The organism is Streptomyces sp. NPDC058701 (assembly GCF_042715295.1).
Lineage (GTDB): Bacteria > Actinomycetota > Actinomycetes > Streptomycetales > Streptomycetaceae > Streptomyces.
This window is the reverse complement of the sequence record NZ_JBHXSY010000052.1, coordinates 5,061-46,735: the sequence shown is the minus strand read 5'-3', so window position 1 is coordinate 46,735 and position 41,675 is coordinate 5,061. Positions and strand designations below refer to the sequence as shown.

General features: G+C 73.9%; 31 protein-coding genes. 22 read left to right on the top strand and 9 right to left on the bottom strand.

The window, feature by feature from the left end:
• Positions 1–223: 223 nt before the first annotated feature.
• The 3 genes from ACFWW8_RS33540 (at position 224) to ACFWW8_RS33530 (ending at position 3,458) form a co-directional block, all read left to right on the top strand.
• Positions 224–1,069: a GNAT family N-acetyltransferase gene (locus tag ACFWW8_RS33540; RefSeq protein ID WP_386535295.1), complete on the top strand. Its 846-nt coding sequence runs from the start codon at positions 224–226 to the stop codon at positions 1,067–1,069.
• Between the two features lie 108 nt (positions 1,070–1,177).
• Complete coding sequence (locus tag ACFWW8_RS33535; protein WP_386535292.1) at positions 1,178–1,720, top strand: GNAT family N-acetyltransferase; 543 nt, start codon at positions 1,178–1,180, stop codon at positions 1,718–1,720.
• A 43-nt stretch (positions 1,721–1,763) separates the two neighbouring features.
• Positions 1,764–3,458 (top strand): proline--tRNA ligase, encoded by a 1,695-nt coding sequence (locus tag ACFWW8_RS33530; protein WP_386535289.1) that lies wholly within the window; start codon positions 1,764–1,766, stop codon positions 3,456–3,458.
• Positions 3,459–3,546: 88 nt separating this feature from the next.
• Here ACFWW8_RS33530 and ACFWW8_RS33525 read toward each other — a convergent pair whose 3' ends face one another.
• From ACFWW8_RS33525 to ACFWW8_RS33510, 4 genes are read right to left on the bottom strand one after another with little or no spacing between them, the layout of a single operon-like run.
• A complete protein-coding gene (locus tag ACFWW8_RS33525; protein WP_386535286.1) occupies positions 3,547–4,467 on the bottom strand; it encodes a slipin family protein in 921 nt (306 codons plus the stop codon).
• Positions 4,468–4,509: 42 nt separating this feature from the next.
• Complete coding sequence (locus ACFWW8_RS33520) at positions 4,510–5,412, bottom strand: aminoglycoside phosphotransferase family protein (RefSeq protein ID WP_386535283.1); 903 nt, start codon at positions 5,410–5,412, stop codon at positions 4,510–4,512.
• 16 nt (positions 5,413–5,428) lie between these two features.
• Positions 5,429–5,887, bottom strand: coding sequence for a ferritin-like domain-containing protein (locus tag ACFWW8_RS33515; RefSeq protein ID WP_386535280.1), 459 nt, complete (start codon positions 5,885–5,887; stop codon positions 5,429–5,431).
• Positions 5,884–6,393 (bottom strand): hypothetical protein, encoded by a 510-nt coding sequence (locus ACFWW8_RS33510; RefSeq protein ID WP_386535277.1) that lies wholly within the window; start codon positions 6,391–6,393, stop codon positions 5,884–5,886. Before ACFWW8_RS33510 ends, ACFWW8_RS33515 begins: the two co-directional genes overlap by 4 nt.
• A gap of 194 nt (positions 6,394–6,587) precedes the next feature.
• Here ACFWW8_RS33510 and rimP point away from each other — a divergent pair, with 194 nt between their 5' ends.
• From rimP to ACFWW8_RS33465, 9 genes are all read left to right on the top strand, one after another.
• Positions 6,588–7,100, top strand: coding sequence for a ribosome maturation factor RimP (gene rimP, locus ACFWW8_RS33505; protein WP_386535274.1), 513 nt, complete (start codon positions 6,588–6,590; stop codon positions 7,098–7,100).
• Positions 7,101–7,102: 2 nt separating this feature from the next.
• Entirely contained in the window at positions 7,103–8,131 is a 1,029-nt protein-coding gene (gene nusA / locus ACFWW8_RS33500) for a transcription termination factor NusA (RefSeq protein WP_386535272.1), read from the top strand.
• A gap of 175 nt (positions 8,132–8,306) precedes the next feature.
• The gene (locus ACFWW8_RS33495) at positions 8,307–8,594 is read left to right on the top strand and encodes a YlxR family protein (protein WP_386535269.1); all 288 of its coding nucleotides are present in this window, start codon (positions 8,307–8,309) and stop codon (positions 8,592–8,594) included.
• A 148-nt stretch (positions 8,595–8,742) separates the two neighbouring features.
• Positions 8,743–11,877 carry a translation initiation factor IF-2 gene (infB, locus tag ACFWW8_RS33490; RefSeq protein ID WP_386535266.1) on the top strand — a complete coding sequence of 1,045 codons (3,135 nt, stop codon included), beginning with the start codon at positions 8,743–8,745 and terminating at the stop codon, positions 11,875–11,877.
• A 178-nt stretch (positions 11,878–12,055) separates the two neighbouring features.
• Positions 12,056–12,349 (top strand): DUF503 domain-containing protein, encoded by a 294-nt coding sequence (locus tag ACFWW8_RS33485; RefSeq protein ID WP_267717480.1) that lies wholly within the window; start codon positions 12,056–12,058, stop codon positions 12,347–12,349.
• A 33-nt stretch (positions 12,350–12,382) separates the two neighbouring features.
• Positions 12,383–12,844: a 30S ribosome-binding factor RbfA gene (gene rbfA / locus ACFWW8_RS33480; RefSeq protein ID WP_386535261.1), complete on the top strand. Its 462-nt coding sequence runs from the start codon at positions 12,383–12,385 to the stop codon at positions 12,842–12,844.
• Positions 12,841–13,749 carry a tRNA pseudouridine(55) synthase TruB gene (truB, locus tag ACFWW8_RS33475; RefSeq protein ID WP_386535259.1) on the top strand — a complete coding sequence of 303 codons (909 nt, stop codon included), beginning with the start codon at positions 12,841–12,843 and terminating at the stop codon, positions 13,747–13,749. The genes rbfA and truB overlap by 4 nt, the downstream gene beginning before the upstream one ends.
• A 3,283-nt stretch (positions 13,750–17,032) precedes the next feature.
• Positions 17,033–19,498, top strand: coding sequence for a hypothetical protein (locus ACFWW8_RS33470; protein ID WP_386535257.1), 2,466 nt, complete (start codon positions 17,033–17,035; stop codon positions 19,496–19,498).
• Positions 19,499–19,625: 127 nt separating this feature from the next.
• On the top strand, positions 19,626–20,582 hold the full coding sequence (locus ACFWW8_RS33465; protein ID WP_386535254.1) for a bifunctional riboflavin kinase/FAD synthetase: 957 nt from the start codon (positions 19,626–19,628) through the stop codon (positions 20,580–20,582).
• Between the two features lie 99 nt (positions 20,583–20,681).
• Here the strand turns inward: ACFWW8_RS33465 and ACFWW8_RS33460 are convergent, their stop codons facing one another.
• The 3 genes from ACFWW8_RS33460 to eccE all read right to left on the bottom strand — a co-directional run bounded on the left by ACFWW8_RS33460 (position 20,682) and on the right by eccE (position 25,663).
• Positions 20,682–23,204 carry an SCO5717 family growth-regulating ATPase gene (locus ACFWW8_RS33460; RefSeq protein ID WP_386535251.1) on the bottom strand — a complete coding sequence of 841 codons (2,523 nt, stop codon included), beginning with the start codon at positions 23,202–23,204 and terminating at the stop codon, positions 20,682–20,684.
• 489 nt (positions 23,205–23,693) lie between these two features.
• On the bottom strand, positions 23,694–24,392 hold the full coding sequence (locus tag ACFWW8_RS33455) for a hypothetical protein (protein ID WP_386535248.1): 699 nt from the start codon (positions 24,390–24,392) through the stop codon (positions 23,694–23,696).
• Positions 24,389–25,663: a type VII secretion protein EccE gene (gene eccE, locus ACFWW8_RS33450; RefSeq protein WP_386535245.1), complete on the bottom strand. Its 1,275-nt coding sequence runs from the start codon at positions 25,661–25,663 to the stop codon at positions 24,389–24,391. Before eccE ends, ACFWW8_RS33455 begins: the two co-directional genes overlap by 4 nt.
• 256 nt (positions 25,664–25,919) lie before the next feature.
• Between eccE and eccB the strand changes: the two genes are divergently transcribed.
• From eccB to ACFWW8_RS33430, 4 genes are all read left to right on the top strand, one after another.
• A complete protein-coding gene (gene eccB, locus ACFWW8_RS33445; protein WP_386535242.1) occupies positions 25,920–27,515 on the top strand; it encodes a type VII secretion protein EccB in 1,596 nt (531 codons plus the stop codon).
• Positions 27,516–27,526: 11 nt separating this feature from the next.
• The gene (gene mycP / locus ACFWW8_RS33440) at positions 27,527–28,891 is read left to right on the top strand and encodes a type VII secretion-associated serine protease mycosin (RefSeq protein ID WP_386535239.1); all 1,365 of its coding nucleotides are present in this window, start codon (positions 27,527–27,529) and stop codon (positions 28,889–28,891) included.
• Positions 28,892–29,105: 214 nt separating this feature from the next.
• Complete coding sequence (locus ACFWW8_RS33435) at positions 29,106–29,438, top strand: hypothetical protein (RefSeq protein WP_386535238.1); 333 nt, start codon at positions 29,106–29,108, stop codon at positions 29,436–29,438.
• Between the two features lie 45 nt (positions 29,439–29,483).
• Positions 29,484–29,792 (top strand): WXG100 family type VII secretion target, encoded by a 309-nt coding sequence (locus tag ACFWW8_RS33430; protein WP_386535236.1) that lies wholly within the window; start codon positions 29,484–29,486, stop codon positions 29,790–29,792.
• A gap of 91 nt (positions 29,793–29,883) precedes the next feature.
• Here the strand turns inward: ACFWW8_RS33430 and ACFWW8_RS33425 are convergent, their stop codons facing one another.
• Both ACFWW8_RS33425 and eccCa read right to left on the bottom strand, forming a co-directional pair.
• Positions 29,884–30,129 carry a DUF397 domain-containing protein gene (locus tag ACFWW8_RS33425; RefSeq protein WP_150517554.1) on the bottom strand — a complete coding sequence of 82 codons (246 nt, stop codon included), beginning with the start codon at positions 30,127–30,129 and terminating at the stop codon, positions 29,884–29,886.
• A gap of 88 nt (positions 30,130–30,217) precedes the next feature.
• Positions 30,218–34,171, bottom strand: a complete 3,954-nt coding sequence (gene eccCa, locus ACFWW8_RS33420) for a type VII secretion protein EccCa (protein ID WP_386535232.1) — start codon at positions 34,169–34,171, stop codon at positions 30,218–30,220.
• Between the two features lie 221 nt (positions 34,172–34,392).
• On the opposite strand from eccCa, the gene eccD reads away from it, so the two are divergent.
• From eccD to ACFWW8_RS33390, 6 genes are all read left to right on the top strand, one after another.
• Positions 34,393–35,880, top strand: coding sequence for a type VII secretion integral membrane protein EccD (gene eccD / locus ACFWW8_RS33415; protein WP_386535229.1), 1,488 nt, complete (start codon positions 34,393–34,395; stop codon positions 35,878–35,880).
• A gap of 183 nt (positions 35,881–36,063) precedes the next feature.
• Entirely contained in the window at positions 36,064–36,351 is a 288-nt protein-coding gene (gene rpsO / locus ACFWW8_RS33410) for a 30S ribosomal protein S15 (protein ID WP_030718724.1), read from the top strand.
• 313 nt (positions 36,352–36,664) lie between these two features.
• Positions 36,665–38,890, top strand: coding sequence for a polyribonucleotide nucleotidyltransferase (locus tag ACFWW8_RS33405; protein WP_386535298.1), 2,226 nt, complete (start codon positions 36,665–36,667; stop codon positions 38,888–38,890).
• Positions 38,887–40,266 carry a M16 family metallopeptidase gene (locus ACFWW8_RS33400; protein ID WP_386535226.1) on the top strand — a complete coding sequence of 460 codons (1,380 nt, stop codon included), beginning with the start codon at positions 38,887–38,889 and terminating at the stop codon, positions 40,264–40,266. Before ACFWW8_RS33405 ends, ACFWW8_RS33400 begins: the two co-directional genes overlap by 4 nt.
• A 44-nt stretch (positions 40,267–40,310) precedes the next feature.
• The gene (dapB, locus tag ACFWW8_RS33395; protein ID WP_386535225.1) at positions 40,311–41,063 is read left to right on the top strand and encodes a 4-hydroxy-tetrahydrodipicolinate reductase; all 753 of its coding nucleotides are present in this window, start codon (positions 40,311–40,313) and stop codon (positions 41,061–41,063) included.
• A 10-nt stretch (positions 41,064–41,073) separates the two neighbouring features.
• On the top strand, positions 41,074–41,526 hold the full coding sequence (locus ACFWW8_RS33390) for a hypothetical protein (protein WP_386535222.1): 453 nt from the start codon (positions 41,074–41,076) through the stop codon (positions 41,524–41,526).
• Positions 41,527–41,675: the final 149 nt, after the last annotated feature.

Genomic DNA, 41,675 nt, shown 5'->3' with positions numbered 1-41,675 from the left:
CGATGAAGATCGCCGAGCAGATGGAGAAGGACGGCGTGACCTCCGGCGAGCCCACGGTGGCCATCGGCGTCTGATCGGCCGGGCCCCCACGGACCCCCGCCCCGGCCCCGTTCCCGCAGCTCGGGGGCGGGGCCGGGGCTTTTTCGTGACCTGCGGGACCCGGCATCCCCCAGCGGCTGCGGGTACAGTGCGGAGATCAGCAGACTTGCATGGTGAGGCCCCAGTGTTGACGCAGACCACCACCCGGGTCCTTGAGCCCAGTGATCTCGACGCCGCGCTCGACGTCCTCGGACGCGAGCCGGTGGCGAACGCGTTCGTCACCTCACGGGTCCAGGTCGCCGGACTCGACCCCTGGCGCCTGGGCGGCGAGATGTGGGGCTGGTACGCCGACGGCGAGCTCCGCTCCCTCTGTTACGCCGGCGCCAACCTGGTCCCCGTCTGCGCCGGACCCGACGCCGTGCGCGCCTTCGCCGAACGGGCCCGCCGCACCGGCCGCCGCTGCTCCTCCATCGTCGGTCCCGTCGAAGCCACGCGGCTGCTCTGGCAGCTCCTGGAGCCCGCCTGGGGTCCGGCCCGGGACGTCCGGTCCCGCCAGCCCCTGATGACCATCGAGCAGCCCTCCACCACGGTCGCGCCCGATCCCGCGGTCCGCCGCATCCGCAAGGACGAGATGGACATGATCATGCCCGCCTGCGTGGCCATGTTCACCGAGGAGGTCGGGATCTCGCCGATGGCCGGCGACGGCGGCCTCCTCTACCAGGCCCGGGTCGCCGAACTCGTCGCCACCGGCCGCTCCTTCGCCCGCGTCGAGGACGGCAAGGTCGTCTTCAAGGCGGAGATCGGCGCCGCGACCGCCCGCGCCTGCCAGATCCAGGGCGTCTGGGTGGACCCCGAGTTCCGCGGCCGCGGACACTCCGAGACCGGGATGGCCGCCGTCGTCGCCTACGCGCTGCGGGACGTGGCCCCCGTCGTCAGCCTCTACGTCAACGACTTCAACGCCGCGGCGCGCGCGTCCTACCGCCGCGTCGGCTTCCGCGAGGTCGGCGCCTTCATGAGCGTGCTGTTCTGAACGGCGTGCCGTTCCGAACCACGGGCGCGCCGCCCCGCCCGCCTCCCCATCGGAACCGGTGCGCCGACGGCATACCGGCCCGCCCGTACCGCCAAGTAAGGTCGCCGCATGCTGCCTACCGGACTCCGCATCGGCCCCCTCGACCTCGCCGACCGGGTGGACGAGGCCCTGCGCGTGCAGGCCGTCGCCTTCGGCCTCAGCGAGGAGGAGGTCGGCATCCGGCGTTACATCGTCCAGCGCCACATGGTCTGCCGGGGCGCCCGCGCGCTCGGCGCGTTCACCGAGGACGACGCGCTCACCGGCTTCGTGTACGGCATGCCCAACGACCGCACGCACTGGTGGTCCAGCATCGTCGAACCCCACCTGGTGGCCGGCGGGCACGGGGCCTGGCTCGACGACTCCTTCGTGATCACCGAGCTGCACGTCCACCCCGGCTTCCAGGGCCACGGCGTGGGCCGCGCACTGATCACCGGCATCACCGACGCCGCCGCCGAACCGCGCTCGATCCTCTCCGCCATCGACACCGACAGCCCCGCCCGGGGGCTCTACCGGGCCCTCGGCTACACCGACCTCGCCCGCCGTGTGCACTTCCCCAGCGCGAGCCTCCCGTACGCGGTCATGGGCGCCCGGCTGCCGCTGCTCCGCCCCTGATTCCGGTTTCCGCCGTCCCCGAGGGCCCCGGTAGCCTCCCCGCATGTCTACGCAACACGTGCAGCGCATGTCCCGTCTCATGGCCAAGACCCTCCGCGAGGACCCGGCCGACGCCGAGACCCTCAGCCACCGGCTCCTGGTCCGCGCCGGCTACGTCCGGCGCAGCTCGGCCGGGGTGTGGACGTGGCTGCCGCTCGGCAAGCGGGTCCTGGACAACGTCTCACGCGTCGTCCGCGAGGAGATGGACGCGATCGGGGCGCAGGAGGTGCTGCTCCCGGCGCTCCTGCCCAAGGAGCCGTACGAGGTCAGCGGGCGCTGGTCGGAGTACGGCGACCTGCTGTTCCGCCTCAAGGACCGCAAGGGCGCCGACTACCTGCTCGGTCCCACCCACGAGGAGATCTTCACCCTGCTGGTGAAGGACCAGTGCACCTCGTACAAGGACCTGCCGGTCATGCTCTACCAGATCCAGACCAAGTACCGCGACGAGGCCCGCCCCCGGTCCGGAGTGCTGCGGGGCCGCGAGTTCCAGATGAAGGACTCGTACTCCTTCGACGTCTCCGACGAGGGCCTGGAGGAGTCGTACCGCCTCCACCGCCGGGCGTACGTCCGGATCTTCGAGCGGCTCGGCCTGGATCACCGCATCGTGTCGGCCGTCTCCGGCGCCATGGGCGGCTCGGCGTCCGAGGAGTTCCTCGCCCCGGCCGAGGCCGGCGAGGACACCTTCGCGGACTGCCCCGCCTGCGACTACGCGGCCAACACCGAGGCCGTCACCTTCGCCCTGGCGCCGGCGGCGGGGGAGCACCCGCCGCTGGAGGAGGTCGACACCCCCGACACCCCGACCATCGAGACCCTGGCCGCGCACCTGGGCGTTCCCGCCTCCGCGACCCTGAAGAACCTCCTGGTGAAGGTCGACGGCGAGATCACGGCGGTCGGCGTGCCCGGGGACCGCGAGGTCGACCTCGGCAAGCTCGGCGAGCACCTGGCCCCCGCCGTCGTCGAGCTCGTCACCGCCGAGGACTTCGCCGGCCGGCCCGACCTCGTCCGCGGGTACGTCGGCCCGCAGGGCCTGGAGAAGGTCCGCTACCTGGCCGACCCCCGGGTCGCGCCCGGCACCGCCTGGGTCACCGGCGCCAACCGGGCGGACACGCACGCCCGGAACGTGGTCTGCGGCCGCGACTTCGAGGTGGACCGGTACCTCGACGTCGTCGTCGTGGAGCCCGGCGACCCCTGTCCCTCCTGCGGCACCGGTCTGCGGCTCGACCGGGCGATCGAGATCGGGCACATCTTCCAGCTGGGCCGCAAGTACGCGGACGCCTTCGGACTCGACGTGCTGGGCCGCGAGGGCAAGCCGGTCCGGGTGACCATGGGCTCGTACGGCATCGGCGTCTCGCGCGCGGTGGCGGCGCTGGCCGAGCAGACGGCGGACGAGCGCGGCCTGTGCTGGCCGGCGGCGGTGGCCCCGGCCGACGTCCACGTGGTCGCGGCGGGCAAGGCCGTACCCCTCGCCCTCGCGGAGTCGGCGGCGTCCACCCTGGCGGCGGCCGGCCTGCGGGTCCTGCTGGACGACCGTCCGGGCCTGTCGCCCGGCGTCAAGCTCACGGACGCGGAGCTGATCGGCGTGCCGTGGATCCTGGTCGCGGGCCGCCGCTCGGCGGAGGAGGTCGTCGAACTGCAGAACCGTGCCGCGGGCACCCGCGAGGAACTCCCCCTGGCGGAGGCCCTCGCCCGCCTGACGTAGCCGGACCGCGCCCGCGTCCCTCCGCGGAGGCCCCGGGGCCCTTGGAGGCCCCGCAGGCGTGACGGCCCGGGGAAGCGGGCACGAGGGTCTAGCCCGGGGACGGGGCCGCCGGGTCGGGCGGCCCGTCCGGGGCCGGTTCGCCGCCCGGCGCCGTGCCGGTCCCGGCCGGCCCGGGGCCCTCGGTGGCCGGGCCGGCCGGAGCGGAGTCCCCGCGCGCGGACGCCGCCGCGGGGTCGTGGGGGGCGGGAGCCGGGGCCGCGCGCTCCAGGAAGCGCAGGAGTTCCACCGGGAACGGCAGCACCAGGGTGGAGTTCTTCTCCGCCGCCACCGCCACCACCGTTTGCAGCAGCCGCAGCTGGAGCGCCGCGGGCTGCTCCGACATGACCTCCGCCGCCTCGGCCAGCTTGTGCGAGGCCTGGAGTTCCGCGTCCGCGTTGATGACGCGGGCACGGCGCTCGCGGTCGGCCTCCGCCTGCCGGGCCATCGACCGCTTCATCGTCTCCGGCAGCGACACGTCCTTGATCTCGACCCGGTCGATCTGGACGCCCCAGCCCACCGCCGGGCTGTCGATCATCAGTTCCAGGCCCTGGTTGAGCATCTCCCGGTTGGAGAGCAGGTCGTCCAGGTCGGACTTGCCGATGATCGACCGCAGCGAGGTCTGCGCCATCTGCGAGACCGCGAAGCGGTAGTCCTCCACCGCCACGACGGCGCTGGCCGGATCGACGACCTTGAAGTACACGACGGCGTCCACCCGCACCGTGACGTTGTCCCGGGTGATGCCCTCCTGGGCCGGCACCGGCAGCGTCACGATCTGCATGTTGACCTTGCGCAGGCGGTCCACGACCGGCACGACCGTGGTGAACCCGGGACCCCGGACCTCCTCGCGCAGCCGCCCGAGACGGAACACCAGACCCCGCTCGTACTGCTTCACCACCCGGGCGGCGAAGCCCGCGTAGACCGCGACGCCCGCACCGGCGGCTACCGCCGCTGTCAGCAGTTCCTCGACCATGACGGCTCCCTGCCGGACATACCTACCTATGTACGGTATGCCCTACAACCAGGCCGCGAACTCCAGCAGCAGCTCCGCATCCCGGCGCCGCCCCGCGGCCAGTGCCCGGTTCCCCGACTCCACCGCCCGGAACAGCGTCCAGCCGCGCAACCGGTCCCGGTCCACCTCCAGGGCGTCGGCCAGCCGGTTCATCCGGCGCCGCGCGCCGGCCGCCCCCGCCGAGGTGGCCACCTGGTCCTCCAGCCGGTCCCGGACCAGCCGCGCCAGGTCGTACGCCCGCTCCCCGACCAGGGGATCCGGACCCACCGCCAGCCACGGGGCCCGCTCGCCCGCGAGCACCTTGCCCTGCCGGAAGTTCCCGTGGAGCACCAGCTCCTCGCCGGGCACGGCCGTCAGCTCCCCGCGCGCCGCCAGGGCCGCCTCGGCCAGCGGCCGGGCCTCCGCCGGGGCCGCGCGCAGGGCCGCCGCCTGCTGCTCCGTGCGCTCCGCCACCGTCTCCAGGCCGTGTCCCGCCGGCGGCGCCACCCAGAGCCTGCGCAGCGTGCCGCAGGCCTCCAGCAGCGCCTTCGTCTCCGGCAGGGAGCGCAGCGACACCTCCGGGTGCAGCCGCTCCAGCAGCAGCGCCCCGTCCTCCTCGTGGTACCGGGAGTCCAGGACGCGCACGGCCCCGAAGCCGCCCCAGTGGGCGAGTGCCGTCAGCTCCCGGTCGGGCCGGGCCTGCGGGGGAGCGAGCTTCAGGGCGGCCGGGGTCCCGTCGTCGTACCGGACGAGGACCACCAGACTGCTGCGCCCGCCCGGGGCCTGCACCCGCTGGGCCCGCACCCCGCGCCGGTCCAGCGCGGCCTCGGCGAGGCCGGGCAACTGCCCCAGCCAGTCCGCGTCCCGCGCCGTCTCCGGCAGCTCGCCGAGCGCCCGTACAAGCCGCTGCGGCGGTTCGAATGCCATGCGTGCGTGATCCCTTTCAGCTGGTCCGGGCTCGTTCCGAGCGTTCCGCGAGCCCAGGGAAGGCTACGCCGACACCACGCCAGCGTGCCGCGCGGACGGCCGCGGCGCTCAGCGCGTCGGCCGCCTCGCGGCGCAGCGGACCCTCCGCGGCCCGCACCAGATCTGAGTAGGCCCCCGCCACCCGCTCCTCGATCTCCGCGGCCAGCCGCTCGGCGTCCGCGGGCGTGCGCACCGCGAACGGCAGCGCGTACGCCGCCTCCGAGGGCCGGGGCGAGCCGCCCAGCTCCCGCACCGTCCGGGTGAGCGCGTCGCGCCGGGCGAGGTGGCCGCCGAACGCCTCCCGGGCCTCGTTCGCGCGCGCCGCGGCGGCCCGGGCGCCGATCACCCCGTAGCCGTACGCGGCCGCGTGCTCGGCGGCCAGGGCGGCCTGCGCCGCTTCCAGGGCGCGGCCGGCGGGGGCGGGCTCGGGCTTCACGACGCGGCTCCGGGGTTCGAGGTCAGCAGGTACGCGTGCACGGCGCCGCAGGCCGCCACCGAGGCCAGCAGCCGGGCCAGCTCCCCGGGGGCCGCGGCCAGGTCGATGGTCCGGGACTCGGACAGGGTCCGCTCGGCGTCCGCGAGCGCGGCCAGCGCGTCGGCGGGCTTCGCGGGCACCGGCCCGCCGGGCCCCACCGCGGGCGCGGCCGCCCCCGTACCGCCGGACGGGGGAGGCGACGCGGCGGCGGACGGGGAGCCGGTGGCGGCGGGGGACAGGGCCGCCGCGTGCGCCGCGACGGCGGCGCGCAGCGGCGCGATCCGCTCCGCCAGGGCCGGATGGGCGGCGGTCGTGGCGTCGTAACGTTCCAGCAGGCGCGCGCTGTCACGAACAGCCGTCGCGCGCATCCGCCGTTCGAGCGGAACCACGGAGTCGCCGCCGGACGGGCCCCCGTCGCACCCGGACAGCAGCACGGCGCCGGCCGCACCGGCCGCTCCGGCCAGCACGCTTCTTCGCGAGGGTCTCAAAGACGGGGTCCAGGGCACGGCGGCGTCCTCGGGGGTGCGGCGGGGCAGGGTGTGATCACGGTACCCGGGGCCCCGTCCACAGGGCGGACGGCAACACCCCCCGCGACCGGATACCCTTTGACCTGACGCACGACGGAAACCACAACAGCACACGCGGCCGAGGAGTCACCCGGATGAGCACCACCCAGAGCGACAGGCTGCGCGGATTGCTGGAGCCGCTCGTCGCCGCCAAGGGCCTGGACCTCGAGGACATCGAGCTGTCCAAGGCGGGCAAGCGCCGGATGCTGCGGATCATCGTGGACTCCGACGAGGGCGTGGAGCTGGACGCGTGCGCCGAGCTGAGCCGTGAGGTCTCCGACCAGCTCGACGCGTCCGACGCGATGGGCGAGGACGAGTACGTCCTCGAAGTCAGCTCCCCGGGCGCGGACCGCCCGCTCAGCGAGCACCGTCACTACGTTCGGGCGATCGGCCGCCTCGTCAAGTTTCAGCTGACCACCGAAGGTGAGAAGGGTGCCGGGGAGCTCGTCGCCCGCATCCTCGACGTCGACGACGAGGGGCTGGACCTGGAAGTACCGGGCGTGAAGGGCCGCAAGGCGACCGCCCGCCGCATCGCGTTTTCCGACATCGCCAAGGCGCGTGTCGAGATCGAGTTCAACCGCAAGGACAAGAAGGAAGAGGAGGCGTAGTCGTGGACATCGACATGAGTGCCCTGCGGGGTCTGGTCCGGGAGAAGGAGATCTCCTTCGACCTGCTCGTCGAGGCGATCGAGTCGGCCCTCCTCATCGCGTACCACCGGACCGACGGGAGCTTCCGCCGCGCACGCGTCGAGCTGGACCGCACCAACGGTCACGTGGTCGTGTGGGCGACGGAAGACCCGAGGGACCTCGAAGAGGGACAGGAGCCCAAGGAGTTCGACGACACCCCGTCGGACTTCGGCCGGATCGCCGCGACGACCGCCAAGCAGGTGATCCTGCAGCGTCTGCGCGACGCCGAGGACGACCTGACCTTCGGCGAGTTCGCGGGCCGTGAGGGCGACGTCATCACCGGCGTCGTCCAGCAGGGCAAGGACCCGAAGAACGTCCTCGTCGACATCGGCAAGCTCGAGGCCATCCTGCCGGTGCAGGAGCAGGTGCCCGGCGAGGACTACACGCACGGACTGCGCCTCAAGGCGTACGTCGTGCGCGTGGCGAAGGGTGTCCGCGGTCCGTCCGTGACCCTGTCGCGCACCCACCCCAACCTGGTGAAGAAGCTCTTCTCCCTGGAGGTCCCGGAGATCGCCGACGGCAGCGTCGAGATCTCCGCGATCGCCCGCGAGGCCGGCCACCGCACCAAGATCGCCGTCCGGTCCACCCGCTCGGGCCTGAACCCGAAGGGTGCCTGCATCGGCCCGATGGGCAGCCGCGTGCGCAACGTGATGGCCGAACTGCACGGCGAGAAGATCGACATCGTCGACTGGTCGGACGACCCGGCGGAGATGGTCGCGAACGCGCTGTCCCCCGCCCGGGTGAGCGAGGTCCAGGTCGTCGACTGGGACACCCGCTCCGCACGGGTGACCGTGCCCGACTACCAGCTGTCCCTGGCCATCGGCAAGGAGGGCCAGAACGCCCGCCTCGCCGCTCGGCTCACGGGCTGGCGCATCGACATCCGTCCCGACACCGAGGTGTCCTCGGACACAGACCGGGACGGGAACGCGGACCGGGGCGCCGACCGGGAATAAACCGGTACCGGCCGGGGCTTCCCGGGCGGTACACAGGATCACGACGCCGCGGACCGGAACCTCGTACGAGGTTCCGGTGGTTTCGACAGCGGATCGTGGGACATCGGATCACGACAACATCCGTTCGATTTTTCACCTGAAGGGGTGAGGTCGCTACGGGGAGGTAGACTAAGGCGTGTCTGGCCGGACGCAAGCCCGCGCATGCCCCGAACGCACCTGTGTGGGGTGTCGGGAGCGAGCGGCCAAGAACGAACTGCTGCGCATCGTGGCGGTCGGGGACGCGTGCGTCCCCGATCATCGCGGTACGCTGCCCGGCCGGGGTGCCTACGTGCACCCCGCCGTGGTCTGCCTCGACCAGGCGGTCCGCCGCCGGGCGTTCTCCCGGGCCCTCAGGTCCGCCGGAACGCTCGACACCGCGGAACTGCGCACAGCCGTGGCCGTTCAGGCCGAGGCGACACCGTAAGACGTAGAACGGCACGGATGCCCCGTGCGGTCAGGTACCTCGCGAGTTGGAAGTAGGTCGAGATTGCGATGAGCACTCGATGAGTACGCGATGAGTACGCCCATGAAGTAGCAACGGTCCGGCGTAACCCGGACCTAAAAGGAGCGAAGTGGCTAAGGTCCGGGTATATGAACTCGCCAAGGAGTTCGGAGTTGAGAGCAAGGTCGTCATGGCCAAGCTCCAAGAACTCGGTGAATTCGTCCGTTCGGCGTCCTCGACGATCGAGGCGCCGGTTGTACGCAAGTTGACCGACGCGCTGCAGGGCCCCGGCGACAACGCCGGCAAGTCCGCCGCAAAGCCGGGTGCGCCCCGCAAGGCCGCGCCCGCCAAGCCCGGGGCCCCGGCCCCGGCACGTCCCGGTGCGCCGAAGCCCGGCGCCCCGGCCCCCAAGCCGGTCGTCGCGGAGGCCCCGGCCGCCGCAGCGCCCGCACCGGTGACCCCGGCCGGTTCCGGCCCGCGTCCCGGCCCGAAGGCCCCGGCCGCCCCGAAGCCCGCTCCGGCGGCTCCCGTGGCGACCGAGTTCTCCGCGCCCCCGGCGGCCCCGGCCGCCCCGGCGCGCGCCGAGCGCACCGAGCGTCCCGCCGCCGCGGCTCCCGGCCCCCGTCCGGCGCAGCAGCGTCCGGCCCAGGGTCAGGGCGGCCAGTCCGGCGCCCGTCCCGGCGCCCCGCGCCCGGCCGGTTCCGCCCCCGGCGCCCCGTCGCAGCGTCCCGCGGGCCCCGGCTCGCAGGCCCCGCGTCCCCAGGGCGCCCGTCCGGCCGGTCCCCGTCCGGGCAACAACCCCTTCACCTCTGGTGGCTCCACCGGCATGGCGCGCCCGCAGGCGCCCCGTCCGGCCGGCGCCCCCCGTCCCGGTGCCCCCGGCGCCGGCGGCGGCCAGGGTGCCCCCCGCCCGCAGGGCGGCCCCGGCGGCGCTCCGCGTCCGCAGGGCGCGGGCCGTCCCACCCCGGGCGGCATGCCGCGCCCGCAGGGCGGCGCCCCGCGTCCCGGTGGTGCCCCCGGTGGTAACCGTCCCAACCCGGGCATGATGCCGCAGCGTCCCGCTGCCGGTGGTCCCGGTCCCCGTCCCGGCGGCGGCCCCGGTGGCCGTGGTCCCGGTACGGGTGGCGCAGGTCGTCCCGGTGGCGGCGGCGCTCGTCCCGGTGGCGGCGGCGGCTTCGCCGGCCGTCCGGCCGGTCCGGGCTCGCGTCCCGGCGGCGGTGGCGGCTTCGGCGGTCCCCGTCCCGGTGGCGGCGGCTTCGGCGGCGGTCCGGCCGGTGCCGGTGGCGGCGGTCGTCCCGGCTTCGCCGGGCGTCCCGGTGGTCCCAATGCCCGTGGTGGCACGCAGGGTGCCTTCGGCCGTCCCGGTGGTCCGGCGCGTCGCGGTCGCAAGTCCAAGCGTCAGAGGCGCCAGGAGTACGAGGCCATGCAGGCCCCGTCGGTCGGCGGCGTGATGCTGCCGCGCGGCCAGGGCGAGACCGTTCGCCTGTCGCGCGGTGCCTCCCTCACCGACTTCGCGGAGAAGATCAACGCCAACCCGGCGTCGCTCGTCGCCGTGATGATGAACCTCGGCGAGATGGTCACTGCCACGCAGTCCGTCTCCGACGAGACGCTCGAGATGCTGGCCGGCGAGATGAACTACACGGTTCAGATCGTCAGCCCGGAGGAAGAGGACCGCGAGCTCCTCGAGACCTTCGACATCGAGTTCGGCGAGGACGAGGGCGGCGAGGAGTTCCTCATGCCGCGTCCGCCGGTCGTGACCGTCATGGGTCACGTCGACCACGGTAAGACCCGACTGCTCGACGCCATCCGCAAGACGAACGTCGTTGCGGGCGAGGCCGGCGGCATCACGCAGCACATCGGTGCGTACCAGGTCGGTACCGAGGTCAACGGTGAAGAGCGCAAGATCACCTTCATCGACACCCCCGGTCACGAGGCGTTCACCGCCATGCGTGCCCGTGGTGCCAAGTCGACCGACATCGCGATCCTCGTGGTCGCGGCGAACGACGGCGTCATGCCGCAGACGATCGAGGCGCTGAACCACGCCCAGGCGGCCGGCGTGCCGATCGTGGTCGCGGTCAACAAGATCGACGTCGAGGGTGCCGACCCGGTCAAGGTGCGCGGTCAGCTCACCGAGTTCGGTCTGGTCGCCGAGGAGTACGGCGGCGACACGATGTTCGTCGACATCTCCGCCAAGCAGGGTCTGCACATCGACTCCCTGCTGGAGGCCGTCGTCCTCACCGCCGACGCCTCGCTCGACCTGCGCGCCAACCCGGAGCAGGACGCTCAGGGTATTGCGATCGAGTCCCACCTCGACCGCGGCCGCGGTGCCGTCGCCACCGTCCTCGTCCAGCGCGGTACCCTCCGCGTCGGCGACACGATGGTCGTGGGCGACGCCTACGGCCGAGTGCGCGCCATGCTCGACGACAAGGGCAACAACGTCGAGGAAGCGGGTCCGTCGACCCCCGTCCTGGTCCTGGGTCTCACCAACGTCCCCGGCGCCGGCGACAACTTCCTCGTCGTCGACGAGGACCGCACGGCCCGTCAGATCGCCGAGAAGCGTGCTGCGCGTGAGCGCAACGCCAACTTCGCCAAGCGCGTCCGCCGGGTGTCCCTGGAAGACCTCGACTCGGTCCTCAAGGCCGGTCTCGTCCAGGAGCTCAACCTCATCATCAAGGGCGACGCGTCCGGTGCGGTGGAGGCCCTCGAGTCCTCGCTGCTCCAGCTCGACGTCGGCGAAGAGGTCGACATCCGCGTCCTGCACCGCGGTGTGGGTGCGGTCACCGAGTCCGACATCAACCTGGCGATGGGCTCCGACGCCATCGTCATCGGCTACAACGTCCGTGCGGCCGGCCGTGCCGCGCAGATGGCGGAGCGCGAGGGTGTCGACGTCCGCTACTACTCGGTGATCTACCAGGCCATCGAGGAGATCGAGGCGGCCCTGAAGGGTCTCCTCAAGCCGGAGTACGAAGAGGTCGAGCTCGGTACGGCGGAGGTCCGCGAGGTCTTCCGCTCGTCCAAGCTGGGCAACATCGCCGGTGTCCTCATCCGGTCCGGCGAGGTCAAGCGCAACACCAAGGCGCGGCTCCTGCGCGATGGCAAGGTCATCGCCGAGAGCCTCACCATCTCCGGTCTGCGCCGCTTCAAGGACGACGTCACCGAGATCCGCGAAGGCTTCGAGGGCGGTATCAACCTCGGAAACTTCAACGACATCAAGATCGACGACGTCATCGCGACGTACGAGATGCGCGAGAAGCCCCGCGCGTAAGCGCGAGGCGGTTCGCACCGTGTCGTAACACCGGGGCCGGTCGGCGGAATATCCGTCGATCGGCCCCGGCCGTTGCGTGTACGGTTCTGGTGACCCGGCCGCACGGCAGCCGGGTGATCCTGCCGGACGACGGCCCGGCAGGCCACCGAACCCGCACCGGCGGGACATCCGGAACTGCATGTACGTGGGGACTCTGTCCTTCGATCTGCTCCTCGGCGACGTTCACTCGCTGAAGGAGAAACGCTCCGTCGTCCGGCCCATCGTGGCCGAGCTCCAACGCAAGTTCTCCGTGAGCGCGGCGGAGGTGGGCGACCAGGACCTGCACCGCAGGGCCCGACTCGGGGTCGCTCTGGTGAGTGGGGACGCGGGGTTCCTCTCGGACGTACTGGACCGCTGCGAGCGGCTGGTCGCGGCACGTCCGGAAGTGGAGCTGCTGTCCGTACGACGGCGCTTCCACGGTGATGAAGACTGATTGCTTGTCTGCAAGAAAGAAGGAGACGGACCAGTGGCCGACAATGCGCGGGCGAAGAAGCTGGCGGACCTCATCCGGGAGGTGGTGGCCGAGAAGCTGCAGCGCGGTGTCAAGGACCCCCGCCTCGGTACGCACGTGACCATCACGGACACCCGGGTCACCGGCGACCTGCGGGAGGCCACGGTCTTCTACACGGTCTACGGGGACGACGAGGACCGGGCCAGCGCGGCAGCGGGCCTGGAGAGCGCCAAGGGCGTTCTGCGCTCCGCGGTCGGCCGGGCGGCGGGAACCAAGTTCACGCCCACCCTGACCTTCATCGCGGACGCCCTCCCGGAGAACGCCAAGACCATCGAGGACCTCCTCGAGAAGGCGCGGACCTCCGACGCCCAGGTGCGCGAGGTGTCCTCGGGTGCGAAGTACGCCGGCGACGCCGACCCGTACAAGAAGCCCGATGAGGACTCCGACGACTCCGACGAGGACGCAGCCGCGGAATGAGCACCGAAGCAGGGAAGACTCCGGACGGCCTTGTCATCGTCGACAAGCCGTCCGGTTTCACGTCGCACGACGTGGTCGCGAAGATGCGGGGGATCGCCAGGACCCGCCGCGTGGGCCACGCCGGCACGCTCGACCCGATGGCGACGGGCGTGCTGGTCCTGGGCGTCGAGAAGGCCACCAAGCTCCTCGGCCACCTCGCGCTCACGGAGAAGGAGTACCTCGGCACGATCCGGCTGGGCCAGAACACCCTGACGGACGACGCCGAAGGCGAGCTGACCTCCTCCACGGACGCCACCGGGGTCACCCGGGACGCCGTGGACGCGGGCATCGCCACGCTGTCCGGCGACATCATGCAGGTCCCGTCCAAGGTCAGCGCCATCAAGATCAAGGGCGTGCGCTCCTACAAGCGCGCCCGTGACGGCGAGGACTTCGAGATCCCGGCCCGGCCGGTGACCGTCTCGTCGTTCCAGGTGTACGACATGCGCGAGGCGGAGGCCGAGGACGGCACCAAGGTCGTCGACCTCGTCGTCTCCGTCGTCTGCTCCAGCGGTACGTACATCCGCGCCCTCGCCCGCGACCTCGGCGCCGACCTCGGCGTGGGCGGACACCTGACCGCGCTCCGGCGCACCCGGGTGGGCCCGTACAAGATCGACCGGGCGCGGACGCTGGACCAGCTCCAGGAGGAGCTGACCGTCATGCCGATCGGCGAGGCGGCCGCGGCCGCCTTCCCGCGCTGGGACCTGGACGCCCGTCGGGCCTCGCTGCTCGCCAACGGCGTGCGGATCGAGATGCCGGAGGTGTACGGGGACGGCCGGACGGTCGCGGTCTACGGGCCGGAGGGCGCGTTGCTCGGGCTCGTGGAGAGCAAGGGCGGGAAGGCGAAGTCCCTGGCGGTCTTCGCCTGACGGCCGGGTCGGGCCGGGTTGGTCGGGCCGGGCCGGGTGGTCGGGCTGGGTCGAGCCGAGCCGATCCGATCTGCGGAGCGTCGACGTCCTGTTGGGGCGGCGGCGCTCCGTTCGTCTGTGGTCGTGCCCTGTCGTCCCCTGTCGTGCCCTGTCGGGGCCGACTGGTGTTGACGTGGAGCGGTGAGCGCACATCGCTTGCTGCTCACCGCTCCACGACCCCCCTCGGGTAGGTCTCTATCCATCCGGGCCCCTGTATTCACCCGTCCGAGCAGGCGCTCGGAGTGAATGGAGGGAGCGTAAGGGGGCGCGTTCGTCTCGCGTGCTGTTCGTGCTGATCTTCACCTGCCTACCGTCGTGCGTACGCGGCGTTGCGGGGAGTGGTGCGGCCATGGCGGAAGTTGCGGACGGGGCGGACGGGACGGACCCGGGCGGAGCGGACGGGGCGACCCGGGCGGGTGCCGGTGCCGGGGTGGGAGTGGGGGCCGGGGATCCCCGGCTCGTCCGGATCTGCGACCACGCCGGGCTGACCCGCGGCAGCGGGTTCGTCGCCGACGACCTGGGGACGGTGGTCACCAGCCACGAGGCCGTCGAGGGCCTCACCCGGGTGGTGCTGCACGGGCCGGGACCGGCGGGGCGCGTGTGGGTGGCCCGCCCGCAGGACGTCACCCCGCTGCCGGAACTCGCACTGGCGCTCGTACGGACCGACGGGCTCGGGATGCGGCCGCTGCCGGTGGCGGAGCGCGGGGTGATCGCGCCGGGGACGTACGTACGGCTGCTCGCGCGGGGGTGGCGCCAGGCGCGGGTGCTGGGGAGTGTGGAGGTGTCGCACCGGGCGGCGGACGGGCGGCGGTACGCGCTGCCGGTGCGGCCCTCGGAAGTGGTGCGGGTGTCGGGACGCCCCGGGGATCCGGTGCGGGTGGGGCCGGCTGTGGAGCTGGCGATCGGCACGGACGGGCGGGACGCGCTCCGGCTGGGCGGCGACGTCTGCGGGGGGCCGGTCCTGGACCCGGAGACCGGAGCGGTGCTTGCGGTCGTGAGCACTGCTCTGCGGGCGGAGCACCGCTCCGGCTGCTTCGCGGTGGCGCTCCGGGCGGCGGCCGCGGCCGCTCCGGGCGGCCCGCTCTCCGCGCTGCTGGAGCGCAACGCGACGACCGTGCCGGCGTACGGCCCGGACCTGAACCTCGCCGGAGCGCTTCAACTCGCCGGCACCACGCTCGCCGCGGCCGGCGCCCCGGACCCCGCCGAACTGGTGGACCGGCCGGGGGCCGCCGCCGAACTCGCCGCGTTCACGGTGGGGAGCCGCCCCGTGCTGGCCGTCGTCGGAACCCCGGGCACCGGCCGTACCACCGTCCTCGCGGCGCTGGCCGGACGCCGGGCCGCTGGGGAGCCGCCCGCGCCGACGCTGTGGCTGCGGGGGGCGGACCTGCGGGCCGGGGACGCCTCGCTGGCCGACGCGGTGGCCCGGGCGCTGGACGACGCCGCCCGCGCCGTCACGGCTGCTGCGCTCCCGTCGGCTGCTGCGCTCCCGTCGGCTGCTGCGCTCCCTTCGGTTTTCGCGGCCCGCCCTGCTCCCTGTGCGTGCGCGGCTCCTGGGGCTGGCCCTGCAGGCGGGGTGGATCCCGTACCCTCGGCCGCTTTCGGCCCGGGGGTCGAACAGTCCGCCGCCGTGGGGCTGTTGGGGGACCCCTGGGCGGGTCGGGCGCCCGTCCAGCGGCGAGACGCCCGAGCGGCGGGCCCGTACGCGTCCTCGTCCGCCTCCGCGTACGCCGTGCCGCTCGTGGTGCGGGGTGCCGGTGGCCGGAACCCCGGTGCGCGCTGGGACGCCGCCATCCCTGCCCCGGAGGAGTACGGCCGGAGCGACCGGGCGGCTCCGGCGCGGGACGCCGGAGCGGGGGCTGGGCCGGGGTGGGGATTCGGGCCCGGTCCGGGGGCGGGCACCGGGTACCGGGACGTCGGGGGGCCGGCAGCACGGCAGGGCCCGGGGGCGGGGGTGCTGCCCGGGGCGGGTTCGGACGCCGGGACCGGTCGCGGAGGCAGTGAGGGTGCCGGGCGTCGGACCGGTTCGGGCTCGGTCCCGCATGCGGGAGTTGAGTCCCGGGGAACCGCGGTGGGCGGTGCCGGTCCCGACGCCGACGCCGATGCCGGGCGTCAGCCCGGGGCGGGGGCTCGCGGAGGCCCGGGGGCGGAGCCCGGAGCGAGTGCGGAAGCGGACGATGCGTACGGCAGCGATGCGGGCCCGGAGCCTTGCTCGGCGCCCGGGGCCGGGTCGAGGGCCGGGACCGGGGCCGGAGCGTGGGGTGGGGTCGGTGGCGGAGCCCCGGGCAGGGCGCGTGTGGGGGATGAAGAGGCGGCCGGAGCCGGAGGGCGGCTCGGTACCGGGGCGTGGGCCGGCGCAGGCGACGGGATCGGTGCCGGTGCCGGTGCAGTCGACAACGACGGTGGAGGAGCTGGTGCGGGGGGCCGTGCGGGCATCGGTGACGAGGCCGGAACCGGAGGGTGGGCAGACTCCGGTGACGGGGTTGGTGCGGGAGCTGGTGCCGGAGACCGTACCGGGGTCGGTGAGATCGCCGGGACCGGGGCGGCGCGGTTCGGTGTCGGGGCTGGGGAGGCGGCCGGTGCCGGGTCCGGCGCTGGGGCTGGGGGCGGTGTTCGGGCCGGGGGCGTAACCGGGGTGGGTGCCGGGTCCCGTGGCGGGTCGGTCGCGGCGTCCGGGCCGACGGGGTGGCTCGGCTCGGGCCCGGGTGCTGCCGCCGGGGCAGGTGAGCCGGCCGGAACCGGGGTGTGGGCCGGCGCCCGGATCGGTGAGGCGGTCGGTGCCGGAGCCGGAGCCGGAGCCTGCGCCGCTGCAGGCGACGGGGTCTGGGATGCGGCCGGAGCCGGAGCCGGAACCGGAAACGGAACCGGGGCTTGGGCAGGTGCCTGGGACGGCGGCGGGGCTGGGGGAGTGGACGGTTTCGGCGGTGGTGCGGAAGCACCCGGAGCTCGGGCAGGGGGCGTGGACGGGGCTGATGAGGTAGCCGGAACCGGGGCGTGGATCGGTGTCGGGACCGGATCGGCGTCCGTTGCTCGGGCAGGGGGCGTGGCCGGAGCCGGAGGTGGAGCCGGACGTGGAGGCGGTGCGGGTGTCGCGCGTCGGGGTGGGGCGGTCGGGATGCCCGGGTCGGCGGGGCGGCTCGGGCCGGGATCGGACCACCCGGGTACCGGGGTCGGGGGCGCCGGGTGGGGGGACGCTGCCGGCGGGGGCGTCGAGGGCGGCAGCGGTTCGGGGAGATGGGGCGGGGACGTGGTTCGGGACGTCGTGGAGGTGGTGGCCCGTGCCGGGCGGGAGGTGCTCGTCGTGCTCGACGCCCCCGAGGAGATGCCGCCGGAGCTCGCGCGGGGCCTGGGGCCCTGGACCGAGGCCACCGTCGGCTGGCTGCGCGCGAGCGGGGTGCGGCTCGTACTCGCCGCCCGCCCCGAGCACTGGGAGTGGGCCGGGGCTCTCTATCCGCCCGGGGCCCTGCACACCCCCGCCCGGCCCGCCCGGCGGCTGCCGCCCGCGCTCCCGCTCGGCGACCTCGCCCCCGCCGAGGCCGGGGCGCTGCGCGCCCGGCTCGGCATTCCGGCCGGTGCCGTACGGGAGGCCGACGCCCGCCACCCGCTCACCCTGCGCCTGCTCGCCGGGATCCGGGCCGCCGGGGTCACCGCCGGATGCCCCGGCCGTGACGAGGTGTTCGCCGCCCACCTCGACCTCCTGTGTCTGCGCACGGCCGTCCGGATCGCGGCCGCCCACGCCACCAGGCCCGCCCACGCCACCAGACCCGCCGCCACCACCGGACCCGCCGCCACCGCCGCCACGACCCGCTCCGCCGGGCCCACCGCCGCTACCACCGCCACCGCTGGAGCCGCGGTGTACGGCCCCGGTGTTCGCCGGCTCGCCGCGCGCGTGGCCGGCCGGGTCCACGAGGCCGCCCGGCGCTGCCTCGGGCCGGGGCGGGGCTCGCTGCCCCGGGACTCCTTCGAGGAGCTGTTCCCCCTGCGCACCGGCTGGGCCGCCGCCGTGCTCGCCGAGGGACTGCTCGTACCCGCCGGGACCGGCTACCGCTTCGCCCACGAGGAGCTGTCCGACTGGCTCCAGGCCGCCCACCTCGACGTCACCGCCGCCCTCGCCCGACTCGTGCACGGTCCCGCCGCTCCGGGGCCGCCCGTGCCCCGGCACCGCATCGGCCCCGTCCTGGAAGCCCTGCGCCGGCTGCCCCCCGACGCCCTCGGCCGGGAGCTCACGGGCCTCGTGCGGCGGCTCCACCAGCTGGCCGAGGACGCGACCGCCGGGCCCGACCGTGCCTGGTGGGCCGCCCGGCTGCTCCGCGAGACCCTGCTGCGGGCCCCCGATGCCCACCCCCACCTGCCCGTGCTGCACGCCCTCGCCGAGCACGTGACCCGCGCCGGGCCGGGCTGCTTCGACGGCCGGTTCTGGAACCGGCTGCGCCTGCCGGAGCCCGACCGGCTGGACCTGCTGCGTCGCCTGCTGCCGGCCGATCCCGCCGAAGCGCTCCCCGGCGACCGCTGCCTCGACGCCGCCGCCCGCCGGCTCGCCCGGGACCCGCGGCGCGCGCAGCCGCTGATCTGCGCCTGGTTCGACGACGAGCGCCGGCTGCGCGGCCGGCCCGGAGCCACCGTCGCCACCGCCGCCCAGGCCCTGTTGTACGCCCACCGCGGCCTGGCCGTGGACGACCTCGCCGAGGCGCTCGTGACCGCCGCGCACCCCCGCGCCGACGAACTGCTCGCCGTCCTGGCCGAGGAGGAGCCCTCCGCCCTGTCCCGGGCCGTGGACCGCTGGGCCCACGACGAACGGCCCGGCCGCCGGGTCGCGGCCGCCACCTACGCGCTCGCCACCGCCCCGCACGTGCGCACCCCCGCCGACCGCGAGCTGCTGCGCGGCGCCGCCCGGGCCCTGCTCGCCCGTCCCGCCGACGCCCCGCTGCACGGCAGCGCCCTGGCCGTGCTGCTGCGCGACCCCCACACGCGCGGCCACTACCTCCCCGACGCCCTCGCCTGCTTCGCCGCCCCCGGCCACGGCTCCCGGCTGCCCGCCGAAGCCCTGGTCGCCGCCCTGCCCGTACTCCCGGACCCCGACGCGGTGTTCGCCGCGCTGCGGGCCCGCGCCGACGGGGAGGTGCTGCGGGCGCTGGCCGCGCTGACCACCCCCGGGCTGGCCCGGCGCGCGGCCGACCTCGTACGGGAACACCTCGAGCGGCGCCCCGAGGACGCCCCGCACGCCGCCGCGTTCGTGGACCGGCGGCTCGAACACGGCCCCGCGGCCGAGCCCGTGCTGCGCCCCCTCGTCCTGGAGCTGCTGCGCACCGCCCCGGTGGCGGTACGGGCCGAGCTGGCCGCCGTGCTGGCCGCGCCGGGCGGGGAGCCCTCGTACGTGCTGCGCGGCGAGCTGGCCGCCGTACTGCTGCGCGAGGAGACCGACCCGCAGGTCCTCGACGCCTTCCTCGGCGGGGTCGCGGCGGGGGTCTCCGGGCGCCCGGAGAGCCGTACGCGGGAGCTGCTGCGCCGCACCGGACGGCAGCTGCTGCGGGCTCCCGGCGGGCCGGCCGTGTTCGAGCGCCGGACGGTCGAGCTGGCCCGCAGCGACCCGGCCTTCGGGGCGCTCGTGGCCGGCTGGCTGGCACAGGCGCAAGCGGAGGCGGCCGCCCTGCTGGGGCCGAGCGCGCGGCGGACGGTGGAGACGCTCGGCAGGGCGGCCGCGGATGTGACGTGACGACCTGACACGGGAGGTCTCCGACTCCGATGCCGATGCGGGGCACCGGCCACCGGCATGGCAGTCTTAGACCTGCAATCGGCAATCGGTACAGGGTCCACACGGGTTCGGGCGAGGAGCGGTCACAGTGCAGCGCTGGCGTGGCTTGGAGGACATCCCCCAGGACTGGGGACGCAGCGTCGTCACCATCGGCTCCTACGACGGTGTGCACCGCGGTCATCAGCTCATCATCGGACGGGCGGTGGCGAAGGCGCGCGCGCTGGGCGTCCCGTCCGTCGTCGTCACCTTCAGCCCGCACCCCAGCGAGGTCGTCCGCCCCGGCAGCCACCCGCCGATCCTGGCGCCGTACGACCGGCGTGCCGAACTCATGGCCGGGCTGGGCGTGGACGCGCTGCTGATCCTGCCGTTCACGGCGGAGTTCTCGCAGCTGTCGCCGGCCGACTTCATCGTGAAGGTGCTCGTCGACAAACTGCACGCGCGCGCCGTCATCGAGGGCCCGAACTTCCGCTTCGGCCACCGGGCCGCGGGGAACGTCGACTTCCTGCGCGAGCTGGGCGCCACCTACGACTACGAGGTCGAGGTCGTGGACCTGGTCGAGCGCGGCGAGGCGGGCGGCGGCGTGCCGTTCTCCTCCACGCTGGCGCGCAGGCTCGTCGCCGAGGGGGACATGGACGGCGCGGCCGAGATCCTGGGCCGCCCGCACCGGGTCGAGGGCGTCGTGGTGCGCGGTGCGCAGCGCGGACGCGAGCTGGGCTACCCGACGGCCAACGTCGAGACGCAGCCGCACACCGCGATCCCGGCGGACGGGGTGTACGCGGGCTGGCTGACCGCGGACGGCGAGCGGATGCCCGCGGCGATCTCGGTCGGTACGAACGTGCAGTTCGACGCCACCGAGCGGACCGTGGAGGCGTACGCCATCGACCGCGTCGGCCTGGACCTGTACGGCATGCACGTGGCCGTCGACTTCCTCGCCTACGTGCGCGGGATGGCGAAGTTCGAGTCGCTCGACGGGCTGCTGGAGGCGATCGCGGACGACGTGAAGCGGTCGCGGGTGCTGACCGGGGCGTACGACTCGGAGCGATGACACCGGCCGCGCCGGAACGAGCGGGAAGGGCCCGTACCACCCCCGGGTGGTACGGGCCCTTCTTCGTCCGCGTCGCAGGATGGGCGCGTCCCCGTCCCCTCAGCCGAGGCGCGGGTCGCGCGGGGGCTGGGAGGGCTGGGGCGGCTGCTGGGGGTGCTGCTGCGGTGCCGGGGGCTGCTGCCAGGGCTGGCCGGGCTGCGGGTAGGGCCGGCCGTAGGGCTGCGGGGGCTGCTGGTACGGGGGCTGGCCCTGGGGCGGCCCGTACGGGGACGGCTGGGCCGGACCGTGGGGCTGCGGGTGGGGCTGATGGGGCTGAGGCTGCTGGGGAGCGCCCCAGTGGTTCTGCGCGGCCTGCTGCTGCGCGCGGGAGAAGTCCTCGGCCACCAGGGCGGAGAGGTGGAAGTACGCCTCGCGGGTCTTGGGCCGCAGCATGTCGAGGTCGACCTCGGCGCCGGCCGCGAGGTGCTCGTCGAAGGGCACCACGACCACGCCCCGGCAGCGGGTCTCGAAGTGCTGCACGATGTCCTCGACCTTGATCATCTTGCTGGTCTCGCGGACCCCCGAGATGACGGTGAGGGACCGCGAGACGAGGTCGGCGTACCCGTGGGCCGAGAGCCAGTCGAGGGTGGTGCTGGCGCTGCTGGCGCCGTCCACGGACGGGGTCGAGATGATGATCAGCTGGTCGGCCAGGTCCAGGACGCCGCGCATGGCGGAGTAGAGGAGCCCGGTGCCCGAGTCCGTGAGGATGATCGGGTACTGGCGTCCGAGCGTCTCCAGGACGCGGCGGTAGTCCTCGTCGTTGAAGGTCGTCGAGACGGCCGGGTCCACGTCGTTGGCGATGATCTCCAGCCCGGAGGGCGCCTGCGAGGTGAACCGGCGGATGTCCATGTACGAGTGGAGGTACGGGATCGCCTGGACGAGGTCGCGGATCGTCGCGCCGGTCTCGCGGCGGACGCGGCGGCCGAGGGTGCCGGCGTCGGGGTTCGCGTCGATCGCGAGGATCTTGTCCTGGCGCTCGGTCGCGAGGGTGGCGCCGAGGGCGGTCGTGGTCGTGGTCTTGCCGACGCCGCCCTTGAGGCTGATGACGGCGATGCGGTAGCAGGACATGACCGGGGTGCGGATCAGCTCCAGCTTGCGCTGGCGCTCCGCTTCGGCCGCCTTGCCGCCGAAGCGGAACCGGCTTCCGACACCGCCCCCGCCACTGTTGTTCCTGGACTTCTGCTTGTTGCGCAGCAGCCGGTCGGAGGACAGCTCGACGGCGGCCGTGTAGCCGAGCGGCGCCCCGCCGGTGGCCTGCCCGGCGGCGTAGCGGGGGTCGTGCTGCGCCTGCGGCCCGGGGGACCACTCGGAGGCGGCCCTGGGGTCCGGCTGCGGGGCCTGGGGCTGGGCCTGGGCCTGCGGGGGGTACGGATACGGGTACGCGTCCTGCGCCGCGAACGTGGGCGGCAGCGACGGCAGCTCTCCGCCCGGTCCCCCGAAGGACTGCTCGGGGCCGGGCTGCGGCACCTCGGGCGGGCCCGCCGGTCCCGCGGCGGGGGTCCCTCCGAACGGGGTCTCCCCGGGCGCGGGCACCGCTGCCGGGGCGGCGTCGCGGTACGGGCCGGGCGCGGGGGTCCCGGCGGCGTGCGCCGGACCGGGAGCCGGGTACGGGCCGGGCGGCTCGACCGGCGCCGGGGCCGGGTACGCCACCGGCGGCTCGACCGGAGCCGGGGCGGCGTCGTGGTACGGGCCGGGCGCGGGGGTCCCGGCTCCCGCGGCGTCGGCCGGGGGCGCGTCCCCGGGCAGCGCGTCCCGGGGCGCGTCCGGGTACGGCCCGCCCTCGGACGGGGGTTCCCGGTGCGGCGCGGGCGGGACGGGGGCGTCCCCGTAGGGCGCGTCCTGGACCGGCGCGTCCTCGCGGGGCGCTGCCGCCGCCGGCGGAACCGGCATCCGGTGCGGGTCGGGTACGGGCGCCGCGGCCGCCGCCGGGGTCTGCGGCGCACGCCCGGCGGCCGGGGCGCCGTACGGGCCGGACGCCGGGGGAGCGACCGCGACCGGCGCGGGGGCTCCGTACGGGCCGGGCAGCTCGGGCGCCGCGTCGCCGGGCGCGAGCGGAGTCCGGGCCGCGGCGGGCGCGGGCGCCTCGTCCCCGAGCGGCGCCGGAACCGGCACCGCGGGCGCGGGCGCCGGAGCCCGGTACGGGTCCTGCGGCTCGGCCGCGGCCGGAGTTCCGGGAGCCGGCACGGGAGCCGGGGCGGGAGCCGGCACGGGAGCCGGCACGGCGGCGGGCACCTGAGCCGGCCCCGCCACCGGGGCGGACGGCGTCGGCTCCGGGGGAGCGGACGGCGTCAGCGGCTCCGGGGGAGCCGACGGCAGGCCCGCGCCGTCCGAGGGCGTCCTGGGGGCCGGCGGAGCGGTCCGCGCCGGCGGGGTCGGGGGCCCGTCCGAGGGCCGGTGCGGCTCGAAGCCGCTCCCCGCGGGCAGACCCGGGACGGAGACGGCCGGAGCCGCGTCCTGCGTGTACCAGGCCGGTGGGGTGTAGTCGATGGTGAACTCGCCCGTCAGCTCGGGCTCCGCGTCGGACTGATCGTCCGTCGGGACGTCCCACGCCCCGCCGCGCCTCTCGTTCCGATCGCCGCTCACTGGTCCTCCTGGTCTGTCGTACACGGTCCGGCGTCCACCTCGACGCCGCGGCCGCGCCCAGCCTAATCGCGCCCCGACACGAGTGTCCGCCGCCCGTACCCGCCCCACCCGGCCGGGGTCCCTCCCGCCCGGACCGGAAGCCGGGCCGTCCCCGGTCCGTCTCCCTCGGACCGTGCCGGGCCCGCGCCGCCCGGCACCGCATCTCGCCGCGTCGCCGGGCCGGCCGAGTCCGTCCGGTACTCGGCCGAATCCGGCCGGCCTTCCGCCGTGCGGTGCACGGCACCGGACAGCGCGGTCCCGGCCGGCGGGATCCGAAAAAGGCTCCCTGAGGGCTGTCCCGCAATCCCCGGCGGGCGCGCGGCGTCAGCCACGGCGCCTCGCCGCGTGGTCGGAACGCCCTCATACGCCCGGTATGAGGGCGCCCCTCCGCCTTGCGACGTGCCGCATCCGACGCCGCGCGCTGATCCACCAGGGATGACGGGACAGCCCTTAGTCGATCCGCCGCGCGCCGCCCAGCAGGCCCGTCTCCGCGTCCGTGCCCTGGGTCATCACGAACTGCCGGTCGCGCGGCGTGCACCACAGCGTCACCCCGTCGCCCAGCGTCGGCAGTGAATCCACCGCGGGCCGCGGCAGGTTCATCAGCCGGCCGATCTGTTCCGCCTCGTCCGGCGACACCCGCTGCACGCCCGCCAGCGAGGACTGCTGGAGCAGCCGCGGGGCCGTCGGGCTCAGGTACGGCAGCAGCGTCAGCACCGACTGCCACGGCCCGGCCACCACCCGGCCGCGCGGCGGACGCATCCCGCAGTCGCGGATCACCAGCACCGGGCTGCCTGCCGACGCGCCCTGCGGCGGGACGCGGCCCACCTCGTGGAGGGTCACGCACTGCTGGCCGCCGCCCGCCTCCCGGGCCAGTCCGGACCACACCTGGCCGCGTCCGGTCTCCACCGCCACCCGTGCGCCCGTGGCCGCCGCGCGCAGCGCCAGCACCTGCGCCGTCCAGAGACCGCCGATGAGCGTCACCTCGTACGGGGTCGGCCGGTTGATGCCGAGCACCGCCGGCCGGCCCTCGGCGTCCACGCCGATCACCACCCCGTCGTCGCCCACGGGCAGGGCCAGCGCGTCCAGCTCCGCGGCCTGCACGACGTGCCGGGCCCGACGCGGCCCGACGAGCCCGAACCCACCCCTCATCGCGCCCCTCCCAGCGGCAGCGAGGCCAGCAGCCCCGGCACCTGTTCCCGGTCCAGCCGGACCAGCCCCGCCTTCACGCCCCGTGCCGTCCGCTCCAACTCCCGCCGTGCGGTGACCAGTTCCTCGTCACTGCGGCCCGTCACCCGTACGTGTCCGGTGAGCGTCACGCCCCGCCGGCCGGCCGCGGCCATCGTCAGACTGAAGTTGGTCGCGAGCGCGGGCAGCGAGGTCAGCAGCGCCACGAACTGCGGCAGCGCCGCCGCCCCGGCCCCGCCCAGCTGCGGCCAGCGTCCGATCCAGTACGTGGTGTGCCGGCGGTCGTCGCAGCGCCAGGTCCGCGAGGTCTCCTCCGTGCGCCGCCCCGTACTGGCGGAACGGCCCGCCTGGGTGATCGCCATCGGGTTCGCGCACGAGGACGTGGCCAGCGCGGCCGTCAGCTCCTGCTCGGTCAGCACGGTGGCCGTGAACCCGGCCCCGGCCAGCCGGCTCGCCAGCTGGTCCGCCGCCCGCACCACGCAGCGCTGCGCCCCCGCGAGCCCGCCGCCGCGCGCGGTCACCGCCTCGGGGCACAGCTCCGGGTCGAGCTTGAGCGCGATCCACGTCAGCCGCACGGCCGGAGTACCCGTCCGGGCCTGCAGCGGGGCGTAGTTGCGGGTGGCCATGGACCGGGCCGGCAGGTGCGGCGCCGGCGCCGGCTGCGTGTGCTGCACCAGCTGCGCGGACTCCAGCCGGATCCCGTCCACTTCGAGGATGTCCCGTACGACGCCCAGCGGCAGCGGCCGGGTCGCCCGGTCGGGGCGCAGCGCGGTGGCGTCCGTGTCCACCTGGACGACCGCGGTCAGGAAGGTCCCGTCGCCGATCATCCCGACCGGCCGCCGCTCGCGGTCGCTGAACGTCAGCGTGCGCAGGGCCGGATCGGCCTCGACGAGCGGCGCCAGCCCCGGCTCGGTGCCCGCGGGCACGGCCAGCGACGCGGCCCGGCGGCGGCGCGCGCGCAGGGCCAGCGCGCCGCCGATCCACTCGGGCAGGGAGCGCTGGTGACGGCGTACGACGGCCAGCACGACCAGGACCAGCGCCGGCACGCCGGCGGGAATCAGCAGCAGAGGATCGACCACCCACGCGGCCAACAGGCCCGCGGCGGCGAGCTGGAGCAGGACGAGCTGTTGCAATCGGAACGGACCGAAACGGCCGGGGCTCGACTCCGGATGCGGCGTCACCCCGCCGTGTGCGGGTGCGGCCGCGGCGGTCTGCGGTTGCGTCGCGGTGGCCATCACTCGCGCACCTCCCCTTTCCGGGGCAGCGCCCCGTGCATTCCGGCGCCGCGCGGCATCCGCCGCGCGCCCCGGAACCTCCCCGATCCGCCCCGGCAAGCCCTGATCGAACCGCTCCGGAAGGCGCTGGACGGCGGCCCCACCCTACCCGGCCCCTCCGCACGGACCGTCAGGAGGCATAGTAGGACCCCGGTCCGACCATCGAGGCCCGGAGACCGTAGCCACCGACCGGCCGTGCGGGGAGAATCAGGCAGTCATGGCATCACGACGTGATGAGCTCAACGCGTACACCTTCGCGAAGCGGCGCACGGTGGCCGCGTTCCTCCAGCCCTCGGCGACGGGGACCGAGGAGGGCGCTCCGCGCCCGCTGCGCGCCGTCGTCCCGGGGCTGGTCATCGGCGCGCTCATCGTCGCCGGCTTCGGCGCCTGGGGCATGTTCAAGCCGACCGCCCCCAAGGGCTGGGCCGAGCCCGGCACCCAGGTCATCGTCGGCAAGCAGTCGACCACCCGCTACGTGGTCCTGACGACCAAGGTCAACGGCAAGGACCAGCCCCGGCTGCACCCGGTGCTGAACCTCGCCTCCGCGCGCCTGTTGCTGAACGGGTCCAAGTCCAAGGTGGTCCAGGTCGAGGACAAGGTCCTGGACCGGGGAAAGCCGCCGCGCGGCCCCATCATCGGCATCCCGTACGCCCCCGACCGGCTCCCCGCCAAGGAGGACGCCGGGCGGGCCAAGCGCTGGGCGGTCTGCCAGCAGCCCGGCGGCAACGGCCGCGGCGTGCAGACGGCCACCTTCGTCCTCGCCGACCGCGAGGCGCGCGTCCTCGACGACCAGCGCCGGGTCGGCGAGGCCCAGTCGCTGTACGTGCAGAGCACCGGGCCGGGCAAGGAGCGCTACCTGGTCGACGCGACGGGCACGAAGTACAAGTTCCCCGAGGGCGACGCGGCCGCCGGGACGATGACCACCGCCCTGGTCGGCACGGGCGCCACCCCGCAGCAGGTCACCGAGGAGTGGCTGGGGACCCTCGCCCCCGGTGACGACCTGGCCTTCCCGCGGCTTCCCGCCAAAGCCGGCGCCAACGCCGACGTCACGGGCCTGGCCACCGCGGACAACAAGGTGGGCATGGTGCTCACCGCCCAGACGGGCTCCGGCACGCAGTTCTACGTGGTCCTGCCCGGAAAGGTCGCCCCGGTCTCGGAGTTCGCCGCCTGGCTGCTGATCTCCGCCCCCGAGACCGACGGCCTCAACATGAACGGCAAGGCCCGCGAGATCGACCTCCAGGCCCTCGCCCCGGACGCCACCCCCTTCGCCGGGAACGCCCGGTGGCCGCAGCGCAAGGCGGAGCGCGTCAACCAGACCGCACCCGCCGGCGCGGCCCAGCCGGGCGGCGCCCAGCCGAACGGCGCGGCCCACCGCGACACCGTGTGCACGGTGCTCCGCGCGGTGGACGGCCAGGGCAACGCGACCCTGAGCACCTGGGCCGGCACCGCCTTCCCCATCGACATCACGGCCAGCGGCACCAGCGCGTACGTCACCCCGGGTTCCGGACTGCTCTACACGCAGGTCCAGGGGAAGCAGACCACCGCCGGCGGCTCGCTCTTCCTGGTCACCGACACCGGCCTGCGGTACGCCGTCCAGGCCAACGGCGACAGCGACAGCGAGAAGTCGAAGATCGGCGCGCCGGAACAGCAGGCCAAGGACGGAGCGGACGCCCGCCCCGAGGCCAGCCAGGCGCAGATCCGGCTCGGCTACGGCACCGTAGCCCCGGCCATGGTGCCCATCGCGTGGTCGGAGTTCCTCTCCAAGGGGCCGCGCCTGGACACCAACTCCGCCCGTCAGCCCCAGGGTTCGTGAGGAAGTCGCCGATGCCCCGACCTCCGGTGTCCCCGCCGCGGACCTCCCGGCCGCCCGTGGCCCGCGTGACCCCCGCGACGCGGTGCGCGCTCCTCGCCGTCGGCTTCGGCCTCGTCGCGCTGTCCGGCTCGGCGGCCGCCGCCGCACCCGCCCCCGGCCCGCCCGCGCCGCAGCCCCCGTACGCGCTCGGCCTCGACGGGGCGGGCGAGTGCACCTTCCCCATGAAGAAGCAGATCGAGGACCGCCCCTGGGCCCTCCAGCGGCTGCTCCTGGACGAACTCTGGGCGCAGACCAAGGGCAAGGACGCGAAGGGCAACAGCATCCGCGTCGCCGTCATCGACACCGGAGTCGACCGGACGAACCCGCAGCTCAGCGGCGCCATCGACGTCAGTGCCGGCCGGGACTTCGTCGGAACCGGAGGAGCCGGCGGCGCACCCGCGGACGACGGCAAGGGCGACGGCAAGGGCGGCAAGCCCGCCGGAGACGGCACCAACGACACCGTCGGCCACGGCACGAAGGTCGCCGGGCTCATCGCCGCCCGCCCCCAGGCCGGCACCGGCTTCGTCGGCCTGGCCCCGGAGGCCACGATCATCCCGATCCGGCAGAACGACGGCCGCGGGCAGGGCGACGCCGCCTCTCTCGCCGCCGCGATCGACCACGCGGTCGCCAAGGGCGCCCAGGTCATCAACATCTCGCAGGACACCGACGTGCCGCTCTCGCCGGACTCCGCCCTCGGCACGGCGGTGCGCAAGGCCATCGACGCCAAGGTCGTCGTGGTCGCCTCCGCCGGCAACGACGGCATGAGCGGCGAGAAGCGCCGGACCTACCCGGCCGCCTTCCCCGGGGTGCTCGCCGTGGCCTCCTCGGACCGCAACAACGAACGCGCGGCGTTCTCCCAGCCCGGCGACTTCATCGGCATCGCGGCGCCCGGCGTCGACATGGTCTCCACCGTCCCCGGCTTCGGCCAGTGCATCGACAACGGCACCAGCTTCTCCGCTCCGTACGTCGCCGGGGTCGCCGCCCTGCTGCGCGCCGAGCACCCCGACTGGAGCGTCGAGCAGATCGTCTGGCAGATCCAGAACACCGCCGAACGGGCCGTCAACGGCCGTGACGACTACGTCGGTTGGGGTGTCGTGGACCCGGTCCGCGCCCTCGGCCAGGACCACGAGCCGCCGAAGGCCCCGGTCCCGGACCCCGGCCCGCCGCCGGCCGTCGCCCCGGAGGCGGCGGTGCTCCAGCTCGCCGAGACCCCGCAGGAGCGCGAGGAGCGCCTCGGAACGTACGCTCTCGGGATCGGCGCGGTCCTGATCGCCGTCATCGCGGGCACCGCGACGGTCGTCCGGGATGCCCGGAACCGCCGTAGCCGTTTGCAGTGAACGGTCACGGTCCATCGACGGTACCGACCCACCGGTGTTGGGCAGGGCCGATGAACTGGCTAGAGTGGCAACAGGCTTCACGACTGTGATCGGGGGATTCGCGTGAAGCGGAGGGGGATGTCCGGGGCGCGTGGCTGACACCGCGCCGGGGACCGTCCGCTCCGCCACGCGATCCGCCGGTTCTGCCGGCGAATTGAGAAGTGAGGAGCTTCGGATGAGCAACACTTTCGGACTTGCGGACGATCCCATCGTCCAGGCGAAGAACAAGATCTCCGAAACGGGCGATGCCGTCACCACCCAGGCCCGCGAGCTGGCCGACATCCTGGCCACCGTGAGCGCCGGCTGGACCGGTGTGGGTGCCTCGGGGTTCATCAGCGCGCAGACGGTGGTCAACGAGGACCACGACCAGATCCGCCGGCTGCTGGGGATCCTGCACAACGCGGTCGCCCAGACCAAGAACCTGAGCAACGCGCAGGACGACGACGTGCGCACCGCGTTCAAGGCCGTCCAGTCCAGCGGCAACAACTCCGGTCTCAACGGCATCTGACCGCTTCGTCCACCGAACAGCCCGCTCAGCCCGAAGGAGATGAACATGGCTGCCACCGACGGCCACACCAAGGTCCAGTACGAGAGCGTCCAGCAGATGGCCAACCGCATCCGCACGGTCTCCAAGAAGATCGTCGACGACCTGACCGCCATGGACCAGGCCCTGAAGGTCGTCACGGACACCTGGGACGGTGAGGCGCACGCCGCCTACATCCAGCTCCAGAGCAAGTACAAGGGCAAGGCCGAGCACATGAAGTCCACGCTCGAGCAGGTCGCCCAGCTCATCGAGCGCGGCAAGGACGACTACCGCTCCACGGACCAGAAGGCCTCGCGCCTGTTCACCGAAGGCTTCTAGGCCGCGGCGACGTCCGTACGTGCCGAAGGGGCGCGCCCGCACCGGGCGCGCCCCTTCGCCGTCGGCCGGCGCCGCACGGGACGCCGGCCGCTCACGGCCGGTGCCGCTCCAGGTCGAACTCGCCGTCCCTGGCGCCCAGTACGAACGCCTCCCACTCGGCCGCCGTGTAGCGCAGCACCGTCTCGCGGTCCAGGGAGGAGCGCATCGCCACCGCGCCCTCGGGCAGCCGGGCGATCTCCACACGCTCCTCGTCGGGGCTGGTCCCGGGCGGGCCCTCCCACTCGACGCCGCTGATGTCGAGCGCGTACAGCTCGTCCTTCTCCTGCTGGGTGCCCATGTGCGGCCCTTCCCTCGGTGGAGCGGTCTTCACCGCCGATTATCGGGGCCGCGCCGCCCGGCGACGCGGCTTTCCCCCGATCGGTACCTCACATCCCGGGCATCCGCCCGAGCTGCACCAGCGACGTGCCCCGCCGGCGCGAGGAGAAGTAGGCGCGGCCCGGCGGCATCGGACGCGGCCGCACGTTGCCCACGAGGTCGCCCTCCGACGGGTCGCCGGACAGCACGACGCCCTGCGCGCCCAGCTCCTTGATCCGCTGCATGAACGGCTCGTACATCGAGCGCGAGGCACCCGCGGAGTTGCGGGCGATGATGAAACGGACGCCCGTGTCCCGGGCGAAGGGCAGGAACTCCACCAGCGGGGCCAGCGGATTGCCCTGGCTCGTCGCCACCAGGTCGAAGTCGTCGATGATGATGAACACGTCCGGCCCGGTCCACCAGCTGCGGTCGCGCAGCTGCTGCGGGGTGACGTCCGTCGGCGGCTGACGCCGCGAGAACACCCCGCCCAGCGCCTCCATGTGCATCTGCAGGGAACTCGCCATCGGCGCGTACTCCAGCAGGTGCTCCTCCGGCAGCGCCCCGAGCAGGCTCCGCCGGTAGTCGCCCACGACCAGGCGCGCCTGGTCGGGCGTGTACCGCTCGGCGATCTGCCGCGCGATGAGCCGCAGCAGGTTCGTCTTGCCCGACTCGCTCTCGCCGAAGACCAGCAGGAACGGATCGGACTCGAAGTCGACGAACACCGGCTCCAGTTCCATCTCGTCGATGCCGATCGCGATCCCGCGGCCGGGGTGCTCGCCGCCCCTGGGCAACTGGTCGCAGTGGAGCAGCCGCGGCAGCAGCCGCACGCCCGGAGCCGCCTGACCCGCCCAGCCGCGCTTCACCGCGTCCACGAAGGCCGCCGTGGCCTCGGAGAGGTCCTCCGCCTCGTGGGAGCCGTCGATCCGCGGCAGCGCGCCCAGGAAGTGCAGCTTCTCCGCCACCTGGCCCCGCCCCGGCATCCCCGCCGGGACGTTCGCCGCGACCTTGCGGTCGAACTCGGAGTCCATGACGTCGCCGAGCCGTAGCTCCAGCCGGCTGAGCATCTGGTCCTTCAGCGCGGCCCGCACCTCCATGTACCGGGCCGCGGTGATCACCACATGGATGCCGTAGCCCAGGCCGCGGGACGCGATGTCCGTGACGACCTGCTCCAGGCCGTCGTACTCGCCGCGGAAGTTGCCCCAGCCGTCGACGACGAGGAACACGTCGCCCCACGGCTCGCCGGGCAGCTCGCCCGCCGCCCGGCGGCGCCGGTAGGTCCCGATCGAGTCGATGTTGTTCGAGCGGAAGAACTCCTCGCGGCGGTTCAGGATGCCGCCGACCTCCGCGACCGTGCGCCGCACCCGCTCCGGGTCCAGACGCGAGGCGATGCCGCCCACGTGCGGGAGCTCCGCCACCGACGACAGGCTGCCACCGCCGAAGTCCAGCCCGTAGAACTGCACCTCGCGCGGGGTGTGCGTCAGCGCGAACGACGAGATCAGCGTCCGCATCAGCGTCGACTTGCCCGACTGCGGGCCGCCGACCACCATCATGTGGCCCGCCGCGCCGGAGAAGTCCCGGTACAGCACCTCGCGCCGCTGCTCGAACGGCTTGTCGATCAGACCGAGCGGCACGATCAGACCACCGGGCCGCGTGTACCCCTCCGCGTGCAGCCCGCGCTCCGTGCTCGGGGCCAGCGCCGGCAGGAGCTGGTCCAGCGGCGGCGCCTGGTCGAGCGGCGGCAGCCACACCTGGTGCGCCGGGACACCCTGCCCTTCCAGCCGGCCCACGATCACGTCCAGCACCGTGTCGGCCAGCGCGTCGTCCCCCCGGGAGGACTGCGACGCCAGGTACGCCGGGTCCGGGGCCGCGTACACCACCGGGACCGGCGCCGCCGTGAACAGGGCGGGCCGCCGCTCCACCGGGAACAGCCCCACCGACAGGTCGGGGCCGCCCGAGCGGTAGGTGCCCGAGACGTACGCCGCCTTGAAGCGCGTCATCTCGTCCGTCCCGAACTTCAGGTAGCCCGAACCGGGCACCGACGGCAGGTGGTAGGCGTCCGGCACGCCGATCGCGGTCCGCGACTCCGCAGCGGAGAAGGTCCGCAGACCGATCCGGTACGACAGGTACGTGTCGAGCCCGCGCAGCTTGCCCTCCTCCAGCCGCTGCGAGGCCAGCAGCAGGTGCACGCCCAGAGACCGGCCGATCCGGCCGATCTGGATGAACATGTCGATGAAGTCCGGCTTGGCCGTCAGCAGTTCGCTGAACTCGTCGATCACCAGCACCAGCGACGCGAGCGGCTCCAGCGGCGCGCCGGCCGCGCGCGCCTTCTCGTAGTCGTGGATGTTGGCGTAGTTGCCCGCCGAACGCAGCAGCTCCTGGCGGCGCTGGAGCTCACCGCGGATCGAGTCGCCCATCCGGTCCACGAGCGTCAGGTCGTCCGCCAGGTTGGTGATGACCGCCGCCACGTGGGGCATCTGCCCCATGCCGGTGAAGGTCGCACCGCCCTTGAAGTCGGCGAGCACGAAGTTCAGCGTCTCCGAGGTGTGCGTCACCGCCAGCCCCAGCACCAGCGTGCGCAGCAGCTCCGACTTGCCCGAACCCGTCGCGCCCACGCACAGGCCGTGCGGGCCCATCCCCTCCTGGGCGGCCTCCTTCAGGTCCAGCATGACCGGACCGCCGTCCTCGCCGACCCCGATCGGCACGCGCAGCCGCTCACCGGCCGACCGCGGCCGCCAGGTCCGCGCCACGTCCACCGCGGCCGCGTCGCCCAGGTTCAGCAGGTCCGTGAAGTCCAGGTTCGCCAGCAGCGGCTCGTCGTCGTCCCCGCCGCCCGTGCGCAGCGGCGCCAGCTGCCGGCCGAGGGCCTCCGCCGCGGGCAGCGACAGGGTGTCCGGCACGCCCTCGTACGCCACCCCCGCGCCCGACTCCAGACGCAGCCGCCCCGGCCGCACCACGACCGACAGCCCGCCCCGGGGCTCGTCCAGCTCGCCCGCGACCACCTCGACGATGGTGACGCCCTGCAGCCCCTCCGCCGCCGCGAACACCGAGTCCGGCGGCACCGACCCGCCGTCCAGCACCAGCACCAGGTGCGGCTGGTCCAGTACGGGGGACACCTCCCGGCTGAACCGCGGCCGCCCCTCCAGCCGGGAGGCCAGCAGCCCCTCCAGCTCGCCCAGGTCGTCGCCGAACAGCCGCTTCGTACCGGCCCCGTCGACCTGCCCCGGCACCTGCGCGTGCGGCAGCCACTTCGTCCAGTCCCACGACGCCATGGCCCCCGGCGCCGCCACCACCGCCACCATCAGGTCCTCGGGGGAGTGCAGGGTCGCCAGCTGCGCCACCAGCGCGCGCGCCGTACCCCGCGCCGAGTCCGGCTCGCCGGAGACCGTCACGTGGTAGAACGCCCGGATCGACACCGCCACCGGCAGCCCGTCCAGCGAGGAATGCACCCTCAGGAAGCGCTGCATCGCGCCCGCCGTCAGCGGCTCCAGCTCGTCGACCGGCGCCGTGTCCGGCGCCACCAGCGGAGTGGACAGCCGCTGCGCGCCCAGCCCCAGCCGGGCCTGCCCGAAGTCCCGGTCGCCGACCCGCCGTTCCCACAGCCGCGAACCCTCGGCCACCACCGACCACAGCTGCTCGGGCGCCGGGTGCAGGTACAGCTGCGCGTCGCGCTGCGCCCGCGCGGTCCGCCGAACCTGACGGCGCGTCTGCGCGAGGTACTTGAGGTAGTCCCGGCGCACGTCCGCCATTTGCCCCTGCGTACCCCTGCGGAACCGGAGGACCTGCGCGATAACCATGGCGAGCGTCGACACCAGCATCAGGGCGCCCATGATCCGCATCATGGGCATCGCGCCCGGCATGAAGAAGAACACCGCGGACGAGCCCATGCCGAGCATCGGCAGGAGCTGCATCATCATGCCCTCCTGCTGCCCTCGCGGAAGCTCGGGCGGAGCCTCCAGCCTCAGCTCCTCCGACGGCACTTCAGCCGGCAGGGACCGTGGCGGGCGTTTGACGACGATCTGGCTCACCGGGGCATCAATCCCTCGAAAACGGACGGGACGTCGCGGCCGGCGCCCCCCAAGTCCCGGGCGTTCGGGGGGCTCCTCCGTCCGGGGTCACCTCCCGGCGGCGGCCGGGGTGGTGATCCTACGTGCCGACAGTCCGCCACACGCCCGGTAGGGTGACGCGCGCAGCATGCGCACCCGCGAATCGACCGCGGGCGCGGACGCCAACCAGGGGGGTCACACAGGTGAGTACGGCCGCAACGACGGGCTTCTGCAGGGTCACCGTCGTGGCCCCCGACAGCCGGATCGACGTCGCCCTCCCCGAGGACATCGCCGTCGCCGACGTCTACCCCGAGCTGCTGCGCCTCACCGGCCAGACACAGCCCGTCGGCGCCCCCACCGGCTTCCACCTGGTCCGCCGCTCCGGCACCGTCCTCGACGGCGCCCGCACCCTCGCCGCCCAACAGGTCCTCGACGGCGAGGTGCTGAGCCTGCGCCCCTTCGCCGAGTCCCTGCCGCCCGCCGTCTTCGACGACGTCTCCGACGCGGTGGCCTCCGCCGTCGTCCGCGACCGGCACCGCTGGAGCGACGACATGCTGCGCGGCGCGGGACTGGCCGGCGCCGCGCTCCTGTTCACCATGCTCGGCTTCGTCCTCTGGTACGCCGACCCCGTCCGCCACGACATGTACGGCCTGGCCGGCGTCATCGCGGGCTCCACGGGCGTCCTGCTCACCGCCGTGGCCGGCGTGCGCGCCCGCGTCTACCGCGACCGCGGCTCCGCCGTCGCCCTCGGCCTCGCCGCACTCCCGCACCTGCTGATCGCCGGCTCCGGCATCATCGCCCCCGCCGCCGGCCAGGGCCCCGGCCGCCTCCAGTTCCTGCTCGGCTGCGTCTGCGTCCTGATCGCCTCCGTCGCCCTGGTCGCACTCACCCCCAGCGGCGACGCCCCCTTCGTCGCGGCCACCTTCGTCGCCGCCACCGGAACCCTCGCCACCTTCGCGGCCATCGCCGCCGAGGCCTCGGCCACCTCCACCGCCGCCGTCTGCGCCCCCGCGGCCATCGGCCTCGTCGCCTTCCTCCCCGGCCTCTCCGCCCGCTTCGCCCGACTGCCGATCGGCTACGCCGCCCCGCAGGGCGCCGCCGAGTACGTCGAGTACAGCGACACCCCGGACCGCTACGAGACCGACCCGTACGGTGACCAGACCGGCTCCGACCCGCACGACCAGGCCGCCTCCCTCGACGCCGAGCAGATCGCCGCCCAGGCCCGCCGCGGCCACGAGATGCTGCTCGGCCTGGTCGCGGGCTGCGCCGCCGTCGCCGTCGGCGCGGCCGCCGTCCTCGGCTTCTCCGACAACACCTGGGGCCGCCTGCTCGCGCTGGCCACCGGCCTCGCCATGCTGCTGCGCGCCCGCCTCTTCCGCTACACCTCCCAGGTGGTGTGCGCCCTGACCGCAGGCCTCGCCGCCACCGCGCTCCTCATCCTGGGCCTGGCCCTGAACCCGCCGACCCTCCTCGCCGCCGACCTCACCGTCCGGACGCTCTGGCTCTCCGCCGCCGTGATCGCCGGTGCGGCGCTCCTCGCCGGAATTGCGCTGGTCATTCCCCGCAAGGGTCTGTCACCCTTCTGGGGGCGGCTCCTCGACCTCACCGAGGCCGCGGTCCTGCTCAGCCTGGTGCCGCTGACCCTCGCGGTGCTCGACGTCTACTCCCGCGTCCGGTCGCTCACCAGCTGAGACGGCGGGATGCGGCAGCCTGGTACGCTGTGTGACGGCCGTTTGTGTACGCGTCCCCCGGACCCTTCACCAAGGATCTGTGGACTGCGCTCAGCGGACCCCGCCTTCCGAGTTACGGAAGCTCCCCAGAGACTCAGACCTGGGGCACTCGGTGGCAACGAAGACCTATCACGAGGAGTACGCGTGCCGCTCGACGCCGCTACGAAGAAGCAGATCATCACCGAGTTCGGTGCCAAGGAGGGCGACACCGGCTCCCCCGAGGTCCAGGTCGCCATGCTCTCGCGCCGCATCTCGGACCTGACCGAGCACCTCAAGACGCACAAGCACGACCACCACTCCCGTCGTGGTCTGCTGATCCTGGTCGGCCAGCGCCGCCGTCTGCTGCAGTACCTGGCCAAGAAGGACATCCAGCGCTTCCGCGCCCTGGTCGAGCGCCTCGGCATCCGCCGCGGTGCGGCCGGCGCCAAGTAACACGCCGTGAAGGGAGCGGTTCCCACAGCCGGGGGCCGCTCCCTTTGCCGTACGTGCGCACCGGACCGGACCCTTTGTAGTCTGGACACGGACGCACGTGCACGTCCGAGGAAGACGCAGGACGTGCACAACTGAAGAGGAGGAGCGCCCTCCCTACGCCGCCGGTCCTCGGTAGTGGCACCCGGAATGCCCCCACGGGCACCGAACCGGATGCTTCGATCGAAGACCGGCCCGCACGCCAGGAGCGCTTCTCCGCAACCGTCCACCGCCACACGGGCGGCGGACGGAGACGACGAAAATGGAGAAAACGCTAGTGGAGAACGAGACCCACTACGCCGAGGCCGTCATTGACAACGGTTCCTTCGGCACCCGCACCATCCGCTTCGAGACGGGCCGTCTGGCCCGCCAGGCCGCCGGCTCCGCCGTTGCCTACCTGGACGACGACACGATGGTGCTGTCCGCCACCACCGCGTCGAAGAAGCCCAAGGACCAGCTCGACTTCTTCCCCCTCACGGTGGACGTCGAGGAGCGGCAGTACGCGGCCGGCAAGATCCCCGGCTCCTTCTTCCGTCGCGAAGGCCGGCCCTCCGAGGACGCGATCCTCACCTGCCGCCTGATCGACCGCCCGCTGCGCCCCTCCTTCAAGAAGGGCCTGCGCAACGAGATCCAGGTCGTCGCCACGATCATGGCGCTCAACCCGGACCACCTGTACGACGTCGTCGCGATCAACGCCGCGTCCGCGTCCACCCAGCTCGCGGGCCTGCCCTTCTCCGGCCCGATCGGCGGCGTCCGCGTCGCGCTGATCCGCGGCCAGTGGGTGGCCTTCCCGACGCACACCGAGCTCGAGGACGCCGTCTTCGACATGGTCGTCGCGGGCCGCGTGCTCGATGACGGTGACGTCGCGATCATGATGGTCGAGGCCGAGGCCACCGAGAAGACCATCGCCCTCGTCAAGGGCGGCGCCGAGGCGCCGACCGAGGAGGTCGTGGCCGCCGGTCTCGACGCCTCGAAGCCTTTCATCAAGGCCCTCTGCAAGGCCCAGGCCGACCTCGCCGCCAAGGCCGCCAAGCCCGAGGGCGAGTTCCCGGTCTTCCTGGACTACCAGGACGACGTGTACGAGGCCCTCTCGGCTGCCGTCAAGGGCGAGCTCTCCCAGGCGCTGACCATCGCGGGCAAGCAGGACCGCGAGGCCGAGCTGGACCGCGTCAAGGAGATCGCCGCCGAGAAGCTCCTCCCGGCCTTCGAAGGCCGCGAGAAGGAGATCTCCGCCGCGTACCGCAGCCTGACCAAGGCCCTGGTGCGCGAGCGCGTCATCAAGGACAAGGTCCGCATCGACGGCCGCGGGATCACGGACATCCGTACCCTCGCCGCCGAGGTCGAGGCCATCCCGCGCGTGCACGGCTCGGCGCTGTTCGAGCGTGGCGAGACCCAGATCCTGGGCGTCACCACCCTGAACATGCTCCGCATGGAGCAGCAGCTGGACACCCTCTCCCCGGTGACCCGCAAGCGCTACATGCACAACTACAACTTCCCGCCGTACTCCGTCGGCGAGACCGGCCGCGTGGGCTCGCCCAAGCGCCGCGAGATCGGCCACGGCGCGCTCGCCGAGCGCGCCATCGTGCCGGTCCTCCCGACCCGCGAGGAGTTCCCCTACGCGATCCGTCAGGTGTCCGAGGCCCTCGGCTCCAACGGCTCGACGTCCATGGGCTCGGTCTGCGCCTCCACCATGTCGCTGCTGAACGCCGGTGTGCCCCTCAAGGCCCCCGTCGCCGGCATCGCCATGGGCCTGATCTCCCAGGAGATCGACGGCAAGACCCACTACGTCGCCCTCACCGACATCCTCGGTGCGGAGGACGCCTTCGGCGACATGGACTTCAAGGTCGCCGGCACCAAGGAGTTCGTCACCGCGCTCCAGCTGGACACCAAGCTCGACGGCATCCCGGCCTCGGTCCTGGCCGCCGCCCTCAAGCAGGCCCGCGACGCCCGCCTCCACATCCTCGACGTGATGATGGAAGCGATCGACACGCCGGACGCGATGTCCCCCTTCGCCCCGCGGATCATCACGGTCAAGATCCCGGTCGACAAGATCGGCGAGGTCATCGGGCCCAAGGGCAAGATGATCAACCAGATCCAGGAGGACACCGGCGCCGAGATCACGATCGAGGACGACGGCACCATCTACATCGGTGCCGCCGACGGCCCGGCCGCCGAGGCCGCCCGCGCCACGATCAACGCGATCGCCAACCCGACCATGCCGGAGGTCGGCGAGCGCTACCTGGGTACGGTCGTCAAGACCACCACCTTCGGTGCCTTCGTCTCCCTGATGCCCGGCAAGGACGGTCTGCTGCACATCTCGCAGATCCGCAAGCTCGCCGGTGGCAAGCGCGTGGAGAACGTCGAGGACGTGCTCGCGGTCGGCACCAAGGTCCAGGTGGAGATCGCCGAGATCGACTCGCGCGGCAAGCTCTCCCTGATCCCCGTGATCGACGGCGAGGCCGCCGGCGACGACGACGCTGACAAGGACGACTCCGACAAGTGATGTCGCGTAGTTCCCGTGTGACGGCCCGCCCCTCTTCGGAGGGGCGGGCCGTCGCCCGTACCCAAACCCTGCTCAAGGGGAGCAACGGCATCGGCACCGTCCGGCGCACCGTGCTCCCCGGCGGACTGCGCATCGTCACCGAGACGCTGCCCTCCGTCCGCTCCGCCACCTTCGGCATCTGGGCCCACGTCGGCTCCCGTGACGAGACGCCGACGCTGAACGGCGCCACGCACTACCTGGAACACCTCCTCTTCAAGGGCACCGAGAAGCGCAGCGCCCTGGACATCTCCTCCGCGATCGACGCGGTCGGCGGCGAGATGAACGCCTTCACGGCGAAGGAGTACACCTGCTACTACGCACGGGTGCTCGACACGGACCTGCCACTGGCCGTCGACGTCGTCTGCGACATGCTCACCGGCTCGCTGATCCGCGAGGAGGACGTCGTCGCCGAGCGCGGCGTCATCCTCGAAGAGATCGCGATGACCGAGGACGACCCGGGCGACGTGGTCCACGACCTGTTCGCGCAGACGATGTACGGGGACACCCCGCTGGGCCGCCCCGTCCTCGGCACCGTCGACACCATCAACGCGCTGGGCGCCGACCGGATCCGCCGCTTCTACAAGAAGCACTACGACCCGACGCACCTCGTCGTAGCGGCCGCCGGGAACGTCGACCACAACAAGCTGGTGCGCCAGGTCCGCGCGGCCTTCGAGAAGGCCGGCGCCCTCGGGCGCACCGACGCCGAACCCATCGGCCCCCGCACCGGCGCCCGGCGCATCCGCACCGCCGGCCGGGTGGAGCACATCAACCGCAAGACCGAGCAGGCCCACGTCGTCCTCGGCATGCCGGGTCTCGCCCGCACCGATGAGCGCCGCTGGGCCCTGGGCGTACTGAACACCGCCCTCGGCGGCGGCATGTCCTCCCGCCTCTTCCAGGAGGTCAGGGAGAAGCGCGGCCTCGCCTACAGCGTGTACTCGTACACCTCGGGCTTCGCCGACACCGGCCTCTTCGGCGTGTACGCGGGCTGCCGGCCCGGCCAGGTCCACGACGTCCTGCGGATCTGCCGCGACGAGCTCGACAAGGTCGCCGCGGACGGACTCGACGACGAGGAGATCAAGCGGGCCATCGGCCAGCTCTCCGGCTCCACCGTCCTCGGCCTGGAGGACACCGGCGCGATCATGAACCGCATCGGCAAGAGCGAGCTGTGCTGGGGCGACCAGATGTCGGTCGACGACATGCTGGCCCGGATCGCCGCCGTGACCCCGGACGACGTCCGCTCGGTGGCACGGGACGTGCTGACCCAGCGGCCCTCGCTCGCGGTGATCGGCCCGCTGAAGGAGAAGCAGGCCGCCCGCCTCGACGAAGCGGTCGCCTAGTTCCGTACGCACACACCTCTGTGCCGACCTGTGAAGGACCCAAGATGAGCAAGCTGCGCGTGGCCGTCCTCGGCGCCCGGGGCCGTATCGGCGCCGAGGCGGTCAAGGCGGTCGAGGCCGCCGACGACATGGAGCTGGTGGCCGCACTCGGCCGCGGCGACAAGCTGGAGGCGCTGGCCGAGGCCGGCGCCCAGGTCGCCGTCGAACTGACCACCCCGGCCTCGGTGATGGAGAACCTGGAGTTCCTCGTCCGCCACGGCATCCACGGCGTGGTCGGCACCACCGGCTGGACCGAGGACCGCCTCGCCCGGCTGAACACCTGGCTCGCCGGATCGCCGGGAACCGGCGTGCTCATCGCCCCGAACTTCTCCATCGGCGCCGTCCTCACCATGAAGTTCGCCGCGCAGGCCGCGCGATACTTCGAGTCCGTCGAGGTCGTCGAGCTGCACCACCCCAACAAGGTCGACGCCCCCTCCGGCACGGCCACCCGCACGGCGCAGCTCATCGCCGCCGCCCGCGCCGAGGCCGGCCTCGGCGCGCAGCCCGACGCCACGGCCACGGCCCTCGACGGTGCCCGCGGCGCCGACGTGGACGGGGTTCCGGTGCACGCCATCCGCCTGCGCGGCCTGCTGGCCCACCAGGAGGTGCTCCTCGGCGGCGAGGGCGAGACGCTGACCATCCGCCACGACTCGCTGCACCACAGCAGCTTCATGCCGGGCATCCTGCTCGGCGCACGCCGCGTCACGGCGGCCCCGGGCCTCACCTTCGGCCTGGAACACTTCCTCGACCTGGGCTGACGGCACCACTATGCGCGCGAAGATCACGTACTTCCTCACGGCCGCCGTCCTGGTGGTCTACTTCGTCCTGGCCGGCGGCCGGGGCCTGATGCTGATCCGGCACGGCACCTGGCTCACCGTCACCTTCGGGGTGGCCGTACTGATCCTGCCGGTCATCGGCGTGTGGTTCCTCTGGAAGAACACGCAGTTCGTCACCCGGGCCAACCAGCTCGCGACCGAGCTGGAGGCCGAGGGCGGCCTGCCCGTGGACGAGCTGGAACGGGACGGGTACGGGCGGATCCTGCGGAACTCCGCCGACGAGGTCTTCGCGCGCCGCAAGGCCGAGACCGAGGACCGGCCGGGGGACTGGCGCAGCTGGTTCCGCCTGGCCGTCGCCTACCACGACGCCCGCGACACCCCGCGGGCCCGCAAGGCCATGCAGCGGGCGATCGCCCTGCACGGCGGAAGGCCCGCACAGGGCTGATCCCCGTACGGGCCTTCGTACGCCGCCGGCGCGCGTCAGGCGGGCACGGGCCGGTACTCCTCGGCCCACGCCGCGAGGGCGTCGGCGGCCCGGTCGAAGGCCTCCGACCGGGACAGGAAGTCGGCGTTGTGGTCGGTCAGCAGCACCGG

Coding starts and splice junctions, on each gene's coding strand:
- ACFWW8_RS33455 (WP_386535248.1), bottom strand. CDS start 24,392: ATGAGGGGTGGGTTCGGGCTCGTCGGGCCGCGTCGGGCCCGGCACGTC.
- ACFWW8_RS33530 (WP_386535289.1), top strand. CDS start 1,764: ATGTCTACGCAACACGTGCAGCGCATGTCCCGTCTCATGGCCAAGACC.
- ACFWW8_RS33430 (WP_386535236.1), top strand. CDS start 29,484: ATGGCTGCCACCGACGGCCACACCAAGGTCCAGTACGAGAGCGTCCAG.
- dapB (WP_386535225.1), top strand. CDS start 40,311: ATGAGCAAGCTGCGCGTGGCCGTCCTCGGCGCCCGGGGCCGTATCGGC.
- ACFWW8_RS33535 (WP_386535292.1), top strand. CDS start 1,178: ATGCTGCCTACCGGACTCCGCATCGGCCCCCTCGACCTCGCCGACCGG.
- ACFWW8_RS33520 (WP_386535283.1), bottom strand. CDS start 5,412: ATGGCATTCGAACCGCCGCAGCGGCTTGTACGGGCGCTCGGCGAGCTG.
- truB (WP_386535259.1), top strand. CDS start 12,841: ATGAGCACCGAAGCAGGGAAGACTCCGGACGGCCTTGTCATCGTCGAC.
- ACFWW8_RS33525 (WP_386535286.1), bottom strand. CDS start 4,467: ATGGTCGAGGAACTGCTGACAGCGGCGGTAGCCGCCGGTGCGGGCGTC.
- rimP (WP_386535274.1), top strand. CDS start 6,588: ATGAGCACCACCCAGAGCGACAGGCTGCGCGGATTGCTGGAGCCGCTC.
- eccE (WP_386535245.1), bottom strand. CDS start 25,663: ATGGCCACCGCGACGCAACCGCAGACCGCCGCGGCCGCACCCGCACAC.
- ACFWW8_RS33485 (WP_267717480.1), top strand. CDS start 12,056: ATGTACGTGGGGACTCTGTCCTTCGATCTGCTCCTCGGCGACGTTCAC.
- ACFWW8_RS33425 (WP_150517554.1), bottom strand. CDS start 30,129: ATGGGCACCCAGCAGGAGAAGGACGAGCTGTACGCGCTCGACATCAGC.
- eccB (WP_386535242.1), top strand. CDS start 25,920: ATGGCATCACGACGTGATGAGCTCAACGCGTACACCTTCGCGAAGCGG.
- mycP (WP_386535239.1), top strand. CDS start 27,527: ATGCCCCGACCTCCGGTGTCCCCGCCGCGGACCTCCCGGCCGCCCGTG.
- ACFWW8_RS33435 (WP_386535238.1), top strand. CDS start 29,106: ATGAGCAACACTTTCGGACTTGCGGACGATCCCATCGTCCAGGCGAAG.
- ACFWW8_RS33390 (WP_386535222.1), top strand. CDS start 41,074: ATGCGCGCGAAGATCACGTACTTCCTCACGGCCGCCGTCCTGGTGGTC.